Source organism: Longibacter salinarum, from assembly GCF_002554795.1.
Lineage (GTDB): Bacteria > Bacteroidota > Rhodothermia > Rhodothermales > Salinibacteraceae > Longibacter > Longibacter salinarum.
Genome location: NZ_PDEQ01000005.1, coordinates 288,358 through 346,028 on the forward strand (window position 1 = coordinate 288,358; position 57,671 = coordinate 346,028).

General features: G+C 61.0%; 48 protein-coding genes (2 of these 48 only partly in view). 13 read left to right on the forward strand and 35 right to left on the reverse strand.

Features of this window, described 5'->3' with window-relative positions:
- From CRI94_RS11255 to CRI94_RS11265, 3 genes are all read right to left on the reverse strand, one after another.
- A protein-coding gene (locus tag CRI94_RS11255; RefSeq protein ID WP_098075804.1) for a nicotinate phosphoribosyltransferase crosses the window boundary here: on the reverse strand, nt 1-932 show its 5' portion. Its footprint begins 460 nt before the window's first position; 932 of the gene's 1,392 nt are visible here — the first part of the coding sequence; it begins with the start codon at nt 930-932; its stop codon lies beyond the left edge, outside the window.
- A gap of 266 nt (nt 933-1,198) precedes the next feature.
- Nucleotides 1,199-3,616 (reverse strand): ABC transporter permease, encoded by a 2,418-nt coding sequence (locus CRI94_RS11260; RefSeq protein WP_098075805.1) that lies wholly within the window; start codon nt 3,614-3,616, stop codon nt 1,199-1,201.
- Between the two features lie 181 nt (nt 3,617-3,797).
- Nucleotides 3,798-4,499, reverse strand: a complete 702-nt coding sequence (locus tag CRI94_RS11265) for an ABC transporter ATP-binding protein (RefSeq protein ID WP_098075806.1) — start codon at nt 4,497-4,499, stop codon at nt 3,798-3,800.
- A 76-nt stretch (nt 4,500-4,575) separates the two neighbouring features.
- Here CRI94_RS11265 and CRI94_RS11270 point away from each other — a divergent pair, with 76 nt between their 5' ends.
- Nucleotides 4,576-4,932, forward strand: a complete 357-nt coding sequence (locus CRI94_RS11270) for a four helix bundle protein (protein ID WP_098075807.1) — start codon at nt 4,576-4,578, stop codon at nt 4,930-4,932.
- Nucleotides 4,933-4,983: 51 nt separating this feature from the next.
- Here CRI94_RS11270 and CRI94_RS11275 read toward each other — a convergent pair whose 3' ends face one another.
- Nucleotides 4,984-6,426 carry an efflux RND transporter periplasmic adaptor subunit gene (locus tag CRI94_RS11275; protein ID WP_179862269.1) on the reverse strand — a complete coding sequence of 481 codons (1,443 nt, stop codon included), beginning with the start codon at nt 6,424-6,426 and terminating at the stop codon, nt 4,984-4,986.
- Between the two features lie 412 nt (nt 6,427-6,838).
- Here CRI94_RS11275 and CRI94_RS11280 point away from each other — a divergent pair, with 412 nt between their 5' ends.
- On the forward strand, nt 6,839-8,311 hold the full coding sequence (locus tag CRI94_RS11280; protein WP_098075809.1) for a sigma-54-dependent transcriptional regulator: 1,473 nt from the start codon (nt 6,839-6,841) through the stop codon (nt 8,309-8,311).
- Between the two features lie 73 nt (nt 8,312-8,384).
- Here CRI94_RS11280 and CRI94_RS18085 read toward each other — a convergent pair whose 3' ends face one another.
- Nucleotides 8,385-8,789, reverse strand: coding sequence for a four helix bundle protein (locus CRI94_RS18085; protein ID WP_098075810.1), 405 nt, complete (start codon nt 8,787-8,789; stop codon nt 8,385-8,387).
- Between the two features lie 78 nt (nt 8,790-8,867).
- Between CRI94_RS18085 and CRI94_RS11290 the strand changes: the two genes are divergently transcribed.
- The 3 genes from CRI94_RS11290 to CRI94_RS11300 all read left to right on the forward strand — a co-directional run bounded on the left by CRI94_RS11290 (nt 8,868) and on the right by CRI94_RS11300 (nt 12,326).
- The gene (locus CRI94_RS11290; RefSeq protein ID WP_098075811.1) at nt 8,868-10,223 is read left to right on the forward strand and encodes a sensor histidine kinase; all 1,356 of its coding nucleotides are present in this window, start codon (nt 8,868-8,870) and stop codon (nt 10,221-10,223) included.
- Nucleotides 10,224-10,389: 166 nt separating this feature from the next.
- On the forward strand, nt 10,390-11,013 hold the full coding sequence (locus CRI94_RS11295) for a flavin reductase family protein (RefSeq protein WP_098075812.1): 624 nt from the start codon (nt 10,390-10,392) through the stop codon (nt 11,011-11,013).
- Nucleotides 11,014-11,075: 62 nt separating this feature from the next.
- Complete coding sequence (locus CRI94_RS11300) at nt 11,076-12,326, forward strand: M20 family metallopeptidase (RefSeq protein WP_098075813.1); 1,251 nt, start codon at nt 11,076-11,078, stop codon at nt 12,324-12,326.
- Between the two features lie 181 nt (nt 12,327-12,507).
- Here CRI94_RS11300 and CRI94_RS11305 read toward each other — a convergent pair whose 3' ends face one another.
- From CRI94_RS11305 to tsaD, 6 genes are all read right to left on the reverse strand, one after another.
- A complete protein-coding gene (locus CRI94_RS11305; protein ID WP_143815378.1) occupies nt 12,508-13,614 on the reverse strand; it encodes a BamA/TamA family outer membrane protein in 1,107 nt (368 codons plus the stop codon).
- A 74-nt stretch (nt 13,615-13,688) separates the two neighbouring features.
- Entirely contained in the window at nt 13,689-14,489 is an 801-nt protein-coding gene (locus CRI94_RS11310; RefSeq protein WP_245846167.1) for a CDP-alcohol phosphatidyltransferase family protein, read from the reverse strand.
- A 37-nt stretch (nt 14,490-14,526) separates the two neighbouring features.
- A complete protein-coding gene (gene der / locus CRI94_RS11315; protein WP_098075815.1) occupies nt 14,527-15,834 on the reverse strand; it encodes a ribosome biogenesis GTPase Der in 1,308 nt (435 codons plus the stop codon).
- A gap of 159 nt (nt 15,835-15,993) precedes the next feature.
- A complete protein-coding gene (locus tag CRI94_RS11320; protein ID WP_098075816.1) occupies nt 15,994-16,809 on the reverse strand; it encodes an EcsC family protein in 816 nt (271 codons plus the stop codon).
- 192 nt (nt 16,810-17,001) lie between these two features.
- Nucleotides 17,002-17,817: an undecaprenyl-diphosphate phosphatase gene (locus CRI94_RS11325; protein ID WP_098075817.1), complete on the reverse strand. Its 816-nt coding sequence runs from the start codon at nt 17,815-17,817 to the stop codon at nt 17,002-17,004.
- 129 nt (nt 17,818-17,946) lie between these two features.
- Nucleotides 17,947-18,969, reverse strand: coding sequence for a tRNA (adenosine(37)-N6)-threonylcarbamoyltransferase complex transferase subunit TsaD (tsaD, locus tag CRI94_RS11330; RefSeq protein WP_098075818.1), 1,023 nt, complete (start codon nt 18,967-18,969; stop codon nt 17,947-17,949).
- Between the two features lie 213 nt (nt 18,970-19,182).
- On the opposite strand from tsaD, the gene CRI94_RS11335 reads away from it, so the two are divergent.
- From CRI94_RS11335 to CRI94_RS11350, 4 genes are all read left to right on the forward strand, one after another.
- On the forward strand, nt 19,183-19,701 hold the full coding sequence (locus CRI94_RS11335) for a hypothetical protein (RefSeq protein ID WP_098075819.1): 519 nt from the start codon (nt 19,183-19,185) through the stop codon (nt 19,699-19,701).
- A 105-nt stretch (nt 19,702-19,806) separates the two neighbouring features.
- The gene (locus CRI94_RS11340) at nt 19,807-20,289 is read left to right on the forward strand and encodes a LytR C-terminal domain-containing protein (protein ID WP_098075820.1); all 483 of its coding nucleotides are present in this window, start codon (nt 19,807-19,809) and stop codon (nt 20,287-20,289) included.
- Nucleotides 20,290-20,360: 71 nt separating this feature from the next.
- Nucleotides 20,361-20,837 carry a ribosome silencing factor gene (gene rsfS / locus CRI94_RS11345; protein ID WP_098075982.1) on the forward strand — a complete coding sequence of 159 codons (477 nt, stop codon included), beginning with the start codon at nt 20,361-20,363 and terminating at the stop codon, nt 20,835-20,837.
- 45 nt (nt 20,838-20,882) lie between these two features.
- Complete coding sequence (locus CRI94_RS11350; protein ID WP_098075821.1) at nt 20,883-21,254, forward strand: DUF423 domain-containing protein; 372 nt, start codon at nt 20,883-20,885, stop codon at nt 21,252-21,254.
- A gap of 12 nt (nt 21,255-21,266) precedes the next feature.
- On the opposite strand, the gene CRI94_RS11355 is transcribed toward CRI94_RS11350, so the two are convergent.
- The gene (locus tag CRI94_RS11355) at nt 21,267-21,626 is read right to left on the reverse strand and encodes a hypothetical protein (RefSeq protein ID WP_098075822.1); all 360 of its coding nucleotides are present in this window, start codon (nt 21,624-21,626) and stop codon (nt 21,267-21,269) included.
- A 120-nt stretch (nt 21,627-21,746) separates the two neighbouring features.
- Here CRI94_RS11355 and CRI94_RS11360 point away from each other — a divergent pair, with 120 nt between their 5' ends.
- Nucleotides 21,747-21,992, forward strand: coding sequence for a hypothetical protein (locus CRI94_RS11360; RefSeq protein ID WP_098075823.1), 246 nt, complete (start codon nt 21,747-21,749; stop codon nt 21,990-21,992).
- A gap of 98 nt (nt 21,993-22,090) precedes the next feature.
- Here the strand turns inward: CRI94_RS11360 and lipB are convergent, their stop codons facing one another.
- Both lipB and sov read right to left on the reverse strand, forming a co-directional pair.
- Nucleotides 22,091-22,879, reverse strand: coding sequence for a lipoyl(octanoyl) transferase LipB (lipB, locus tag CRI94_RS11365; protein ID WP_098075824.1), 789 nt, complete (start codon nt 22,877-22,879; stop codon nt 22,091-22,093).
- A 116-nt stretch (nt 22,880-22,995) separates the two neighbouring features.
- Nucleotides 22,996-31,107 carry a T9SS outer membrane translocon Sov/SprA gene (gene sov, locus CRI94_RS11370; RefSeq protein WP_179862270.1) on the reverse strand — a complete coding sequence of 2,704 codons (8,112 nt, stop codon included), beginning with the start codon at nt 31,105-31,107 and terminating at the stop codon, nt 22,996-22,998.
- 404 nt (nt 31,108-31,511) lie between these two features.
- Between sov and CRI94_RS11375 the strand changes: the two genes are divergently transcribed.
- Nucleotides 31,512-32,021 (forward strand): YybH family protein, encoded by a 510-nt coding sequence (locus tag CRI94_RS11375; RefSeq protein WP_098075826.1) that lies wholly within the window; start codon nt 31,512-31,514, stop codon nt 32,019-32,021.
- A gap of 15 nt (nt 32,022-32,036) precedes the next feature.
- On the opposite strand, the gene CRI94_RS11380 is transcribed toward CRI94_RS11375, so the two are convergent.
- From CRI94_RS11380 to CRI94_RS11450, 15 genes are all read right to left on the reverse strand, one after another.
- On the reverse strand, nt 32,037-33,233 hold the full coding sequence (locus CRI94_RS11380) for a saccharopine dehydrogenase family protein (RefSeq protein ID WP_098075827.1): 1,197 nt from the start codon (nt 33,231-33,233) through the stop codon (nt 32,037-32,039).
- A gap of 139 nt (nt 33,234-33,372) precedes the next feature.
- Nucleotides 33,373-34,125, reverse strand: a complete 753-nt coding sequence (locus CRI94_RS11385) for a recombination mediator RecR (RefSeq protein ID WP_098075828.1) — start codon at nt 34,123-34,125, stop codon at nt 33,373-33,375.
- Between the two features lie 89 nt (nt 34,126-34,214).
- A complete protein-coding gene (locus CRI94_RS11390; protein ID WP_098075829.1) occupies nt 34,215-34,556 on the reverse strand; it encodes a YbaB/EbfC family nucleoid-associated protein in 342 nt (113 codons plus the stop codon).
- Nucleotides 34,557-34,840: 284 nt separating this feature from the next.
- Complete coding sequence (dnaX, locus tag CRI94_RS11395; RefSeq protein WP_098075830.1) at nt 34,841-36,997, reverse strand: DNA polymerase III subunit gamma/tau; 2,157 nt, start codon at nt 36,995-36,997, stop codon at nt 34,841-34,843.
- A 175-nt stretch (nt 36,998-37,172) separates the two neighbouring features.
- Nucleotides 37,173-37,478 carry a hypothetical protein gene (locus CRI94_RS11400; RefSeq protein WP_098075831.1) on the reverse strand — a complete coding sequence of 102 codons (306 nt, stop codon included), beginning with the start codon at nt 37,476-37,478 and terminating at the stop codon, nt 37,173-37,175.
- Between the two features lie 160 nt (nt 37,479-37,638).
- Entirely contained in the window at nt 37,639-38,364 is a 726-nt protein-coding gene (locus CRI94_RS11405) for a thymidine kinase (RefSeq protein ID WP_098075832.1), read from the reverse strand.
- A 524-nt stretch (nt 38,365-38,888) separates the two neighbouring features.
- Nucleotides 38,889-39,704 (reverse strand): tetratricopeptide repeat protein, encoded by an 816-nt coding sequence (locus CRI94_RS11410; protein WP_098075984.1) that lies wholly within the window; start codon nt 39,702-39,704, stop codon nt 38,889-38,891.
- A 32-nt stretch (nt 39,705-39,736) separates the two neighbouring features.
- Nucleotides 39,737-41,614: a BatD family protein gene (locus CRI94_RS11415; protein WP_098075833.1), complete on the reverse strand. Its 1,878-nt coding sequence runs from the start codon at nt 41,612-41,614 to the stop codon at nt 39,737-39,739.
- A 36-nt stretch (nt 41,615-41,650) separates the two neighbouring features.
- Nucleotides 41,651-42,364 carry a hypothetical protein gene (locus CRI94_RS11420; protein ID WP_098075834.1) on the reverse strand — a complete coding sequence of 238 codons (714 nt, stop codon included), beginning with the start codon at nt 42,362-42,364 and terminating at the stop codon, nt 41,651-41,653.
- 7 nt (nt 42,365-42,371) lie between these two features.
- Nucleotides 42,372-43,013, reverse strand: a complete 642-nt coding sequence (locus CRI94_RS11425; protein ID WP_098075835.1) for a tetratricopeptide repeat protein — start codon at nt 43,011-43,013, stop codon at nt 42,372-42,374.
- Nucleotides 43,014-43,062: 49 nt separating this feature from the next.
- On the reverse strand, nt 43,063-44,082 hold the full coding sequence (locus CRI94_RS11430) for a vWA domain-containing protein (protein WP_098075836.1): 1,020 nt from the start codon (nt 44,080-44,082) through the stop codon (nt 43,063-43,065).
- Between the two features lie 339 nt (nt 44,083-44,421).
- Nucleotides 44,422-45,405, reverse strand: a complete 984-nt coding sequence (locus tag CRI94_RS11435) for a vWA domain-containing protein (RefSeq protein WP_098075837.1) — start codon at nt 45,403-45,405, stop codon at nt 44,422-44,424.
- 125 nt (nt 45,406-45,530) lie between these two features.
- A complete protein-coding gene (locus CRI94_RS11440; protein ID WP_098075838.1) occupies nt 45,531-46,274 on the reverse strand; it encodes an SIR2 family NAD-dependent protein deacylase in 744 nt (247 codons plus the stop codon).
- Between the two features lie 49 nt (nt 46,275-46,323).
- Nucleotides 46,324-47,322 carry a DUF4381 family protein gene (locus CRI94_RS11445; RefSeq protein WP_143815380.1) on the reverse strand — a complete coding sequence of 333 codons (999 nt, stop codon included), beginning with the start codon at nt 47,320-47,322 and terminating at the stop codon, nt 46,324-46,326.
- 59 nt (nt 47,323-47,381) lie between these two features.
- The gene (locus tag CRI94_RS11450) at nt 47,382-48,257 is read right to left on the reverse strand and encodes a DUF58 domain-containing protein (RefSeq protein ID WP_098075840.1); all 876 of its coding nucleotides are present in this window, start codon (nt 48,255-48,257) and stop codon (nt 47,382-47,384) included.
- A gap of 538 nt (nt 48,258-48,795) precedes the next feature.
- Between CRI94_RS11450 and CRI94_RS11455 the strand changes: the two genes are divergently transcribed.
- Together CRI94_RS11455 and CRI94_RS11460 are read left to right on the forward strand one after the other, a co-directional pair.
- Nucleotides 48,796-49,551, forward strand: coding sequence for a beta/alpha barrel domain-containing protein (locus CRI94_RS11455; protein ID WP_098075841.1), 756 nt, complete (start codon nt 48,796-48,798; stop codon nt 49,549-49,551).
- A gap of 151 nt (nt 49,552-49,702) precedes the next feature.
- Nucleotides 49,703-50,515: a hypothetical protein gene (locus CRI94_RS11460; RefSeq protein ID WP_098075842.1), complete on the forward strand. Its 813-nt coding sequence runs from the start codon at nt 49,703-49,705 to the stop codon at nt 50,513-50,515.
- Between the two features lie 435 nt (nt 50,516-50,950).
- Here the strand turns inward: CRI94_RS11460 and ftsZ are convergent, their stop codons facing one another.
- The 6 genes from ftsZ to CRI94_RS11490 all read right to left on the reverse strand — a co-directional run.
- Complete coding sequence (gene ftsZ / locus CRI94_RS11465; RefSeq protein ID WP_098075843.1) at nt 50,951-52,321, reverse strand: cell division protein FtsZ; 1,371 nt, start codon at nt 52,319-52,321, stop codon at nt 50,951-50,953.
- Between the two features lie 298 nt (nt 52,322-52,619).
- Entirely contained in the window at nt 52,620-53,882 is a 1,263-nt protein-coding gene (gene ftsA / locus CRI94_RS11470) for a cell division protein FtsA (protein WP_098075844.1), read from the reverse strand.
- Nucleotides 53,883-54,060: 178 nt separating this feature from the next.
- Nucleotides 54,061-54,843 carry a cell division protein FtsQ/DivIB gene (locus CRI94_RS11475; RefSeq protein ID WP_098075845.1) on the reverse strand — a complete coding sequence of 261 codons (783 nt, stop codon included), beginning with the start codon at nt 54,841-54,843 and terminating at the stop codon, nt 54,061-54,063.
- 37 nt (nt 54,844-54,880) lie between these two features.
- Nucleotides 54,881-56,320 (reverse strand): UDP-N-acetylmuramate--L-alanine ligase, encoded by a 1,440-nt coding sequence (murC, locus tag CRI94_RS11480; RefSeq protein ID WP_098075846.1) that lies wholly within the window; start codon nt 56,318-56,320, stop codon nt 54,881-54,883.
- Between the two features lie 110 nt (nt 56,321-56,430).
- Nucleotides 56,431-57,540, reverse strand: coding sequence for an undecaprenyldiphospho-muramoylpentapeptide beta-N-acetylglucosaminyltransferase (gene murG, locus CRI94_RS11485; protein ID WP_098075847.1), 1,110 nt, complete (start codon nt 57,538-57,540; stop codon nt 56,431-56,433).
- A 69-nt stretch (nt 57,541-57,609) separates the two neighbouring features.
- On the reverse strand, nt 57,610-57,671 hold the 3' portion of the coding sequence (locus tag CRI94_RS11490) for an FtsW/RodA/SpoVE family cell cycle protein (RefSeq protein WP_098075848.1). The gene runs 1,132 nt beyond the window's last position; the window shows 62 of its 1,194 coding nt (coding positions 1,133-1,194); the start codon falls outside the window, past its right edge; it ends in the stop codon at nt 57,610-57,612.

Sequence of the window (57,671 nt, forward strand, 5' to 3'; positions counted from 1 at the left end):
GCACCCTGCTCCAGCAAATCCGTAATCTTGTGCTCGTCGAGACTGCTACTTGCCAGAATCATCACGTCGTCCAGTCCTTCTTCGTCCAGTCGCGCGCGAGCCTGTTTTGCCAGTTCAGCCAGATCGCCGGAATCCAGTCGAACCCCGCGCACCTGGAAGTCATCCCCCCATTCGCGGGCCAGATCGATGACTTTCTCAATCCCCGTCATCGTATCGTACGTGTCCACGAGCAGAACCGTGTCCGGATATTGACGCGTGAAGTTTCGGAAGGCGGCCATCTCCGCGTCGTGCGCCTCCACGTAGCTATGCGCCATCGTGCCGGTGATCGGAATGCCGTATGCGTGGCCCGCAGCAACATTGGACGTGGAGTCAACCCCGGCGATGTACATGGCGCGCGCCCCCTTCATGGACGCGTCGGTACCATGCATGCGGCGCATCCCGAAGTCGGCAACCAGGCGATCGGTGCCGTCCGCCGTCGCGGCCTGAACCACGCGGGCGGCCTTCGACGCGGCGCCCGTCTGAAACGTGAGCTGATTGAGCAGAAACGTCTCTGCCAGCTGCGCCTCTCCGATCGGCGCCACGACCTCCACAAGCGGTTCATCGGGAAAGACGGGTGTCCCTTCGGCCACGGCATACACGTCGCCCGTAAACGAAAAGTCGGAAAGCCACGCGAGAAACTCCTCATCGAACGTGCCCTGCTCCCGAAGATACTCGATGGCCTCCTCCGAGAACGTCATCGACTCCAGAAATTCGAGCACCTGCTCCAGGCCACACGCCAGAAGGAAGTTTCGGTGCTTCAGCCGACGGACGAATAGATCGAAGACCGCATTCGCGTGCATGTCTTCTGCCCAGTACGCCTGCAGCATTGTGAGCTGGTACAGGTCGGTGTACAGTGGTGCTGTATCGGCACGCAACTGGTCGTCGAAAGGCATACATCTCGCGATTTCTTCGGAGGCAGTGTGACGGGTCGTACCAACACGCGGCACGTCGGTTTACTATCCCGTCCACACCTCAAAAGTTTGTTGCCTTGCTATAGTCGTTCAGGCATCGATACGGCTTCGCGTTTGCACCTGAATAATGGACAGGCCGGTATACGATCCCGTCCACACCTCAAAAGTTTGTTGCCTTGCCCCGGAAGATCTGGCGACGATACGGTCTTACGTTTCTGCGAACATGAATGCGTCTGCTCGGCCGCACCTTATTCTCCCCGCAAACTGTGCGCGGGGTGGACCCGGGCCGCCTTCACGGCATGATAACCGACGGTGAGCAATGCCACGATCATGGCCAGTGCTCCGGCGAATACGAAGACCCCGACACCGATATCCACGCGATAAGCGAAGTCGGACAGCCATCCGTTCATGGTGACGTAGGCAACGGGCAGGGCAACCAGGAATGCGATCATCACAAGCAGCATAAACTCGCGGGACAACAGCGCCACGATTTCCGGCACGGTCGCTCCGAGTGCCTTGCGAATCCCGATCTCCCGCGTTCTCCGCTGTGCCGTGTAGGTGGCGAGCCCGAACAGGCCGAGGCACGCGATCAAGATGGCGACCCCGGCGAAGATGCTGAAGAGCCGGCCCGTGCGCTGCGTGTCGCGATGCAGGCTCGCATAGCTCTGATCGAGAAAGCTGTACTGGAATGGGTTCTCGGGATTCAAGTCGGCCCAGAACAACCGCATGTCGCTAAGGATCGGCATCGCATCGCCCGGGGCGAGTCGAACGTACACCCGCGAAGCCCAGCGACTCGGCCGAAGAACGAGCGGATCCACGTTGTAGCGCATCGACTGATAGTGAAAATCCTCCACGACGCCGATCACGGTCCACTCTCGCTCCGTTCCGTCCGGCGATGGCTCGCGGAGACGGTGCCCAACGGGGTCGTCCCAGCCAAACCGCGCGGCCAGGGCTTCGTTTATCATCACGGCGGAGGAATCCGCCTCACGCCCTTCGTCGAAGCTCCGGCCCGCGATAACGTTGAGGTTCAGTGCCTCGTCCAGTCCGAACCCGACGCTGAGGTAGTTGAACGTTTGTGCCTGACTCATCGGCGCATCGTCCGGCAGAAAGAGCGTATTGCTAACGCCATCGCTCTGGAAAATCGCTGATCCCGCGGCGGCGGCAACCACGCTCGGCAGGTGCCGAAGGCGCTCGATGTATCGTGGCTGATCCTCCTCCAGCGACCACGCTCGATTGATAACCGCCACCTGCTCTTTATCGAGACCGAGTCGCTTGGACTGGACGTAGTCGAACTGATTCTGCACGATGAATGTGCCGGCGATAAGTGCAATCGACACGGAGAACTGGAGGACAACCAGTCCCTGGCGAAGGCGCCGACCGTGCCCACCGGAGCTGTGGCGGTCGTCGGTTTTCAACACGAGGGCCGGCTGGAACCGTGACAGCGCAAATGCGGGATAGCTGCCAGCGATCAGCCCCACGCCCACGATGACGACCAGGCCCCCCAGCAGGATCTCGGGCTGAAGCACATCGCTCGCACGTAGCTCCGTGGCGGCGACGCTGTTGAACAGCGGCAAGCTAATGAGCGCCACACCGAGGGCCGCCACGGTCGCTGTCGCCGTCATGATCATGGCCTCCCCAAGAAACTGCGCGGCAAGCTGACCGCGTGCGGCGCCCAGGGCCTTCCGCATGCCGACCTCCGTCGCCCGTTCCGAGGCCCGCGCCGTCGCCAGGTTCATAAAGTTGATGCAGGCGAGAAGCAGAATGAAGAGTGCTATGGCCGAGAAGGTGTATACGTACGTGATCGACCCATTCGGTCGAAACTCGAACGCGGTATCCGAACGGAGGTGGATGTCGAGCAGCGGCATGGCATAGTACCGGTACCGCGCCCCATTGCCCATCATCTCTTCCATGCTGATGCCGACGAACTCCTTGACCTGCGGCGCGACGAAGGTCGAAACCATCTCATCCAACTTCGACTGAAGAGACGTAGCGGTTGCGGCCTCGGTGAGCTTCACGTAGGTGTAGTAGTTATTCGACACCCACATGTCCTGCATCCGTGGACTGATCTCGATCGATCCGACCGCGTCGAACGGCATATGCGTCGTACGAGGCGGATCCTGAATAACCGCCGTCACCTCCTGCACCGACCCGTTGAGATCGGCCGTTCGCCCCACGACGTCGGTCCGCCCGAAGAGACGGGACGCGGTCGATGCCGTAAGAACAATCACCTCATCGCCGTGCAGGGCGCGGTCGAGCGATCCGTGGAGGACGTCGAATCCGGCAAACACGTCGAAGAATGAGGTATCGGCCCAGATCACTCGGGTATTGGGAAAGTCGCTCGCCTCGACCTGAAACCCGACGTCTGAGTCGTACCGAAACCGCGTCGCCTCTTGCACCTCGGGCACATTGTCTACGAGTGCCGGACCAAGGGGCGCCGCCGTGATCGGTCCTTTCATCTCCTGGTCCTGCATCTTGAGGTCGAGCCCGAGACGGTAGATCTGCTCCGCGTCCGGATGAAATTGATCGTAGTGGAGCTCCTGGTTCACCCAGAGTCCAATGAGAAGGCACACGGCGAGCCCGACGGTCAGGCCGAATACGTTGATCAGGGTCGGTCCCGGACGCCGTTGGAGCGCGCGACCGGCAATTTTCAGATAGTTGCGAAGCATGGAATTCAAAGGGCTAACGAGTAGGGAAACGCGCCGGGCATCATCTTAATCGCAAATCATCGCCCACAGCACGGGTCGAGAGACAGCCGGGTTACACGCGAAAGATGCTGACTGCGGACGTGCCGGTCGACCAGCAATAGCACCTTCGAACCCTCCGATGTAAGCACACCCGCATGGAGCACTACTGCGTGTGCGCTGCATATTCTTGCGCGATAAAGTTTTCGCTCACGACCTTGCCGTCGAACAAGTGGATCGTGCGTCCGCTGTACTCGGCGTCGGCAGGGGAGTGCGTCACCATCACGATCGTGGTGCCGGCTTCGTTGAGGTCGGCGAGCAGGTTCATGACCTGCGTGCCGTTGGTCGAGTCGAGGTTACCGGTCGGCTCATCGGCGAGGATCAGCTTCGGGTCCGCGACGACGGCTCGCGCCACCGCCACGCGCTGCTGCTGACCACCGGAGAGCTGCTGCGGGAAGTGTCCCTTGCGATGCGTCATCTGAACACGGTCGAGCGCCGCCTCCACCCGCTCCCGTCGTTCACCAGACGGTGTATTCAGGTAAAGTAGGGGCAGCTCCACGTTCTCATAGACCGTCAGCTCATCGATCAGGTTAAAGCTCTGGAAGACGAAGCCAATGTTGCCCTTGCGGCGCTTGGCACGCTGGCGCTCCGAGAAGCCGGAGACATCCTCGCCGTCGAACAGGTGAGATCCATCCGTCGGCGTATCAAGCAGGCCCAGGATATTCAGCAGCGTCGACTTTCCACAGCCGGACGGCCCCATAATGGAGACGAACTCCCCCTGCTCAATGTGCAAGCCGACGCCGTTCAAGGCGATGGTTTCGACTTCTTCAGCGCGGTAGACCTTGCGGAGACTGTCTGTTTTTATCATTTTTTATTTGTTTTTATTGTACGTTGTTTGTGGTTAATCGGATTTAGGTCTAACGGGGTTACCAGATTTGTAAGGTATGAGCAAGACGAGTTTTGAGAACCTTGTCGTATACCAGCTTGCAGCCCAGCTGTCTGACGAGGTGTGGGATATCGTTAAGGGGTGGCCTCGGTTTGAGCGGAATACCATTGGCACGCAGCTAGTCCGGGCTGTTGATAGTGTCGGAGCGAACCTTGCGGAAGGGGCTGGGCACGGTTCGGAGGCCGATAATCGGCGATTCGTTTATATCGCACGTGGCTCGTTGTATGAGGCGAAGCACTGGCTTCACCGAGCCCACCGGCGCGGTCTACTCCTTGCAGACGATGTCGAAACGCTACAGCCCATGATGAAAAAGCTCTTTCCCAAACTGAATGCATACCTGAACTCTATCGGCTGACGCCGCCGTAAATGGTAATCCAATTAACCATCCACAATTTACCATTCACGATCATTCGAACGACAGCCTCTCCACCTCCCCGAACGTATCGTAGCTCGACGTTACGACGCGGTCACCGGGTTGCAAGCCGCTCTGAACCTCGAAGTGGTTCGGGTTCTGGCGTCCGAGGCGGATCTCGCGGCGCACGGCCTCGCCGTCGCCAGTCAGGACGAACGCCCAGTTGCCGCCGGTCGACTGGTAGAAGCCGCCGCGCGATAACAGAACCGCCTCCTCGGGACTGCCGAGCTCAAGCTTCAAACGAACCGATTGCCCTCGGCGGATCGCGTTGGACGGAGCATCTTCGGTAAAGCGAAGGTCGACCTCGAACGTGCCACTCTCGACTTCCGGATAGACACGCGTGACTTCCATTTCGTATTCCGTGCCAGCAATCGCCTGCGTCGTCGCAACCTGGCCGCTGTGGACGCGCTCGATGTAGTACTCGTCGATCTGGGCACGCAGCCGGTAGCTATCGACCTGGTCGACCTGGCCCAGGCGCGTTCCGGAGCTGATGATCTGGCCAATTTCTGCATCCAGGGCCGTCAACTGACCGCTGATCGGCGCTGTGACGCGCAGGTTGCTCATCGACTCGCGTAGCACATCGTAGTTGCGCTGCAGGCGCTGTTCGGTCTGCCGCATGTTGGCGAGACGCGTCTGCTGAGCGAGCGAATCCTGCACGTACGCGGAGCGCGTCAGGTCAAGCCGGCGCTGCTGGTAGGTAAGCTCATCTTTGGTGTCGAGGTAGGCCTCCTCGGAGATCAGGTTCTTTTCAAACAGTCGCTCCTGACGCTCAAATTCACGTGACAAGCGCCTGATCTCGTACTCCATTTGTGCAAGCTGTTGCTGCAGACTCAGGCTCTGTTGCTCCATCTGCAGCTTGAGCTGCTCCATGTTACTCTGCTGCTCTGCCACCTGAGCTTCGCTATTCAGAACGCTCAAACGGAGATCATTATTTGAGAGGCGCAATATCGGCTCGCCCTTCTCGACGATGGCCCCCTCGCGAACGTACAACTCCTCGACGCGTCCTCCTTCGACTGCGTCGAGGTACACGGTCCGGTCGGGCCGAACGGTAGCGGTCACACTGATAAACTCCTGGAACGGGCCGCGCTCGACGGTCGAGATGGTAAGCTTGTCCCGATCCACGTTGAGCGTCTGCCCGCCCGTTGCGGTTGACCACACCAGGTAGGCAAGTCCCACGACAGCGATCACGGCGATCGACAGGATCGCAATGCGCTTCGGCGTGAAGGTCTTCTTTTCAATTTTGCGATCCAGTCCCTCCCCGGACGACGACGGAGACGGACTCGGCGTCTCATCGTGCGACGTACCATCGCCCGACTCACCGCCATCACCAGACGTGTTTGCGCGACGCTCCTGTGCACGGCGACTGGTACTCAGCAACGGACTGTTGCGGCGGTCCGGCGAGTCAGAGGATTCTGAAGGAGCAGGCGTGTCGGTCATAGAACCTGATGGTTGGTGAAAGACTCCGCGCCGGAGGTCATGTCTCGGCGTCATCTCGGGTAACTCGTCACCGGTAGCAGGTTGCAAAGCCAGTTCCACGGCATGCCACCGGGCTTCTTCGCCTCTGATCGCCCATTTTGCCTAACGAACTGTGCGGTTGCGCACACCGGTCGTGCGTTAGCGCTCGTTTCAGCCGTTGAGACGGGCACCGAATGGGGGTCTCAGCGTTCCTCAGGGTCCTCCAGGTTCGACACGCATGCTGGAACGCTTTTCGTTTTATAGATTGTGCGTCGGGCGAGCCGTCGCACGGTACGTCTGTGAATCGGCTTCCTGTATTCTGTATTGTTGCTGTTCGTTGCCCGGCGCGATCAATCACACGCTGGATTCTTCGTACCCTTCTGCCTGTCTGTCCATGCCTTCGACCTCCCCGCCTTCCGACACATCCACCTCCGGGACTACAACCGGCGAGGGCCGTATTCTCATCGTTGACGACAAGCGTGATGTACTCACGGCTCTGCGCCTGCTGCTCAAGAAGTACGTCACAGAGGTCCACACAGCCACGGACCCAGGGGCCATCACGGCCATGCTCGAAGAGCAGACGTACGACGCAATTCTGCTCGACATGAACTTTACCCAGGATGCCTCGAGTGGACGTGAAGGCTTCTTGTGGCTCCAGCGCATTCTGCAGAAGGACCCAGGCGCCGTCGTCGTTATGATCACGGCATATGGCGGCGTCGAAAAGGCCGTCCGTGCCATGAAAGAGGGGGCGGCCGACTTCATCGTGAAGCCGTGGAATGACGCCGACCTCGTGGCCAGCGTACAGGCGGCCGTCAAGCTGCGCCGGTCCCGGGACGCAGCCCGAAAACAGGAAGCGACCGACCCGGACACGAGCTCCACACGGGGCCCGGCAACCACCGCCTCGTCTGGAGATGGGGCGGCCTCTGCGCCGGGTACGTTCGACGAAATCATCGGGGAAAGTCCGGCAATGCAGCAGGTCTACCGCACGATCGAAAAGGTCGCTAGGACGGATGCGAACGTGCTGGTGCTCGGCGAAAACGGAACAGGCAAAGAACTCGTGGCTCGCGCTGTGCACCGCCGATCCAAGCGTGCCAACGCATCCTTCGTGAGCACCGATCTCGGAGCGTTGAGCGAGAGCCTGTTCGAGTCCGAGCTTTTTGGTCACATCAAGGGCTCGTTCACTGGCGCAGACGACGACCGGATCGGGCGGTTCGAAGCAGCGGATGGCGGAACGTTGTTTCTCGACGAGATCGGCAACATCCCCATGCCTCTGCAGGCAAAATTACTCACCGCCCTGCAGCGCCGCGAGGTCACCCGTGTCGGCGAAACCACGCCGCGAAGCGTCGACATCCGCCTGATTTCCGCGACGAACCAGCCGATTTACGAGGATACGCAGAAGGGTCAGTTTCGGCAGGACCTGCTCTACCGGATCAACACTGTCGAGGTGCAGCTGCCTCCGCTACGCGACCGGGGCGACGACATCGCTCTCCTGGCGCGGTACTACCTCGACGAGTACGCTGATCGCTACGATACAGGGGTCACGGGCCTCAACAACGCGGCGTGCGCCAAGCTCAAAGAATACCACTGGCCGGGCAACGTCCGGGAGCTGAAGCACACGGTCGAACGCGCCGTCATCATGGCGGAAGGCCAAACGCTTGAACCATCTGACATCGTCTTCAGCGCACCCAACAGCCCGCGCCCCTCGAGCGGTAGCCTCGGCGTCGACACCCTCAACCTCGACGACATCGAGCAGGCCGCCGTCCGCAAGGCTCTCTCCAAACATGGAGGCAACATCAGCCGCGCCGCTGAAGAACTCGGCATCTCCCGCAAGGCCCTGTACCGCCGGATTGAGAAATACGGACTTTAGGGATTGGGTGAACGGGGGAAAGGGAGAGAGAGGGGAAAACAAGCGACCAACCCGATGTCATCAGGGAGAGTCGCTAGCCAGGACCGCACCATTTGTCGGGTTCACTCATCATTCGTACCAGTCCTCCACAGATCTGATCATAGACACTATCTTGACTCTCGAAAGCTTCGCGCCCGAGATACGAGCATGAATGGGCGAACCGAAGCCACGTCCGAGTTTCTGCAGCTTCCGCATCAGCATCGGAAAGCTTCGAAATGAAATGAGCTGGATACCGTCGTTTTCGCCACGCCTCAGACAGATTCGCACAAACAGCGCGAGACGATCGTCGAATCTGAGAAGTTAGAGCGTAGCGTTCTTCCACGGGCCAATCTCTGGACATCCAGAAAAGCCGGTCCGCCTGGTGAAACGCTTTCCGATAAACCCGCAGATCCAACACCTCTTTAACCACAACACTGGCCACATTTATGCTTTGATGCATATATAATATATAGTACGCATTTATTTAGCCAATTACCACCCTCTCCCCCTTTCTCCCTCTCCCCACTCCCTCCCAAAAATGCACCGTCACTTCCGAGTCCAAATTATTCTCCGCCTGCTGGCGATCGTGGGGACGTTGGGGGGCGCGTACGTGTTGGTGACCGAATGGGCGTTGTACGAACTCGCGCTGGTGGCCGTGCTCGCGGCATGCTACTTTGCCTGGCGACTGATCCTGTACGTGGAGAAGTCCGCGCGCGACCTCACCCGGTTTCTCGAATCGGTACGCTACGCCGACTTCTCCCAGGGCTACACATCAGACGGGCGGGGGCCGCTCTTTGACCGACTTCGCGATGCGTTTCGGAACGTCACCCGGGAGTTTCGGCGCATCCGTGCGGAGAAGGAAGAGCAGGTCCGCTACCTCGAAAACGTCGTTCAGCATATCGGCATTCCGCTGATTTCCTTTCGCGACGACGGGACGGTAGAACTGATGAACCGGGCGGCCCGACGCCTCCTCCGCACCGGACCCGTGCGGAATATCGATGCGCTCCGCGACCTGAGCCCCGAGCTCGTCGATCATCTTTGCACGCTCGACCCGGGTCGTCAGGCGATGGTCCGGGTCACCGAGGACGACCGGACGATGCAGCTGTCCGTCAGCGTGAGCCGCTTTCGCCTCCGCGACGAGGCCCACGCGATCGCCACCATCCAGGACCTTCGCAACGAGCTGGAGGAGAAGGAGATGGAGGCCTGGCAACAACTCACGCGCGTGTTAACGCACGAAATCATGAACTCCGTCGCCCCCATCTCGTCCCTCGCCTCGACGGCGCACCGACTGCTGGAGGATGTCCCTGCCGGCGATGGAGCGGACCCGTCACAGAATGCGGTCGAGATTCGGGCCGATGCGCGCGAGGCCGTCGAAACCATCGAACGGCGCTCGAAGGGTCTGATCTCGTTCGTCGACTCCTATCGTAGCTTCACGAAGATCCCGAACCCAACGTTCGAGGTTCTGGAGGCGAGAGAGATGTTCGAAAATGTGCGACGCCTCCTCCGCGTGCAAATTGAGGAGCACAACCTGAGCTGCGAGATCCAGGTCGATCCCGATCCTCTCGAATTTACGGCCGACCTTGAGCTCATCGAGCAGGTCCTGATCAACCTCACGCTGAACGCCATGCAAGCCGTCGAAGGCCGCCCCGATGCGCGGATCATGATGCGTGCTCGCATCGATCGGCGCTCGCGACCCGTGCTGCAAATTGCCGACAACGGTCCTGGCATCCCACCCGACGTTCAGGAACGCATCTTCGTGCCCTTCTTTACGACGAAAGAGGACGGATCCGGCATCGGCCTCAGCCTCTCCCGCCAGATCATGCGCCTCCACGGCGGTACCCTGACCGTCCGCTCCGAACCCGACGTAGAAACCGCCTTCACGCTACGCTTCTAATGAATCGTTTCGAGTTCAAGGTTCAGGGTTCAAGGTTCACCGTTAAGCGCAGACTCCCCAACCTTCTTCCACACGTCCACACTTCCACACTTCCAGCCATCCCGAACCTGGAACGTGATCCCCTCGTTTTACCAACAAATGTCTCGATCCTTCAGCCTTCTGAACCATGGAAACGCCGTCGAGCCAAGAATCAATCATCACGCTCGATCCTGAGCAGCCGTTCTGGGATCGATTCCACATGGTCGCCCCTCTCGTCGTTATCGGAACGATGGACGAGGAAGGCAACCCCAATCTCGCGCCCAAACACATGGCAACGCCCATGAGTTGGCGCGATTACTTCGGCTTCGTCTGCACCCCGCGGCACAAAACGCTCCGCAACGCGAAGCACACGGGCGTGTTTACCGTCAGCTACCCGCGCCCCACGCAGGTCGTCATAACCAGCCTGGCCGCCTCGCCCAGGGAGGACGTTCCCGACGGTCCGGCGATCAAGTCGGGCCTCGACCAGCTGCCAACCCGCCCTGCCGAAATCGTAGAGGGCGTGTTTCTGGAAGATGCGTATCTGTTTCTCGAGTGCGAGGTCGATCAAATCGTCGACGGACTCGGAGAAAACAGCCTGATCATCGGGAAAGTGGCTGCCGTCCACGCACACGAGGACATTCTCTGCTTGTCTGACCAGGACATGGAGACCACACGACGCGAGCAGCCACTGCTCGCATACATTCCGCCGGACCGATATGCGACGATCAATGAAACGCACGCTTTCCCCTTTCCATCCGGCTTCAGCAAATAGCGTCCAATCGGCCGGCTGTACTGAGATCCTCTTGCGTCCGTCCCCGCTTGCTTCTCCCGTCTATGTCCGACGCCCCCTCCTCCGTTGACACCGACCATGCCTCCGCCCTACACGAGCATTTGCGTGGACAAACTGAGGCGATGCTCGACCTGCTCGAACGCCTCGTGCGCATTGAATCGCCAACCAGCGACCCGCAGGCGCAGCAAAAGGTGCAGTCTGTTCTTGCCGACCGCCTCGCGGCCCTAGGCTTTCGGATCCAGACGGCCCGCGGCGGAACGACCGCCGACGGCGATCCCGTGGGCAACCACCTCATCGCGTTTCCTGAAAACCGGTCTTCCGAGACGCCCGTCCAGCTCTTGCTCGGTCATGGCGACACCGTGTGGCCCCACGGAACCCTCGAATCTACCGTCCCCTTCGAGATCGACCGAGAGAAGGGCGTCGTGCAGGGCCCCGGCGTGTTCGACATGAAAGCGGGCCTCACGCAGATGATCTTTGCCCTGGAGGCCCTGACTCATCTCGGTGTCGATGTCCCCGTACAGCCGATCGTCATGGTGAGCGCGGACGAGGAAATTGGAAGTCCGACCGGGACCCGACACATCGAGCGTCTGGCGCCGTGCTGTGACCGGGCTCTCGTCGTCGAACCGGCGCTTGGCCTTGACGGCAAGATCAAAACGGAGAGGAAGGGCTCTGGCCGCTTTCACATCCACGTAAAAGGGAAGAGTGCTCACGCCGGACTGGATCCAGAGAGCGGGTCCAGCGCCATTTTGGAGCTTTCCCACGTCGTCCAGCGCCTGCATGATCTGAACGATCCGAAGGCCGGCATTTCCGTGAACGTCGGCACCATCGGAGGCGGAACGCGGCCGAACGTCGTCGCCGCAGAGAGCACGGCGGAGGTCGACGTGCGCATCACAACAAAGGAGCAGGCAGAGGCCGTTGAGCACGCCATCCGGAGCATCGAACCCACGGTGCCCGAGACGAAAATGACGATCGAAGGCGGCATCTCGCGGCTCCCGATGTCACAAACGCCGGCCTCCCGGGCCCTGTGGCAGCACGCACGCACCACCGCGGAGCGGATCGGTCTATCGCTCGACAGCGGACGGTCGGGCGGCGTGTCCGACGGCAACACCGCCGCGCGTTTCACCCCGACGCTCGACGGGCTCGGCCCGGTGGGCGACGGCGCTCACGCACGCCACGAGTTCTGCTACATCGACGCGATGGCGGAGCGCAGCACCATCCTCGCCCTGCTGATCGCCAGCCCCGCCACGGAGACGCTCCTCGAAGCGAACCGGACGGCGAAAATCGAAATGGGATGAGCGTTGAGGCGTTGGGACGTTGCAGCGTTATCGCGTCAAGCGTTATCGCGCGTCGAAACTCCGGAGGGCTGGTCCTCCACCAACGCCCCCGGGTCGCCCTTTCCCCCCTCTCTCCCTCTCTCCCTTTCTCCCTTCCACACCTTCACACTTCCACACCTTCACACCTCAATACGTCGCCGCCTCAAAACGCCTCCAACAGCGACAGGTAGAGCTCGAAGCCGTGCGCACCGTACGCGATGTCCATTCGGCCGTGTACGCCCTCGTCGTTGAGTCGCAGGCGCCCCCCGATGCCGGCGGCCACCTGCACGTTGCGCACCAGGTTCTCATTTAGTCCAGAAGCTACTTCCCCCGCCGAGGCGAAAGCCGTCGCCCCGAAGCGCCAGAAGAGCGGGACACGCACCTCGGCCTGCGTCGTCCAGTAAACCGCGTCGCGATACCGCCCCTCCAGGTAGCCGCGCATGCGCTCGGACCCGCCGAGTAGCGGCAGCGTCTGAAACGCCGGCGTCCCCGTCACGCCTTCCGCGTACACATTTCCAGCAAACACGACCGGCCCGGCGGATCGGTACGCACGCAGATCCGCGAGAAAGCGACCGAACGTGAAGTCGCTCCCGATCACGGCCGAATGCCACAGGGCCGACGTTTCGAGGAAATGGCCGTCGCGCGGATAGTAGATATTGTCGCGATCGTCCCACAGCGCACCCAGCCCGACGCCGATCGTCCGTCCCCCATTGGCACCCGCAATCGGCATCGTCTCCAGCTGTCCTCCGCCCTCGACCTCGGTCATGTTCTCCAGCCGAACGAAGAGTCGCGGCCCCAGCACGAACCGTCCGGGAAGCGGCGTTCGAACCCGCTGCTGCGCCGTCGCCTCCAGCGTCAGGTAGCGCGAAGTGAAGTCTTCTTCGGCACTCGAGGGCGTGTTTCCTCCAATCCCGAAGAACGAGTCAGGGAACCGGCTTGCTTCGATCTCCCCCGCGACCCGGTACCGTCCGTTCTGCAGGTAAAACTCCGGCGCGATGTTGACGACGATCTGCCGCTCCTGTGTGATCGTGACGACAGACTGCACACTCGACGGAATACGCCCGGGTCGATCAGGCTGGTAGTATCCCGCGACCATGCCGATGGCGATTCGCGTCTTGGGCTCGTACGACGCGTACGGAAGCACCAGCCAGTCGCCTGAAGCATGAGTTGTGGTGTCGGCGGCGGATGTCGTATCCGCAGACTGGCCGTATGCAGATCCCGGCAGTCCCGCGAGTGCGTTTAGCAGAAGAAGGAGAACGAGTACGCGCATCTCGTACGGACGAATGGCGGGAATAGTGGCTGACGCTCGTGACAACGGTTCCGTTTCCCCTGCGTTCAAGGTCGTCACGGCGCCGCGATCGTCCGCCGCCCCTTCCAGTCAAGGTAAAAGGACAGGCCGAAGTAAAACGCGGGGTAGACGAGACTTGCCCACAGGAACCAGTCACCGCCCCATGTCGGGCCATTCGGAAACGCCGGGAGCATCGCGACCAGCATACCAAGCCAGATGACGGCACCGACGATGACGGGCCACATCCATGGCTTCGGAGCCCGGTTAGGATAGACAAACCGCACCGGCAGGACCGTCATGAGCGCCAGGACGAGCGTCGCCCCGAGCGAGAAATAGGCACCCGTCTCGCCGTACTCTGCGACGAACAACCCGGTGTAAAACGCCACCACGTTCCAGTACGAAGGAAAGCCCAGGAAGAAGCCCGCTGCCTCCTGTTTGGCGGTTGCGTTCGAGAACCCGAAGAGACTCGCCATCATCACGAGTGCGACCCACACCGCGTCCGGCCCCGGGAACCAGCCCATGCGCCAGACGAGCATCATCGGGATAAACGTGAACGTCAGGAAGTCCACGATGTCGTCAATGACGTGGCCGTAGATGCGCGCCGCGTACAGCTTGACGTTCCAGTGTCGGGCAAGCGGCCCATCCGCAGCGTCAATCAGGACGGCGATGGCGAGCCAGATAAAGGTCCATCGAGGAGACACCTCCGTCCGGGCGATGGATGCCATCGCCAAAAATGCGAAAATAACGCCCGACGCCGTAAAGACGTGAACGGCGTAGGCACGCGTTTTTCGCCCCCAGCGAGCGCGCTCCTTCTTGTCCTTGAAGTTTGGCTTTTCCATCTCCGGCCAGGCTGTCATCAACAAGTCGGCCGCGAGATACGGCGCACGGCGCAAACTACTTCTGTTTGAACACCAGTGTCAACGGCACTCCCTTAAACCCGAATGCCTCGCGGAATTGCCGCTCCAGGTATCGCTTGTACGATTCCTTTATCCCTTTCGGGTGGTTCGTAAAGAAAACGAACACGGGCGGGTTCTCCCGAACCTGGGTCACATACTTGATTTCGACGTAATTCCCCCCTCGATAGGTCGGCGGATGGTGATTGGCGACCGCCTCGCGCAGAACGTCGTTCAGGCGGCTCGTCTGGATTCGCTTCGCCCGCTCGTCGGCGACCTCAAGCGCCGTATCGATCACCTTGTATACTCGCTGCCTCGTGAGCGCCGAGGTAAAGACGATCGGCACGTAGTCGAGCGTCTGGAGGATCTTGTGGAAGTAATCCTCATACCGCTTCGCCGTCTTGGTATCTTTCTCGACCAGATCCCACTTATTGACGGCAATAACCATCCCCTTCTTGTGCTTCTCCGCCAGCTTCAGAACGTTGATGTCCTGGTTCTGAAGCCCATCGGTGGCGTCGATCATGAGAACACAGACGTCGCCCTCGCGAATGGAGCGCTCCGTGCGCAGCGTCGAGTAAAACTCGATGTTCTCCTTCACCTTCGCCCGCTTGCGGAGGCCCGCGGTGTCTACCAACGCGATTTCACGGCCCTCGTAGTTGACCAGCGAGTGGATGGCGTCGCGGGTCGTGCCGGCGACTTCGGTCACGATCGACCGGTCGTAGCCCAGCACCGCGTTCACGATGGAGGACTTGCCAACGTTCGGCTTCCCGATAATGGCTATGCTCGTCCGATCCTCGAGCTCATCTTCCTCTTCTTCCTCCTCCGGCAGCGTGTCCACAAGCGCATCGAGCAGTTCGCCGGTGCCAATCCCGTTCGTTGCGCTCACGGGAAAGACCTCGCCAATGCCCATCTCGTAGAACTCGCTCGCCGCCCAGCGCCGCTCGTCGTTGTCGGCTTTGTTCGCCACGACCAGGACCGGCGTGTCGTCCTTGCGGAGCTTGTCTGCCATCTCCTGGTCGATGTCCGTAATGCCCGTCGTGACATCGCCGACGTACAGGATCACGTCCGCGTCCTCCATCGCGATGTCGACCTGCTCGCGGATGGCCGCTTCGAAGCGCTCGGACGAGTGGGGGACGTATCCACCGGTATCGACGACCGGGATCGTGCGCCCATTCCAGATAATCTCGCCGTAGACCCGGTCGCGCGTGACGCCGGGCTCATCATGGACAATCGCCAGCTGAGACTCGGTCAGGCGGTTGAAAAGCGTCGACTTGCCCACGTTGGGACGGCCGACAATGGCAACGAGCATGTTTCAAAGTCGAATTACGAAAGGCGAAATGCGAAGTGTAGTATAACGACATGAGTGGTGAGAAAAGGTCCGCTCCCCCGCCACAAACGAGGCCTTTCCCTCCCGAAATTCGCATTCCAACTTCGCACTTAGCACTTCGCACTTCCCATTTCGCACTCCCTACAGTCTTTGCTTCCAGTCGAGGTACATCGCGCGGAAGCACATGTATGCGGCCTCGGCCGTTTCAGAGGTGAACCAGTAGTTAACGCCAGCTCCGACGGCCGCACCGGCGAGCGGCACGGACTGCGCCAGCTTGCGCCCGACGAGCGCCTTGGCGATCTCCCGCGGGAGGTGGCGGTTCTGGTCGCGGAAGGTGCCGGACACGCGGCCGCGATACTCCAGGTCGTTGGCGAACGCAGCCGCGGCCACGCTAACCTCACGGAGCGCCTCGTTGCGCGCCTCTCTCCCTCCAGAGGAGGCGACGTTGAAGATCGATAATACAAGCGGACGGAACGTCGGCCCACGCATTGGGAAGCCGTAGCACGCGCCGATCTGCTGAATGAGCCGGAAGTTGATCGTAAACAGCAGCGGGATGTCGGCCGCAATCAGCGCTGCGCCGCCCATTCCCATGCCGCCACCACTCAGGCCGGCGAGAATCGTGTTTTCCCGAAAGCGGCTGCGGGCGAGCGCGTCCAGATCCTCGATGCGTTCGCTCCGCAGCTCGGACACGGTCTCGACCATGAGCTTCCGCTTGTGCGCGGCCTCGATCACGTCCTCCGCGTCGTACGTCCACTCCGAAGCGTCGCTCAGAACGGACAGGAAGTCGGATATCTTCTCGCTTGCCTGATCGACAACCTCAGGGGGAGTGACGCGGTCCACAGCCCAGTCGATCGGACTCATGGCCCAGTTGACGGCCTGGGAGAGGACGTTGGCGTCGGCGTGCTGCCAGTCCTCAATCTGGCGGCGAATGGCTTTTTCGGAATCGGAAAGGCGCATATTTGGAAAACGTCGGTGGGCGAAACGACGATGGCGCGAGAGAGAGTCAGATGCAAATTAAACAGCACCCCCGCAGAAAAGATGCGGACTCTTAAACCTTAGATGCGAGCATTCGCATTTCTGATCCAAACTCTCGGCTGCACCTTACAGGACGCACGCGCCCGGCCCAGTGTTACGCCCGTGGCGCCTCATCTACAGGTACCAGAGCCCGATACCACCGACGAGAAAGCAGTAGTATGCGAAGTACTGCAGGTTGCCCCGGCGCACGAAGTCCAGCATCAGCTTAATCGCCACGACGCCGGAGACGTAGGCGACGACCGTGCCGAGGAGGAGCGGGACCCAGTCGACTGTCGGGCCCAGCTCAACCAGCTCGATGCTCTTCAAAAGGGTTGCTCCGAGGACCACCGGAAGCAGCATCAGAAAGGAGAAATTCGCCGCCTGCTCGGGCTTCACGTTCTGGTAGAGTGCCGTGCAAATCGTCGACCCGGAGCGCGAAATGCCCGGAATCATGGCGGCAGACTGCGCGATGCCCACGACGAACGCTTTCACGGGGTTCAGCTTGCCGTCCGGGTTGGGACGCAGGAGCGTGAGCAGGAGGAGAATCCCCGTGACGATCAGCATGCCGCAGACGAGCTTTGGGTCACCGAAGGCCTGTTCTAGCTCGTCTTTGAACAGCACGTAGACGGCGCCGGTCGGGATCATCGTGATGAGGATGTAGATGCCGAGCCGGAAGGTGGCGCTATCCTCGTACCGCTCGGCGATGCTCGTCGGCTTCGCGACCGCACCGGCGGCTTCTTGCACCAGATCGACGACATCGCGGCCGTACACGGTGAGAATGCTGAGCACGGTGCCGAAGTGGACGAACACCTCGAACGTCACGTCGCTGGCTTCCGAGGCATCGAGACCGAGCAAATACTGTCCGAGCACGAGATGGCCGGATGAGGACACGGGCAAAAACTCGGTCAGGCCCTGCACGAGTCCCAGAATGATCGCTTCCAGCCAGGTCATGCGCGATTTGAATCAGGAAAAGGGAAAACGGTCATAGCACCACGCCACAACGTAGCGACCAGACGCGGAAGTGCCTACTGGCGCCGTTGAAGTCGGCTCGAAAAGCTCTCTCGGCTGGCGCGGGTTGCCTCAGCTCACACCCTCCGGTTTCTCAAGGCGAAGGCGCGGTTGAATGTCGAGCGTAGCGCCCGCCGCGTGCCCCGCCTGCAGGTGCATCGCTCCAGCACGAGCAATCATAGCGGCGTTGTCCATGCAATACGCCATCTCCGGCATATAGACCTCGAACCCATCCTCGTCAGCCGCCTCCTCGATCGCGGCCCGCAGTGCGGAGTTGGCCGACACGCCGCCGACAATAGCCACGTGCTCGGCCCCGGTCTCCCGTGCCGCATCGCGCACGGCCCCGACGAGCACATCGACGACGGCTTGCTGGAAGCTCGCGCAGATGTCCGCACGGTGATCTTTGAGGACGTCCTCTTTTTCCTCCCCGAGATCCCGAAGATAGTACAGTACCGACGTCTTGAGGCCACTGAATGAGAAGTCGTACTCGTCCAGGCGACTCCGGGGAAAGTCGTGAAACGCCGGATCCCCCATTTTCGCGAGCCGATCGATGGCCGGTCCACCCGGATAGCCCAGATCGAGGAGTTGCGCGACCTTGTCGAACGCCTCGCCGGCCGCGTCATCGCGCGTTGCCCCCAGCACGCTGTGCTCGAAATTCGGGCCCACGCGTACGAGCTCGGTGTGTCCACCCGAGACGACGAGGCAGAGATACGGCCGGGGCGGCGCCGGGCTGCTCAGATCCACCGAGTAGAGATGGCCCTCCAGGTGATTCACGCCCACGAGCGGTAGATTTCGTCCCCGCGCAAACGCCTTGGCAAAGGTCAGCCCGACCATCAGTGACCCCGGAAGTCCCGGGCCGTAGGTAACGGCAACCGCATCGAGGTCATCTGCGGTGCAGTCGGCATCGCGCAGGGCCTGCTGCACAACCGGCACGATCAGGCGCTGATGATTGCGCGACGCCAGCTCCGGCACCACGCCGCCGAACTCCGCGTGGATGTCGTGCTGCGAAGAAATCACGTTCGACCGCACGTCGGCATCGACCAGCACGGCCGCGGCCGTGTCGTCGCACGACGTTTCGATCCCGAGAATGGTCATGGTAGAATTCGACTTGCGAAGGGCGAATGGCGAAATTCGGCGCCGGAATATCCGACCGTGGCTCCGAACGTGAGCGTCATGGGTACGACCCGACGAGAGAGGCGTTCGGTTCCGGACGCTGTGGTGAACAAATCGAGCAGACTCGGGTACAGAATCTACCACGGATCTCCTCCGACCTGCCGTCTCCAGTTTCGTTATCTGAAAAGGTCGCTTATGCGCGCCACAGTTTCGCTACTATGCCTCGTCGCCGTGCTCTGCCTGGCACAACCTGCAGAAGCGCAGCTTCGCGAAACGGCTCTGAACGGGCCGTCTCCCACGCAACTTTATGACACGGGGAGTAGCTTCTTCGGGAAGCTCTTCGATGCGGAGCATTTCCAGATGTCGCATACCTACGAGATGTCCATGTCATCGTTCGGCAACGAGAGTGCCTCGATGGGCATGTACACGAACTCGATGATGTGGCAGTTTAACTCGGCTTGGGCCGCTCGCGTCGACGTGAGCCTCATGCAGCCGTTCTCCGGACAGATGTACGGGGACCAGTCCCCGCAGGTCTTCCTCCAGAATGCGGAGGTTGCCTATCGACCGACGGAGAGCACGGAGATCCGATTCCAGTTTCAGCAGAGCCCGTACGGACGGTACGCCAGCCCTTATGGCGCCTACCGCCCGTATGGTCACCGCTCTGCAGCCTTTGCGCCGCATTCGTCGAGCCGCCTCTTCTGGCGATCGAATTAGCCGCGTCGACGGATCTCCCACTGCGGGAATCGGCGCGGCATGCCCTCGGTGGCGTGCCGCGCTTTTTCTTCGCTCCCCGGCGACTCAGACTCACCCCTGCTGTTCATGAACCTTTGGACCGACCGCGTCCGAAACGGCCTTCTTAATTCCGTCCTGCTCGTACTCGGGCTCGGCGTGATGCTGCTGATGTATGCGCTCGTGACACGCACGACGACCCCGCGCAGCAACCCGAACCGTGTGGCACGTGCGACGGAGCTGGTTGGACCGGTGATTCAGGTCGAGGTTCGAAATGGCGCAGGGGTCGATCACCTCGCGGCCCGCACGACACGCTTCCTCCGCGACCGTGGCTTCGACGTCGTCGAAGTCGGCAACTACGGATCCTTCGCCCAAGAGCACTCCGTCGTGATCGACCGCGTGGGCGACCTCGAGTCAGCGCGCAAGGTCGCTCGAGCCCTTTCTATCCCAGAGGACCGCGTCGAGCAAGACATCCGAACGGATTACTACCTCGACGCCTCGGTTATTCTCGGGAAAGACTACCGCACGCTTCGCCCGTTTCAAGGGCAAGTAGACGTTCAACCGGCGCAATGATGGCGCCCGCCGGCTCATCCCGGCGCTTTTCGTTTCCTCCTCACGAGATCACGGACCAATGTCCTGACTGTATGGCTTCTCCCAACCAGATGACGTCTTCCTCTTCTGCCCCTTCTCCATCGCGCCGCCGAGTACCCGAGAATCCCGGGTACGTCCTCGCCGCTCACGCAGTCGATGCGATGGCCGATAAAAAGGCCGCCGACATCACGGTTCTTGACCTGCGTGGCGTCAGCGGAATGGCCGACTTCTTCGTTATCGGCACGGGCGGCTCCGACCTCCAAATTCGCGCCATCGCAAATGGCGTCATGGATCGGATCCGAGAGAAATGCGACGAACGCCCCTATAAGAAAGAAGGGCTGGAATCGCTGCAGTGGGTGCTGATCGACTACGTCGACGTTGTCGTTCACGTCTTCAGCAAAGAGAAACGCGAGCACTACAACATCGAACGCCTCTGGGGCGAAGCGGACGCCGAAACGGTGCCGCAGGACGGTGATGCAGGCGATATCAAGCTCCTGCAGTCGCTGCTCCACCAAGACGGGGACACGTGATCCGCGCGACTTCTCGTTTTCTTCCCAGACACCTCTTTCCGTTCGATGAGTCGACTGTTTCTCGTGATCGGAGCCCTGGCGGCCGGTATCGCCGTCGCCGCCGGGGCGTTCGGTGCTCACGGTCTCGAAAGCCGTGTGACACCGGATCGTCTTGAGACGTTCAAGACAGGCGTCGCGTACCAGATGTATCACGCCCTGGCCCTGCTCGCCGTCGCCTGGGCATCCGCGCAGTTTTCGGCCCCCGCCGTGTCGTACGCCGGCTACTGCTTCATCGCCGGAATGGTCATCTTCAGCGGAAGCCTCTACATCCTCGTCCTCACGGATACGTCCTGGCTCGGCGCCATCACGCCGATCGGTGGCGTGGCCTTTATCGCGGGATGGCTGCTTCTCGCCTGGGGCATCTGGTCGAGCCCTTGATCCAGACCCGGCTCAGAGCTCTTCGTCCTCGAACAGAACGGTGAAGCTGGGTAGCAGGTCGTGCTCTTTCGCCAGCGCGAGCATGGCACCAGACGCTACCTCCGGGATGTCGTAGGACCCGTATTCGGTGCTCTCCACGGCGAGACGGTACGCAACATCGGCATCATCTTCGATGTCTATTTCCGATTCCCATTCGGTCGCTTCTTCGATCAGAAGCGTGCCGTCATCCGGCATGAACGATGCGATGTACATCTCTTTGTTCGCCTCGACATCGATCAGGCTGAGGCTTCCGACCAACCCGTATTCGCCGTCGTAAAAGAGCGTTTCAGAAATCAGGCGGTGGGCAAAGTTTTCGAGATCGAACGCTGGCATAGAGTCACCCTTCGTGAAATGACAGTTCGCTCCAAGGGTATCGCTCCCACGCGTCGTTGTCAACCCGTAGCATGCCCACAACGCCTCTGACTCCGTCTTTTCCCGTATCCGAACCTGCCGATGGAAATCTACTGTCCCAAATGCGAATGGGAGCCGCCGGCGTCGGCACGCTGGTCGTGCTCATGCGGCCATTCGTGGAACACATTCGACACGCAGGGCCAGTGCCCCGAGTGCGGCAAAGTGTGGCGTGAGACGCAGTGCCTTCAGTGCAAGAAATGGTCGCCGCACCACGACTGGTACCATGACTATCCGCCGATCGACCTGGAGGAGATCACGGAAGAGACAGCCGTCGAAGAAGGCGCATAAAACCACACACGAGCCCCTGCCGCAACAATTGACTGTAGCAGGTGCTTTGCGGCCGATGGGAAGCGCTGGTAGCGTGCGCGGCCACCTGGACAGCAAATCTAGGCTGCGACGTGCGGGATGTCTGCGCTCGACCCCAGCACGTCATCAAGCGCACGGCGAGCGTCGTCGCCGTGAAGCAACTCGACCGTCGCGTCAAAGATGGTGGAGAAGTGGCCGACCACCTGCTTCAATACCTCACCGTCCGAAACCGATCGGTTCAGCTCGTGAGCCAGAGAGGTGACGCCTCGATCCCGAATACCGCACGGCACGATGTGGCCGAAGTAGTCAAGATCCACGTTGACGTTGAACGCAAAGCCGTGCATCGTCACCCAGCGGCTGCAATGTACGCCCATCGCGCAGATCTTTCGCTCGGGGCCGTGCTCGTCTGGGCCAATCCACGTACCCGTGCGCCCCTCCACGCGGCCGCCGTCGATGCCGTGATCCGCGCACGTTTGGATGATGACCTCCTCAAGTGAACGGAGATAGCGACCCAGATCGGTAAAGAAACGGTCGAGGTCGAGAATCGGATAGCCAACCAGCTGTCCCGGCCCGTGGTAGGTGACGTCGCCACCCCGCTCAATCTCGTGGAACGTCGCGCCGATCTCGTCGAGGCGCTCGTCGCTCAGCAGCATGTTCGCTGCGTCCCCGCTTTTCCCCAGCGTATAGACATGCGGGTGTTCGACCAGTAACCAGACGTGGGGCACGGTCTCCGGCGGGTCTGATCGCTTTGCCTCTACGAGACGCGTCTGCAGCGCTTTTTGTAGCGCGCGGGTCTCAGGATAGTCAACCCGCCCTAGATGACATGCCAGCACGTGCTGGCGCTCAGACGAGTCAGTCGAAGACAGCATGTCGATGGTCGAACAATCGGTACACGGGTGGATCGCAACGTATTTCCCGGACGCGACTTTGTTCTTGCGATTCGAAACGAGGCTGTATGCATCCGGACGGTATCACACCAAATCCGCTAATTCTCCGAGATGTTAATCCGGACGTTGAAGCTGCCGGCGATGTTGGTGTACGACGGGCGCCGGCTGTCACCATCGAGGCGTTCATACGTGAGCTGAAACTGTCCGTTGACGCGTTGGCTGAATTGATATTGCAGCTGGGGCTCGATCGTGAGCAGCGTAGTCTGTTCAGAAATCGATACGTTGTCCCCGGTGCGGGCATCGGCCGAGCCGTACGCGAATCCCTGTGCCGCCGCCTCCGACAGCGCGCGACGGAGCGAGAAGGTGCGCTGATCCGTAACGGCACGCTTGACGGTCAGACTAAACGTGATCTGGTTGTTCAACCGCCCAACCGGAAGCAACGGAAGTTTGAGCCCTCGCTTCCGCCACGTGGCCGTTAGCGACAGCTCACTGGCGGCGCTCTCTTCAACCGACAGGTTGGTCGTACTCAGCGACACACGATTCTGGCGATTCCAGTCGATCGTCGTCTGGAAGCCACCAAGCCACGTCACGTCGACGCCGAGTAGCGGTCGGTACGTTTCTTCGATTTCCACACGCGACGACTCGAAGTCCGGCTGCTGGAACGACAGCGTAGACCCCGCAATCCCAAAGTTGGTGGTGTCGCCGGCGGTCGATAACGCATTGTACGCCGTCGTGTACGTCCCGGAGTAGCCGTGGCGCAGCGTGGCACTCTGTGTAATGCTGCGGAGCAACGGCCAGTCAGCGATGCCCGTGTAGCGGACATTCCAGCCGGGAAGCGGGAATGGCACGAACCCGTTGCCTGCAGCTGTGCCGCCACCGACGAGGTACGCGTCACGGAAGCTGTTGGTCGCACTCGTGTTCGTGAGCGCCACGCCAGACGGATCCGCTCCACTGGTCGGGTTCGACACGTTCGCTTCCAGCAGCTCTTTCTGCGAGTCGAAGAAGCTATCGTAAGAGCCAAACGTCCAGACCGACGCGCTCCCACTCCCCGATTCGTTCCGGAAGAAGGTGTAGGAAACGCCGTCCTCCCGGGTCCGGAAGTTTTCCGGGCGTTGTGTACCCGGCACCGAGTCGGGATCGAATCGCGTGTAGGTCGTCTTCGGCGAGTTGCTCCACTTCAGCGACCAGTCGAGATCGACCTGCAGGGCCTGGCTGGGCGAAAGCGTTGTCGAGGCGCCCACATCGTTCTGGTTCGTCAGAGCGTCCACGACCTGCCGATCCGTACCGAGGACTCGCTGGCTGATACCAATGTCCCGACTGAAGCCAAACCGGTAGCCGAACGACGGTCCACGGCCCAGGAAGGCATCGTACAGGCTGTAATCGACCTGCGGAAGGGCTGGCTCGCGCGGAGAACCCGGTGGGAGGATTTCCTGCTCGTTCCCCACGCCCGTGGTCTGAACGGAGCGGGTATTCTGGTACGTAAACCGAACGTCGCGAATGTCCATGAACGTCAGCGCAACCCGGCGCAGCACACCGACAGGATCCGGCAGCGGGAGATCGCTCCACGACCGTTGCTCTGGCCTGTCCTCGCCGGAGTCCTCGCCGCTTTCATCGCCGCCTTCATCACCCTGCGGCTCCTGGCTTTCCTCACGCGCCTCCTCTTCCGGCGTCTCCTGAGCATCGGGCGCTGTCTCGGCCGTATCCTCCGCTCCGTCGTCGGTTTCTCCCTCACGACGCTCTTCCTTCTCGCGCTCGCGCTCTCGGCGCTCCGCTTCTTTCTCGCGTCGGGCTTTCTCCTGCGCCTCTTTCATCGACCGGAAGAACCCGAACCGCTCCCAGACTCGATTCGGCTGGAGGCTAATCCCGGTATTGAGGGTCGCGCTGTTGGAGGCCGTGGCACCGACCGGACTTCCCTCCGGCGCATTGCGCCAGTTGAACGTCGAGCTGTAAGTGATGTCGCGAAGGTCGATCCAGTTGAACGTCTCGCCTTCGAGAAGGCTCGGCCGCAGCGTCGCCGTAAAGTTCTGCGCGTACTGACCGGTGCGTCCACTCGACCGGCCCGACAGCAGGTCCGAAAGAATATCGCCCTCGGACTTCATGTCGAGTCGGTTTTCCACGAAGACGGAATCGCCAATGCTTCCCTGGTCGTACTGTGGGGATTCGGCAAGAAAGCGATCCAGATCATCGGTGGTTGCGATAAGCCGGCCATCCCGGTCATACAGGTTGATGCGCTCGGTGGCGCCGGCGCGGTTCAGCGTCTCCCGCGTATTCGTTCCAAACGTCAGGTTGAGGAACTGGAAGGGATTGTACTGCAGGTTGAACGTCCGCGAGTGATTGAACGTCTGGGTATCGCGGAAAGGATTCTGCGCTCGGCCCTTGACCGCGTCGTCGGGAATGTTCGTCCGCTGGTCGCGATTGCGGATCGATTGAAAGGTACGGCTCGCGCTGGCGGAGAATCGCGTGGACTGCGGAACGTAGTTGAACTGCAGATCGCCGAGCCGTCCCAGAACCGGTACGTCGTCGAGGAACCAGAAAGGCGATACCGTTCGGGGCTGCCCGAAGGTCAACTGGTACGTCGCATCGCTATTCCACGACCACTGATCGTTGACAAGCTGCTCAGGCGAGCGCGCCGTCTGCGTGCTGTACGAACCACTGAGGCTCAGCGCATCCATCGTGTTGCGCAGAAGCCACGACTCCGATCCCTGCTTCTGAACACTCGCCGTCATGGATCGGTCCTTCCGAAGCGTCTCCGCTCGATTTCGAACCTCTTCGATCTGTCGTTCTCGTTCATCAGCCGAAAGCGACGGATCGGACTCGATCTGGTCCACGATTTCCTCTACCCTCACATCATTCCGGATGGGGTCGAATCGCGGCGTCTGGCGTTCCTCTCCCGCCTCGACGGTCACCGGAATCTGCCAGCCCTGCCGCTCGGGCAGCAGCTTGTCGACGTTGAAGCTCGACCGAACATTCCAGATCTGCCGGTCGGACTGCTGCCGTTCGTTGAGCGTGCTCGACAGGCTGCCGAACCCATCGGTCCGGTTCTCAAAGCTACCGCTAACCTCCGCGACATCGGCGAGCTGCACCGTCGCATTTGACGTCACCGCCCAACCGGGTCGTTCGTCGTATCCCGTCACGCGAAGCTCGTTTGTCCAGAGCTCCACATTTTCGATCTCGTCGGTCGTGTTGCCCATGTGCCGAACGCCAATCACGATCGTCGTGATGCCGGACAGGGCGGGCGTGCCCCGAATCTTGAGTGTCGGAATCAGGTTCTCCGGACGGTCTCCGTATTCGTCGGACAGAGCGTCGGCACGGCGGGAAAAGACCTCCGTCGGGGGCGTAGCCGCCTGGTCCCGTGCCACCTTGAGCCGGTTCAGTGCGCTCAGCACCAGGTTGACGGAGTTCTCCTCGCGCCAGAGTTGCTGCGCTGACGTCTCCGGCCCCGGAATGTCGTCGGCGATGAGTTCCTGTTCGTACTCGTAATAGCTGTCGGACTGGTTTGTCCCGAAGCGCACGAACAGGCGAAGGTTTTCGTCGAGCACGTCATTGTCCGGCCCGTCCTCTGACTGCAGCGCCGGCGCCATGCTTGAGATCGTGCCGTGCAGGTGCGTGTACATCCGCACGCGCCGGTATTTCAGCAGGTTGAGTGCCTGCACCGACTTCACGACACCGCGTTGCTCCTGCTTGCCGAGCGTCTGCCCTCCCAGGTCGTCGACACTGAGCACCAGCGCCTGCTCCCGGCTTCGAGCCTGCGTTCCGCGTGCGGAGCGCGTCCGGCTAAGAATGGCGCCCAGCGGACTCTCGTAATTCGCATCCTCCTCGTCATTTACACTGGCCACGCGAACCTCCGCATTCCCCTCTTCTACCACCGGCGAGCCGTCATCCGGATCGGTCTGATCCTCGGTCGGGATCTCTTCGGCTTCCCGCCACTGGCTCCCGACCAGCTCGAGCGTGGCAAAGCGAATCGTGATCGGCTGCGAGTGGCCGCTCGTCCACATCCGGATCGACTCGATCAAGTTGAAGCCGTCGATGTCCCCCACCTCGCGAACGTCGTTCCGGTCAGCGGGTGGATCGTCGGCAAGGCGCACGGGGATGCGAACCTTGTACCAGCCCGTCCCCTGACCGGTCTCGTCATCCCGAATCTCACTCACGACAAAGTCGTTCGTCGCCGTTTCGTCGGCCTGCTGGTCCAGCACCTGTTCGGACAGCGGAATCTCGTACTCGTAGTACTCATTGACGACATCGATCGTCTGGTTAAAGTTCAGATCCTCATCCTCGGGCGTCTGCGACACACCACGGCGTACGGAGACGTTGCGTGCGAGTCGGTTCTGTGCTTCGAAGCCGTTGAGCTCCCCATTCGAGAAGTAGCGACTGAACCGCTGCTGCACGGTCGCCCCTTCGGGATAAAGAGAACGTGGATAGAGCTCTGGATCCTGGAAGAAAACATCGTTCTCGAAGTACTGGTAGTCGTCGCCCGACGGGTCAAGGCGCGCGCGGGCAATTTCTGCGTCAAGGTACGACTGCTGCTCGCTGGTCAGCCCCGTCCGGTCGACGTTATCTAAGGACTGATAGAAGTCGCTGAATTGATTCCGCTCGAGCAGCTCGTCGGCATACGCTGATTCGTCATACGAGGCCAGCCCATCGAGGCCAAGGTCTTCCGTTCGGTTGCCAGAGATGTCAATGGCTTCGTTCGTCTGCCCACTCGGCGTTCGCCCCCAATCATCCAGGTCTTCCTCATTGAAGGAGCTGGAGAGACCATCCTCACTGTTGAGGCGGTCATTCGGTATGACATCCTCCGATATGTTGCCGAGGTTCAGGTACAGCTTCGCGTTGGCGCCCGCATCACCGCCCTCCGGATAGGGCTTGAAAATGAACTCGATGAACTCGACGTTCTGCAAGCTGAAGTCGTTGTACCCCTCCGGCAGTCGTTGCGTGAAGCCCCCCCAGTTCTCCTCCGGCGTACCGACAAAACTGCCGAGTTCCGTCGTGTAGTTATACGGTCCACGCTCGAACGGATTAAAGTAGAGGTCGAGCGTCCGGAGCGTCGGATCGACATCGTTCGTCAGGTCGCGGTTGGGGAAGACATTCCGAACATCTACGAGACGGAATGCCGACTCTTCGCCGCGGACCGACGACTTGCCCGCCACATCCTCCAGGGTATTCTGATTCAGCTGGTACCAACCAAAGAGCGCGCGGCGGTTGGTAACGAGCGAATCTGTCTTCGACCCGGTGGCCGTGCCGAGCGGCGTCACCCCTTCCGCCGGCGGCGCACTCAGCGACCAGCCCTGTGGGTTCTGGGCGAGAGAAAAGGTGTTCTCGAATCCCTCAAAATCGTCGATGTACGAAATACCGTCCTGCTCATCCGGGCGAAAGCCGAGCCCGGCGCCCGACAGCCGGTCCTGTGTACGTCGATAAGCTTCCGTTTCGGTGTGACCCGGCCGCAACTGCGCGAACTCACCCGAAAGCTGGATGGAGCTTTCGCCCCGCGTCTGGATCAACGGCATCGCGTCCACGGCGCGCGTCAACCAGCCCGGCTCAAGATCGAGCGATCCATCCACGCCCCAGATCGTGTTCTGGATGGGCTCCTCGCCGATGCGGTACTTGTCTACGGGCGACTTCTCACTCAGGCGCATTAGCGTCGCTCCGATAGCGACCTGGTCCCGCAGTGCATAGTCGGCGCGCGCGCCTAACAGGGTCTTCTGCTGCAGGTTCGTAAAGGAGTTTTTCTCATACGAAATCTCGATGTCGCGTCCCTCCGCGAGATAACTCTGGTCGGTGATCGTCACCGTACCTCCCTGATAATCCACCACGTAGTCGACACCCTCCTGCAACTTCGTGCCGCCGGACGTCACCTCGACGGAGCCCTCAACGATGCCGGTGAACGCCTGCAAATCGAAGAATTCCTGAGACGACCCACGATATTCTCCCTCGATCGCGTAGGCATCCTTGTCGCTATTATTTCGCGCTGCGTTCTCCCGCTTGTTGTCGTACAGTTCGCTAAAGATAAACGGCTCTGCTTCACTCAACGAACCGTTTTCCTGCGCTACCTCCTCCAGGCGAGTACCAAAGGGTTCGATGTACGGGAAAAACAGGAGTCCTTCGCCCGGGTCGATCGTGATGCCCGGGATGAAGTCGAACTGGTTGTCGGGCGTCGATGCACCGTCCACGTTGATGCGGTCGAGTCCGAGAACCCGAAGCAGTGGAGAGTTGTCGATCTCTCGAAGCGTTGGCGTGCCGCTCTGTCCCGGCGGGCTGTAGGTGATGTCCAGATTGAAGTTGTCGGGCGTGAAACCGCGACCGCCGAGACGGTAAACGTTCCGCATCTGCAGATACCATGCGGGCACAAGCGCGGACGCCGTTGGCGCGGGCATGCTGGACGGGCGGAGCAGCTTAAGGACGAGCTGCCGATCGTTCTGACCACCCGCGGCGCCACCACCGTCAGAGGAAAAGTCTCCTACCTGTTGGACCTGCCCGTTCGACGCACGATACTTGAAGGCAATGGCCAGTGCTTCCTGCTCCTGAAGCCGCTGGTTGAGCGAGAGATAACCGAGGTTTGGATCGAACGTGTAGTCCCGGTTCTCCTCCAGTCGCACGAACGTACCCGTCTGAAAATCCTCATCGTTCAGAGGTTGCGACACCTGCGTTTTGAGGTAGTCGCTCACGGATGTCCCCGGTTCGTTGGCGCGGAGAATGTCCAATTCACTCTGCGGATACTGATCAACCGCACCGGAGGGAAGCACGAGGTCGTTGTAATCGTCGGTCTCCGTGATCAACCGCGGGCTTTCGCCCAGGTCGACGACGGCCACAGCTTTGCGCGTATCCGGCTCGTCGGTGCTAGGGTCGATATCGAGCCGCCAGACTTCGATTTCGGTAATCTCCTGAAAGCCATTCAACAACTGGATGTTGTTGGGACTGCTGAGCACCTCGTTCCAGCTGTTGCGGAAGAAGTAGCTGAGAAAGAAGTGGGTGTTGTCGTCGTACTCGGTGGGGCGAATAGCAAATTCGCTGGTCTCCGACCCGCCGGAAATCGTTTCTCGGCTGGACTGGCCTTCCTGCTGACTGGCAATTGTGGTGAGGCTGAAGTTACCGAGTTGGAAGCGGCTCTTGATCCCAAACTGGCTCGTTCCCCCTCGAATCAGGTTCGAAGGCGTTTCCAGAAATACGTTTCCGGCCTCTATGCTCTGGACGATCTCATCCTCGTAGCCGGTATATTTCAGCTTGACCTGGTTCTGGTAATCGAACTGGTTGTTCGTGTCCCAATCGATGTCGATCTGCATCTTGTCGCCGATCGTGCCCGTCACACCCAGACGCAGGTCCTGCTTGAAGCTGGGGTCGATCTGGCTGGCGTCGCCGGTGATCGAGACCTGGCGATCGCTCTTCCGGTAGTCGAAGCCGGCGTTGATGTCCGCCTGACCGTTCACGCGGAGGTCGACCTGCGGCTTGCCGAAGATGGTCGAAAATGGACTCTCACGCCCACCCGGCACGACGATGTTTACGCCCAACCCGCCGCGCTGCCGGCGCTGTCCCTGGCGCTGCTTCGCGATCTGACGCCACGATTCCGTCGCGTTACTGGCGAACCGTTGCTGCCGGTACGTCTCCGAGTCCACCCGCAATATAGCGGACGTGTCCGTTGTGGGGCGAACGATGTATTCGTTGCGCATCGAGTCAAGCTCGGTTTCCCCCGCACGGTACGTCTTGGGTCCCAGCAGCGGGCTCGACTCACCGAATCGGATGCCGCGGCGATCGCGACGCGGGCGGAGGTACTTGTCGACGAGCCCCGTGTCCGCATGGGCGACGGTGGCAGAGTCAAGCGTTCGAGCCGTATCGGCCAGCTCCACGGATAGATCCTGCACCGATTGATCGGGCGTCAACAGGTCCGGGCGCCGCGTGGTGCGTGTGCGTGCTGTGTCTGGCCTCTGTGGTGGAACGGCCGTCGTGTCGATGTCGACGGTGTCCGCCGGGACGGCGACGCTATCCGTGTCGGACACGGCCGGCCGGATGTACGGCGCCGGACGGGACGTTAGCGCCTCGCTGATCCCGCCGAACCATGCAGGGGCGGGCGATCCTTCGGCCTCCGGGGCCTCCGGCCACAACATTGACGCCAGCGTAAAGAGAACGGCAACCGTGATCCACCCGGATATGCGCCACGACGGAAACGACCCGGCGGAGGTGGAAGCGACAGATGAAAAGTGGGGGGAAGAAAACAACGACACGTAGTGTGCTACCTCTTAGAGATGACGCCCAAATCACCGGTGGAAACCGGTCGAAGCGTGATCCGCGGATGGAAAAGTGTAAAACTTAAAAGCGGTAGCAACTTCGCCGATACGCTGAGGGAGATAAGCTAGAGACAGTGGGAAATGCAACGAGACGGGGCCTGGCTCCGCCTTGCAATACGATGGAAAGGTAATGCGCAATAGGTACGGCTTCAAGCAACATGCCGAACCCGTACCGCCGTGGATCCAACTTCGCCGTAAGTTCGATCTAAGGTGCGACAATGCCCCAAGGTGGCGATATCGCGATTGCTTCAAGAGGAGTTGCTCCTGAGAGGCGTTCCCGATAGGTTACATCTATGGACGCTCGCTTGTGAACGACTCTCCTCCATCGATTATTGCCTAGAATGAAACGCACCTTTTCGCTACCTCGGCTCCCGCACCGCCGTTCCCGAGGCGTACCGATCCTTCTTCTGCTGCTGTCGGTCGTGGTGCTGGCCGGGTGTTCGTCACCGTCGGGCGATACCGTCGACACCGATGCCGAAGTCGACGCGCTCCGCTCGATTCTCAAAGAGCAACAGGCCGCATGGAATCGCGGCGACCTGGAGTCATTCATGCAGGGGTACGCACAGACCGACACGCTGCGGTTCGCCTCCGGCGGCTCCGTACGAAACGGCTGGCAAACGACGCTGGAGAATTACCAGCAGGGCTATCCGGATCGAGCGGCAATGGGAAAGCTTACGTTTTCGGATCTGGACGTTGACGTCATGAGTCCGACGTGGGCGATGATATTTGGGCGCTGGGAACTGGAGCGTGAGCAGGACATGCCGGGCGGTCTCTTTACGCTCATCTTCCACCGCACGGATCCGTCCGGTCCCTGGCGGATCGTCCACGACCACACGTCGTCGGGGTCGTAAATCCAGCGGTTTCGTCTATGCTTTCTGAAGCGATGGCTGTCCCGCGACATCGACATGACCCTCATGCCACTCCTCTCGAATATCGAGGCCACGCTCGGACACTTTCTCCATATACACGTCGTGAGGGACAACATTTTCGGGGACATCGGCTCCGCCACCGGAAACATACCCACGTTCAGAAACAAGGCGTGCGACGACCACCGTCGGAATAGCGGTCGCGCGCATCATCGCTGTCTGACTCGTCTCCTCGTCGTATCGCTCAATCATTTCATACACCAGAGACTGTTCGCGCCCGTCTTTCATCCCGTGAATGACGACGCGCATGAGCACGGCGTCCGCGTAATCCCCTCCGAGCCGATCTCGCATCCGGCGGACGAGGACATCCCGGTAGGTTAGGTGCGTCCGGACCCCGATCTTTCTATCTTCGCCGAGCCCGAGTCCGATCACGAAGCGCATTTGGTGCGCATGACCAGGCCAGCGAATCGTCTTGTGATCAAGCGTTTCGACTTTCCCTTCCAGCGACTCCGTAAGCGTCGACAGGCCTCCCTGCGTGCAGAACGCTTCCATGTCTCGGAACGGCTCTTCGCCGAACCCAATGGTCTCTGTCCCGGTCAGGGCGTCGACCTTCACCACGCGTCCGTCTCGGATGTGCTGGGCGGGATTGGTGTAATCATCGAGGATGCGCTCCGCCGACCAGGAGATACGGAAGTTGAACGGTTCCTGCGGCTCAAGGGGTACGTCGCCGACGCGCAGGTACGCTGCCTTGGGCTTGTCGAACTGCTCGATGCCATGCATACAGAGGACGTTGAGAAGACCAGGGGCCAGACCGCAATTCGGCACGATCCAGACCGACTTTTCGCGGGCCTCATCACTGAGTGCCAGTTCCTTCTGCACGATGGAGTCATTACCACCGAGATCACAAAAATTCACGCCGGCATTCAGGCATAGGCGGGCGAGGCCCGGGTTTAATTCCGGCGGGACACAGCTGATCACGCAGTCGCTACCCCGCAGGATCTGCGAGAGCACGTTGGTATCGCGGGCATCCACCTGAAATGACCGGAGGGTCCGACTGCTTACGGTGTCATGGAGAGCCTGCAGTGCACGCGAGCGCGTGTCGCATACCTGCACCTGGTCGACCTCGTCGGCGCGGGCGCACAGTTCGCGGGCAATCGCTGCCCCAATCGTACCTGCGCCGATGACGGAAATTTTCATAGGTGTATGCGACTTGGAATCATTCGTCGATCAACAAATTGCGCGGGCGATCCGCCGCCCGGCTGTGGGTGATGCCGTGCCAACGACATGCCGCGTTTCAGAGCTGGACATTATCTCTGTGTGTCGGCGGCCCGTGACATCAGACGGATCCACGCCCTTCGAGAGCACGTGAGAGCGTTGCCTCGTCAGCATATTCGAGGTCGCCTCCAATGGGAAGGCCCCGGGCAATCCGCGTCACCGGAACGCCCATCGGCTCGAGAAGCTGCGAGATGTAGTAGGCCGTCGTGTCGCCCTCCACATTCGGATTCACGGCGAGAATCACCTCGCGCACCTCTTCGTCGTCCTCGTCCGTCGTGTCGGAGGCGCCATTCGTGGACGGCTCGTCCGAAGCTCCGGCGGGGGCTCCATCTCCAGCGTGCTCCTCGCCGGTCGGGGCCGAGGCGCCCGATTCGTCGGTGGATGCGTTCGCTGCTTCCGTGCTGGCGAAACTCGGGTCGACGCGCCGGGCCAGCTCGCGGATGCGAAGATCGTCCGGGCCGACTCCGTCGAGCGGAGAAATGACACCGCCGAGCACGTGGTACAGCCCGCGGTACTCGCCCGTTCGTTCGATAGCAAGCAGATCGCTGGACTCCTCGACCACACAGATCGTCGATCGGTCGCGCTTCTCAGACGCACAGATCGGGCACGGGTCCCGATCCGCGACGACGTAGCAGATGGAGCAGCGCTGCACCTGATCCTTGACGGCGATCAGCGCGCTGGCAATCTCCTCGACCTCCTCCCGTGGCATCTTGAGGACGAAGTTAACCAACCGCTGGGCCGTTTTTCGGCCAATCGTCGGTAGCTTGGTGAACTGCTCCACCAGCGCCTCGACCGACTCTGAGGTAAACTGCATATTCGCAGTGCGTAGTTTGAGATTCGATATGCGAAAGGCCGCGTAGCTATGCTATTTTCGCACGTGCCACTACGCATTCCGCGAGGAATTTAGAGTCCGAGCTGGCTCAGATCCATACCCGGCGGAAGCATGCCACCCATCGACTTCTGCATTTCCTTCTGCTTCATCTCGTCCGCTTCGTCTAGCGCCTTGTTCACGCCCGCGATCACGAGGTCTTCGAGCAGCTCGATGTCGTCCGGATCGACAGCTTCCGGATCAATCTCGATCGCCGTAATTTTCTGCGCGCCGTTGGCGGTCACCTTCACCATTCCACCGCCCGCTTCGGCCGTCACTTCCTTGCCGGCAAGCTCTTCCTGAGCAGCGTTCATCTTCTGCTGCATCTCCATGATCTTGCCCATCATGTTCTGCATGTTCATGCCTCCGTTAGCCATATCTAAAGCACTGTCTTCGTGAAAAAGCGTGGCGCGTGCGGACCGGACAGCCGCCCGGATGCGCGCGCCGATTTAATTCAGTGAGATTGGTAAAGCACCCATACAACGAACCAGTCTCGCGACCGATCCGTCATCTTCGGGAGAATGCTGTGTTTAGAGACGGGTCAGAGAAGCCGATTGACCGTCGTCTCGATCCGTCCAGAACGGCCAGAGCCAACGGCGTTCAAAAACGCTCCATTCGCTCAGACATACGGCACGGACGTGGCATTCTGGGGCGAAACGGTCTAGTACGCCGGCTCGGCACCGAACTCGTTAACCAACGTGTCGACGCTCGGATACCGCTCGCGAAGCTGCGTCAGCATCTCGTGTGGATCGAGCGGCATACTTTTGTCGGCCGTATCGGTCGTCTCGTCGCCTTCTTCCGGCTCCTGCACGACAAATCGAAGGGACTCGATGTCCACGTCCCACGACTCCAGCAGCGTATCGAGAAGGTAGCGGTGCTTATCTCGCAGCCGTTCGCGGGTCAGGTTGTCGGGGACGCCAATCTCTGCCACGCCGTTGTCGAACCCGACCGGTTGCGTGGGGCCGAGCTGCGTGCCGACACCGATGCGGTCCGCTTTCACCTTTTTGATAAAGGCGGGCCAGAGGTCACTCAATTCTTCCGTAACGCCGACTTCTTCAGCCGTCGGTTCGCTCGGACGCGCCTCGGGAAGCGTTGTATCATCGGTCGGAGCTGCGTCGCCGGACGTCGCCTGGGCCCGATTCTCTGATTCGCCCGAGGCGTCCCCGGACGACTGTTTCTTCTTCAGTGCAGGCGTACCGAAGAGATCCTGCGGATGAATTCCCGCCCCCCCGTCGCCATCGCTGGACCCGTCGCCCGAGTCTCCCGACGAAGGCATCCCGCCCGTCTGATCATCTTGATCGCTGTCGTCTTCCGTGCCGGACTCGTCGCTCTCGTCCTCGACCGGTGACGCGGCGGTCGCTTCGTCCGACTCCGTCTCGGCTTCCTCCTCCACTTCCGTCTCGGCCTCCGTGACGGGTGCGGCGACGGTCTGTGTTGCAGCGTCGTTTGAGGTCGAGGCTCCGGATGCGGGCGATTTTGTCGCGGATGTATCCGTCGGCGACGCCTCATCTTCAGCCTGCACAGGGTCCGCCTCCTCGTCGGCAGTTGACTCCGAGGCATCGGGCTCTGAGCCGTCGGAATCGGAACGGGACGCCGCCGACGCGGGACTCCCATTTCCGAGAGGCAAGTCATCCGGAATCTCACCTTCGTCCACCATGCGCTCCAGGCGGTCGATCTTGTTGAGCACCGCGTGTAGGTCGGTTGAGCGCGTGATCGACGCCATTTTGAGCAGCGCCATCTCCAGCCTCAGCCGCGGCTGCGACGTGTTCTTGACGTCCTCCTCGGCTTCGCCCGTGATCATGAGCAACCGAAGAAGATCGGACTCGGCAAACGCGTTGCTGTCTTTGACGTAGCGGCTTCGCGTCGACTCGGCGACGTCCTCCAGCGCATCGGCGCCCAGCGAATGAGCGACGAGCAGGTTGCGGACGTGCTCGGCGACCCCCGACAGAAATTCGTTCAGGTCGTAGCCGTTGCGCACCACGTGGTGCACGAGCTTTAGCACGCCGGCGGTCGACCGATCGGCAACATGGTCGGTAAGCTGGAAGAAGAGGTCCTGGTCGACGACGCCGAGAGCCTGCGTGAGCTCGCCGTACTCGATCGTCGTACCGCACAGTGAAATCGCCTGGTCGAAGGCCGACAGTGCGTCGCGAAGGGCTCCGTCTCCCTTTCGAGCCAGAAGCATCAGCGACTCCTCGTCTGCCTGGATGTCCTCCTCCTCGCAGATCGTTCGTAGGTGCTCCACCATGTTCGGCACCGGGATCCGGCGAAAGTCGAACCGCTGGCAGCGCGAGAGAATAGTCGGAAGAACCTTGTGAGGCTCCGTCGTCGCGAAAATGAACAGCGCGTGCGGCGGGGGCTCCTCGAGCGTCTTCAGCAGCGCGTTAAACGCCGCCGTCGAGAGCATGTGGACCTCGTCGAGGATGTAAACCTTCTTCGTCGAACCCTGCGGGGGAATCCGGACCGTCTCCCGGAGTTCACGGATGTCATCGACCTTGTTGTTGGAGGCCGCATCCATCTCAAAGACGTTCATGCTGCGCCCGTCCTCGAAGGACAGGCACGAATCGCATTCGCAGCACGGCTCCGAACCGTCCTCCCGCTCCTCCCGCGGCGTTTCGCAATTGATGGCCTTCGCTAGAATACGAGCCGACGTCGTCTTTCCCACACCCCGCGGCCCACTGAAAAGATAGGCGTGCGCCAGACGATCAAGGCGGAGCGCGTTCTTGAGAGTGTCGGTCACGTGTTCCTGCGCAACGACCTCCTTGAACAGCTTGGGTCGGTACTTACGGGCAGTGACGAGGTATCGCTGCGAGTCGGCCATGAACGACGGGGCTGCCGGATGAAGAACGGAACGTCGGCGGATACGAAACGCCGCCGACGAGGGGCGACGCTAAAGGGCATGTACAATCATATATAATATACCGGATGCCCCCTCGGGGATTCAACAGAAAAGCGTCTTCGCGTCTAGAAATTCGATGGATCCTGCGTCCCGCTAGCTACGCGCCACCGTCCTTCGGCTTTTCGGGCGATCGCTCCGGGTTGGGTGTCGGATTCGGCGTGGCCGGCTCTCTCCGCTTCGGATCGGGCGTTGCGGGTTCACGCCGCTTCGGACCCGGCGTGGACGGTTCACGGCTCGGCTCCGTGTTGGGTTCGCGGCTCGGATTCGGTACTTTCGGGGGCTGCTTCGGGCGCGTGGGCTCGCGTTTCGGCTTGCGCTTGGGCTTACGACGGCGCCCGGGACCAGGCGTTCGCTTCGGCCCCGGTGTGCGCGTTGGGGCCGGATTCTTCGGCAGATTTGTCATATCGATGCATTCCTTCTCCCGAGTCAGAGAATAGTGGACTCACCCGTACCGCCTCAATCGGTACGTGTTGAGGGTGGATTACATCTCCATCACATTTATTGCGACCCGATGGGTGACTCGCCCTCCTCCCAGATCGGAATGTCCACGGCGCCTCCCGACGCTACTCGTTCGAGGGCGATGAAGCGGGTTCTTCCATCGTTTCCTTCGCTTGGTTCGGATCGTCAGATGACGATGCAGCGGTCGAATCCCTCTTCACCACGTCCAGTGCATCGAGATTGAGCGCCTCGAGATGATCGCGATCAACCTCGACCGGATGAGGCTTGAAGCAGTTGCGACAGCGCGGCTCATAGGCGTCGGTCGCTCCGAGCAACACGCGGTCATCCCCGGCCACGATCCGCTGCGAATGGTTTGCCGGTCCGCCACACACGACGCAGATCGCGTGCAACTTGGTCACGTGCTCCGCTACGGCCATGAGCTGCGGGATCGGCTCAAAGGGTTGGCCCTTGTAATCCTGATCGAGGCCCGTCACGATTACGCGCCGTCCATCGGCCGCCAGCTGCTGGCAGACCTCGACCAGTTCTGGATCGAAAAACTGCGCCTCATCGATCCCGACGACGTCGACATCCTCGGCCAGCAGCAGGATCTGGGACGCAGTGTGCACGGGCGTCGTTGAGATGGCCGTTGCGTCGTGAGAAACGACCTCGTCCTCGGCGTAGCGGTTGTCGATGGCGGGCTTGAACGCCTCGGTGCTCTGCCGAGCGATGCGAGCGCGACGGAGCCGACGAATTAGCTCCTCGGTTTTTCCACTGAACATGGACCCGCAGATGACTTCGATCCAACCGGCGGCACGCGCGCGATCGACAATATGAGGCTCCGTGACGGACATAGGGGACGGCAGGGGGGAAGGCGGTACGACAAACTGGATTGGTAATCTAACGGTCACCCCGGGCAGTGTCGAGGCACCCACAGGAATTTTGCGTGCGGGAGACGACCAAAGGTTCAGGGTTCAGAGTTCAGGGTTCAGGGTTCAGAGTTCAGGGTTCAGAGTGCAAGGTTCAGGGTTTGGAAGGTGGTGCTGAAATGTATGGATGAGTGATGAGTCCGCCACGTTGGCTCGCAATCGCGGTGTTGCACGGAGGAGAGCTGCCGTGACCGACATTACCCGTATTCGGCCACCGGGAATGCTGACGAATCGACGAGCTAAAAAGCCTTCCGTCTCCTGGAGCCGTTATCAACTTGCACGACGTCGCTGCACTCGGCCCGCATTTTTGATTCTCGTAACACACCGTCGCACGGCCGTGCGACGGTGTTCGACGATTCTCCCGTCCTATTTCGCAGATCCGTGATCCTGAGGCACACCGGAAGGATTCTACTCTGAACCCTGAACGTTGAACCCTGAACTTTTCCGCTTCATATTTCCCCCAGAGCGGGCGACGGGATCCACCCGGTGCGACCGGTCGGATCCTCGACGCGGGTCCATCCTTCGCGCTCGGATCGGAGGAGCACGACCGTGCCTTCCACCAGAACCGTGTCCGGCTCCACTCCTTCAGCGACGGCGGTGCTGTCGGACTTCGCTCCTTTCGCCTCGGCGGCCGTCGGTGTGGCATGCATCGGCACCCGGTCCACCAGAACGACCGCCCGCTGGTCGAGCGACTGCAGATAGTCGGCACCGATGGCAAGACCTGCGGTCACGAGGCCGATCCCGGCGACGGCCGCAGCGCTTCGACGGTACCAGCGCCTCTGCAGTACGTCGTCTGTCTCCTCCTTTCGCCACAGCCATGCCACGGCGACCAACCCAAGCGCCCATAGTGCGAGACCGATCACCAGCATCAGCGGCGCCGGCCACCCGCGGACGACGCGCGAGATACCGCCACGGGCAATGTCCTGAGCCGATGCCTCCGACCGACTCCGTGCCATGTCCAGGTTGTGCGCGATCCGCGAATCCGCCGGACGCAGGCGACGCGCTTTTTCGTAGAATCGAATGGCTTTGCCGACGTCGCCGAGTCGAAAGTAGGCGTTGCCGAGGTTGTAAAAGAGGGACGCGCTCTCGTACCCAGCATTTGCGATCGTCTCATAGGACGATGCAGCCTGCGCATATCGCCCCTGTCGATACGCTTCCGTACCGTCGTGCCAGATCTCGTGGAGCGAATCCGGTACGGACACGGCATGCGCTCCCATCGGGAACGCTGTGAGCGCAGCAAGAAGCAGGAGAAGCAGACGAGCCATAAAAAGAGGGCAAGGGCCGAAGCAACCGATCACTACGGCGTTGTATCAGAAAGTCGTTCGTCGAAATGTCGAATGAGCGTGCGTGCCCGTCGGTGGGCGATCTGCATCGCATCGTGCTGCGGTCCCGATGGCGCGAAACGAGCCTGGTCGCATGCGTCAAGCAGCTCACGCAGCCCGTTGCGATGCTCCCGATCGGCTCCCGCGCGTTCGAGAAATCGGTCGAGCCGATCGCGCGAAAAACCCGCAACCGATACTCCGGTGCGATCACTGACGAAACCGAGGACGGCGCGCTCCAGAAGAGCATAAATATCGGCATCCTCGTCCTGGCGCATCCGTTTCCTGGCTTCTTCGAGCCGGGCATTGGCGGTCTCCAGAGCCGGTGGTGCGGATGGCGCCGTGGGACGTCGCACGACGATCAGGCCGGCTGCGATGAGCAGTGGAATCACGATTGCGGCATATGGCCACGCCCGTCGATGTAACGGCAGAGGGGCTTTTTCCTCAAGTTTGGGCGATGCCATCAGGCCTGCAATATCGCCGACGGGAAGACCAGCTCCGGTCGTGCCGAGTGCCGCAGGCGCAGCATCTCCGGTGACATCAAGGCGAATCGGATCCGTCTTCAGCACCTCGAATTGCTCCGCCTCCGGGTCGAAGTACGCAAACGACACCGGCGGCAGCGTGTAGCGTCCGTTTTCGCCCGGCACGAGAATGTACGTGAAGGTCTTTTTGCCGCGAATGCGCGTGCCGCCACGGTCTAGCCGAGTGTTGACCTTGGGGTCGTACATCTCGAACGCGGCCGGCACCTCCACCTCAGGCGGCTGGAGCGTTGCGATATTTCCACTCCCACGCACGGTCACATCAAGCCGGACGGATCCCCCGACGTGGGCCGAGTCCGAACGCACGTTTGCATCGAGGGAAAACTGTCCGACCGCTCCACTGAAAGCGGGCGGCGCTCCTGCCGGCAACGCGTTTACGTTCAACGAAATGGATGACGACGAGAGCTTGATCGGCTCGTACTGGCTTTGCGACCGGAACCGCGTTCGCGCATTCACGCGGTCGGCGGAGTATGCTTCCGTTTCGATCTGCAGGGGATCCACCTGAAGGGTGCCCGTTCGCGTGGGGAAGACCGCCACGCGTTTCAGCATGATCGTGCGATAGGTTTCGCCATTCACACGGTCGTTGTTCGGAATCGGGCGCGATGCCACGTCGAGCTCCTCGCGCCAGAAGCCGTTTGCGTCCCACGCGCTGGCCAGCCGGCTGTGCCGCAGCTGGACTCCCGGACGAAAGAAGAGGCGATATTCGACCGTGGCTTGCTCGTTCTGGTACACGCGGTCGGTGCTCGATGTCACGCGAATAAAAAGGTCATCCGGCTTCAGGGACGAAATCGCTGAGGGATCCACACTCGGGTCGGATCGTGAGGGGCGCTGGGCCCCCATCGAGGCGGCAGGAGCCTGGCTCTGGGGTACGATGCGGACGCGAATCTCACTCGTGGTGAATGCCTCCCCGTTGATCACGACATCGGTTTCTCGAAGCCGCGCAATCCCAACACGCATGGGCTGGTATCGCCACTCGAAGCTAATCGACCGCCCCATTTTGCCGCTCTTGAACGACAAATCTCGCGTCGCGACGGGCGTGGGATCTTTGAGCACCAGGTTCGTCGTCGGGGGCGGCTCCGGCGTCTCAACGGCCGAGGGAGAGACCCCACTCACCGTAATTTTGTAGGTGATGACGTCCTCAGCGCCGACCTCCGTTCGATCCGTGGATGCCTGGACTTGCACGTCGGACTGCGCCGTCGCGGTGCCGATCGAAGCCACGGCAAACACCATGACCCACACCAACGCCACCGCGTGCCCGGAGACGACGGGACGGCGGCGGTGCGTCTGGTTACGTGCGTTGACAATCGGTGCGACCATGCTATGTGGTGCTTCGCGATACGGTTATTCTGGAGGCTACCAATCCTTTTCTACCCGACGAGGGCGCGCCTCCCGTTTCTGGACTTCGCGTAGAAGCTGTTTCTCCTGTCCTTCCAACGCCTGCAAGATACGCTCCGCCTGCGCGCGGCTCAAGCGACCAGCCTGATCACCGTCGACATCTCCCCCGTTACCATCGCGGTTAGCCGCTGCGTCCTGATTCTCCGATCCGCCTTCACCTCGCTGGCGGGCCTGCTCGTTCTCCGAGGACGATTCACCCTCCGACTCGTTTTGTCCCTGAGGCCCATTCTGACCGTCGGGCGGAGCTCCAGAACGATCGCCAGACGATTCGGACGGAGCGTCGGATCTCCCACCCTCCGACTGCCCCTGGCTGGACCCCTCCTGCTCGTTCTCGCCCGATTGCGACGATTCTTCGTCCTTTGGGCCCTTGTTGTTCGGCCGGGGTTGCGCACCCATTTGCTCCCGAATTTTGTTGCGGAGAGCACGAAGCTTGGGGTGATTCGGCGCCACGCTCAATCCCTCCTCGATCGCCTGCAGGGCCGGTTGCTTCTGCTCCGCTACGTAGTACTGCGCCGCCTCATGAAAATATGGGTCCCCCGCCCTGCGTTCGGCCTCGGTCTGCGCACCGACACGTTGTGCATCCGCCGAACTTACGACAAGCATCGCGCTCATGACCAGCAGGACAGCGATCGCGACGAAACAGTATCCCAATGTGTGAGAGAAACGGATCATCAATCAGCTAGGGCATCTCGTCAATGGTTGACACGTCGCGGAGGCGCTGAATGAAGTCTCTATAAGCGCGGACGGTCGAGTCACGCTGCAAGCCGTTCTCCATCACCATAATCGCTCGCTGGTACTTCTGCTCGGCCACCAGTGCTTCGGCCTGTCGCTTGATACGCTGGGCGAATGACGACGGGTCAACGTCCGGCGGCGGTGCCCCTCCCTGCGGACGGCGCTCCTGAAGTCTGCGTTGAATGATCTCGTAGTTGTGCCGAGCCTCTTCAAAGGACGGATCGACAAGAAGCGTCCGGCGGAAAAAGTCCATCGCCGTTTCCAGTGAACCGTTCCGTGCTGCGGCGTTCCCGGCATTGTACAGCGACCGTGCCCGTTCCGCGTCCGTTTCCGCTGCCTCGTACGATCGCGTAAAGGCGGTCTGTGCATCGGCAAACTCCTTCTGCTGGTACAGCGTCGCGCCCAGATTGTGCTGCAGGGCCGCGTATACTGCACCGCTCGAGTCGGCAAGCGATGTTAGCGCCGACCGATACGCCGATTCTGCGGCCTCGTAGTTTCCCTGTTCATACAGGAGATTCCCACGTCGGCCGTCCTCCTCCGCATCCGCGCCGAGGACGCCAATCAGCAAAATGATCCAGAGAGCGCGCATGATGGAGAGGCTCCGTGCTCGAGACGGATGCTATGGTCGAAAATGTGGTTTACGTCACCGTGCGGCGACGTTCCACCACGGCGAGCTCGGCGATCAAAAGAATCAACGCCAGCCCGAGAGGCCATTGAAAGTACTCTTCGTGCTCCTCAAACTGCTCGACACCGAACGAGGACTTTTCCAAACGATTAAGAGCGCTCGTCAGATCCGCCAATGCACTCGATGTTCGAGCGATACGAAAATACGCTCCAGTTTCCGCAAGGGCCGTCAGTGCCGACTCGTCGAGGCGCGACCGCACGATCTCGCCATCGGGTCCGCGCTTGACACCCATCCGCTGGCCGTTCTGTATCTCGGGCACCGGCGCACCGTCACGTTCTCCGACGCCGGCCGTGAAGACCGTCCACCCGTTGTCCTCGGCCATCGCTTGTAGATCGTCCACGTCGCCCTCATGGTTCTCCCCGTCCGACACGACGAGAAGAGCCCGGGAGCGCGGCGCCTGCCCCGTCGTATCGGTTCGTGTACGAGCGAACGCCTGCTGAGCGGAATAGAAGGCAGCCCGGAAGTTGGTACCGGGCGTCGGGATCAGCGGCGGCTCCGCGACGTCAAGAAATAGGCGAACGGCGTCGTAGTCGGTCGTCAATGGGCACTGCACGAAGCCGTCTCCGGCGAAGAGAACGAGCCCGACGCGGTCGCCGCTCAGTTCGTCAACGAGCGACTTGATTTCGTTCTTCGCCCGCTCCAACCGATTCGGAGCCACGTCCTCTGCCAGCATCGACTGTGACACGTCGAGCGCCACGACGAGATCGACGCCTTTCCGCTCGACCTCCTGTACACGCGTCCCCATCCTCGGCCCGGCCAGCGAAAATCCGAGAAGCGTCACGACCACAACCAGGAGGACCGCACGCACGAACCGACGGCCGGACATTACGGATTCTGCGAGTCGCTGCACCATGGCGATCGACCCGAACCGCTTTGCCGTCTTCTGACGACGCCACGCAGCCCACCCGATCAGAGCCGCCACGACGAGGCCACCCGTCAGGAACCACAAATATGTCGGATGAAGCCAGAGCATCGGCGTTCAGGGTTCAGAGTTCAGGGTTCAGAGTTCAGGGTTCAGAGTTCAGAGTTCAAGGTTCAGAGTTCAGGGTTCAGAGTTCAGGGTTCAGGGCTGGCTACCGGACCGTTTGATGTCGATACGGAATGTCTCTGTGCAACATCGATAAACGACCTCATCGGTCTCATGCGTCTCAACAATGAGGCATTATCGTCGAAAAAATGACGGACTCTTATACTCTCATACTCCCATACCCACACACTCTCATACCCACACACTCCCACGCATTTTGGAGTAGCCGCGCCGGGGAATGCTGAAACGACACACGCTCTAATGAACGTGTCTGGGAGGTAAGGTTCAGGGGAAGCGGCGGAGGGCGGTGGACTGGAGGAGCGTGCCAAGGAGAAGTAGACCGAATGCAGGAATCAGGAACGTTGGATATCGCTCCTCGACGTCGGTGTAGATGCGTTCGTCGATCTCGCTTTTCTCCAGCTCGCCAATCTCGTCGTAAATATCGCGAAGCGCTCGCTTGCTCGTGGCCCGGAAGTAGCGTCCACCGGTATTCTGCGCGACAGTGCGTAGCATGTCTTCGTCGATCTCCACGGGCAGCATCTGACGTTGCTGTCCCACAAACGGCTGGTCGATGATGAAGGGCGCCGTTCCCTTCGACCCCACTCCAATCGCATAGACACGTACGTCCATCGCCTGCGCAACTTCAGACGCCGTAATCGGGTCGATTTCGCCGCGATTGTTCTGTCCGTCGGTCAGGAGGATGACGACCTTGCTCTCCGCCTCCGTCCTTTTCAGTCGATTAACGGCCATCGCGAGGGCGGTACCGATCGCCGTACCATCCTGAATCACCCCGACGCGCACCTCGTCCAGCATTTCCTGCAGAAAATCGTAATCGAGTGTCAGGGGCGCCTGCGTGTACGCTTTAGCAGCGAACACGACCAGACCGACACGATCCGAAACGCGGCCGTCGATGAACTCGCTGGCGACGTCACGGGCCGCTTCGAAGCGGTTCGGGCGAAAGTCCTCCGCTCGCATTGACGTCGAGGTGTCCAGCACGAGCATGATGTCGATGCCCTCAGCGTTGCGCGTGCGAACGACGTCCCGCTCTTGTGGCCGGGCCAGCGCCACAATCCCGATGGCCAGCGCCGCCAGCTTGAGAAGATCGGGCACTACACGCAACCGAACCCGCCAGGACGGCGAAGCCGTGCGGGCCGGACCGACGTCACTAAACCGGAGGCCCGCCTCGTTCCGCGACCGCCACCACCGCCACGCGCCAAGGAGCGGCACGAGCAGAAGAAACCACAATATGTCGGGATGCGCGAAGATCATCGATTGCGACGGTCAGTCACTCGAAACGTCTGTTTTTCATTTCTAAGATACAACGGCGATCTCCGATCTATTCGTCTTCAGCAAATCATCCGCCTCAAACTGGGTGCACGAAAACGGCAAGATTCTCAGCCTTCTGCAAGAGCTGAAAGAAGGGCCGGTAGCACCTCCCCGGCCGGCCCCGCGAGATACTCATCCACGTCACCGGAAATCGGCGTCCGATCCGGATTGACTTCCACAACGTACGCGCCGGACTCCTTCGCGAGCATCGGTAGCCGTGCGGCGGGATACACAACGGTGCTCGTACCCACACTCAGAAAGACATCGCAGTCTGTCGTCGCCTGACTGGCCCGGTCCATCGCGTCGGGCGGCAGCATTTCGCCAAACCAGACCACATCCGGGCGAACGAGCCCACCGCACTCAGGGCACGTAGCTGGTTCTCCCTGTTCGATCGCCTCATCCACACGCTCAGGCGCAACGTCGGTCTCGCAGTCCATGCAATAGTTGTGTGTGATGTTACCGTGGAGCTCGATCACATCGGCGCTTCCTGCCCGGTTGTGCAGATCATCCACGTTTTGCGTGATCGTGGTCACGGTGGCGACGTGCTGCTCCAGATCGACCAGCGCCCGGTGGCCGGCGTTCGGCTCCGCTCCTTCCACAATCTGACGACGGTGCCGATACCATCCCTGGACGAGTTCGGGGTTATCGAGAAAGGCATCGACATTCGCGAGCTCCTGAGGTTCAAACTTTTCCCAGATGCCGCCGGGATCACGGAACGTGGGAATGCCGCTCTCCGCCGAAATGCCTGCCCCCGTGAGAACGGCAACATGGGCAGCATTCCGAAGACGCTTGATCAGCGTATCACTGTGCATAGACGAATGTACGGTTCGGTAGAAAAAGACGGTCCTGCATGTCTGCTGCTTACCCCGCGTTAACGGAACGCCCTGCCGGTGGAGGGGATGCGGATGCCTTCTCAACGTGGTGCGACTCGACGATATCGACGACGTTGTGCGCTTCCTGTAGCGCGGTCTCGCTGTCGTCGACCGAGGCGCGCGCATTGGAGAACTTGACCAGGTCAGCAAGCTCCAGAACCGCACGTACGCGGCTCGTCACCACCGGAGGCACGTCCGTGCGCTGCTCCAGGATTTCTACCACCTCTCGCGTGGTTCGCTCCATCGTTTGCATTCCAAGTCGCGCAGCCAGATAGCGCCGGAGACTTTCGGACAGGCGAACGTAGAACCGTTTCGCGTTGCCGGGCTCCGTCACGTCGAGCCTGTCGAGTTCCCGCAGATCCTCCGTGATCCGCTCGTACGGAGACGTTTCTGGCTCAACCTCTTCCACCACCGGCTCTTCCTCCGTGTCGTCATTTCGCGACCACCAGAGATACGCCAGCACACCGACCAGGCTTATCACAGCGACCGCGAGCAGCACCCAGGGCCACCGCGGTTCGGGAAAACTCGCAAGGGGCGTCAGCCCGCGAAGCTGGTTTTCATCGGACGGGACCGTCGCGTACACGGGAATCGACACGGGCGGCGTCGCCCCCACGAGGGTATCGCCACCAGACGTGATGACGCGAACGGGCAACGTCGGCACGCGCGCGGAGTCGAGAGCGAAGGTTGTGACGGTGTAGCGTGCGCTGTCGACGCGCTGGCCCGGCGCATCCGCACCCAGGTATCGTTCCCCCGTTTGTCGCGGCTCCACCACCTGCACGTCGCCAAAGATCAGCGGCCCGGCATCCTGCTCGGGAAATTGCACGTCGACCGCGAACCCGTGCTCAGCCATGACGACGAGCGTGAAGCGCTGCCCGACAGCGACACTGTCGGCCGTCACGTACGCGTCGAGGCGAGCCGGGATCTGCTGTGCTTGCGCATCGACCCCGACGGTCAATGAAAACAACAGAAGCACTAAAAAAAGGCGCACGGAGGAAAACACAGAGGGTGGGGGGAGACAGAAAACGGGCGGACGTCCACGTTAGACCACTACGCACGCTGATTTCGGCGACGGAAAAACTCTACCAGCGGTTCAACGAAGTCTGGACCGGTGCCAATGCGAACATGGCCAACACCGGCGCGGCGAAACAGAGAAGCGGTGCGCTCGCGATGATCGTCTGCTGCGGCCTTGAACGCATGGCGCGCCCTTTCGCTGCTCGCATCCACGGTCACCGTCTCCCCCGTCTCAGCGTCCGTCAGATCAACCAGACCTACATCCGGCAGTTCCGTTTCTCTTGGATCGACGAGTTCGACAGCCACCGTGTCGTGGCGCCGTGCGACGGGCTGCAGCCGGGAGTCGTACCCGGTGTCGAGGAAGTCGCTGATTACAATGAGAATCGACCGGCGTCGAACGACGTGCGTCACGTAGCGCAGGGCCTCCCCGACGTCGGTATCTCGCGAATCCGGTTCGGCGGTGTACAGGTCGCGGATCAGGCGGAGCACGTGGCGACGCCCCTTTTTCGGGGGAATAAACCGCTCGACCTTATCGGTGAAAAGAAGAAGCCCCACTTTGTCATTGTTCTGAACCGCGCTGAATGCCATCACCGCGCAGACCTCCGCCGCAACGTCACGCTTAAGTTTACCCTGCGAGCCGAAATCGCCCGACCCGGAAATGTCCACCATCAGCATGACGGTTTGCTCCCGCTCCTCCTCATAGACCTTCACGTAGGCGTCGTCCATACGGGCCGACACGTTCCAGTCAATGTTGCGGATGTCATCGCCTACCTGGTAGGGGCGCACTTCCGCAAACTCAATCCCGCGTCCCTTAAAGGCAGAGTGGTACTCGCCGCCGAAGACGTTATTCACCACTCCTTTCGTCCGGATTTCCAACCGGCGAATTTTTTTAAATAGCTCTTGGGGTATCACGTCTCGGAGCGGATCTATGGATTCGAAAGGTTACGCGACGGCATGATCAGGCTGGGTCGCTTCGAACGCTGACACTGATGGTGGCGTCGTGCACGTCGAATCGTCCTGCGCCAACGCTCGCCGTTATGTCACGAGATGCGAAAGCGGAATGGTCCGGGCGCGACGAGGTACAACGGAATGGAGACGCGTGCGAACGTCATGGTCCGTCGCGATCCAGCGCATAAATACGTGAACGTACCCGTCCGTCACGCCATGGATGACGCCAGCCGTCCCGCAGTATACAGAGACTAGTGCACACCGTACGCCTCGACAGGATAGAACGTACAGATTTTGCGGACTCATTCGCCTTCACAAACACAGGGCCATCATCCAGCCCGTTGTGCGACGTGCTCCACCGGCGTACGCACGCACACGGCCCGCGGTGACGATCGCTTCGTCTTGTTACCTCGCTACTGACAACCGGCGGGGAGTATGCGAATCGTTCGAGCGCGCGGTGTATTTATTGCCCCTGGGTCTTCTCTCTCTCCACCCTAGTTGCATGACCGATCGGCTCTCATTCTCACCCCTCCGACTTTTCGCTCTTGCAGATTCCGAATCGGTCGCCCATGCGTTCGCGGATGCCGGTGTGGACGCCGTGATCAGACGTCGTCCTCGCATGCGTGACGGCGCAGAGGGGGCACCCCTTTCCGAATGGGCTGCGCAGTTGGATGTCCCTCTCTTCATTCAGATCCACCGGTTTCATGCCGGGACCGGACTGGAAGTGGAACGCGCAATCGAGATTGGCGCCTCCGGCATTGCCCTTCCCGGCGCCTATTCGGCGGGTGAAGTCGAGACGCTGATCCGGCTCGTTCGCAACCGAGCGAAGACACTCATCCATGTTGATCTGCCGCGCCTGCTCGAAGAAGCGGAGGCGCTCCGACGCCTCGACTGGGACCATCTGCACATCGGGCTCCACCGTTCGGTCCGTACGATGGTCGGAGGCCTGCACGAAAACGCACGGAAGAACAGCCTCATCGCCGACGTTGTCGCATCGATGGGGGAGCGGAGCGTGAGTTCTTCTGTGCTCTCGTTTCGACCAGACGGCACCATCGCACGGGTAGACCTACATCCGCTGCGGGAGGTGTCTCGAACAAGGAGCCCTTTCCTGATCGTTGACGCTCCGCACACTCTGCCGCGCGAGGTCGTTAGCACCTGGATTCGCTCCATCCGACGCGCCTGGAGCGACGCGAAGCGCCCCTCTCCTCTTCCGTCTCCCGCTGAATGGGATCGTTCGTGGGCTTCGCCTCCACGATGACATCGTCCGGGATAGACGGCACGAAATCATCCATTTCTCCTATGCGCAGTAGCGGCACAGGCGCGCCGTTCTTTGGTGCCTGACGCATGCGATCGGCAGGATGAATCGCGATCTTGAAGTCCGTCCCCGATTCATTCGCCCGCCCCCTGTTATGTTTTACCCAAACCCTGACCGGCCGCTTCAGCTTTTTGCTCCCGTCCATTCCGCAGAGGTCGCTCTTCAAGTAGAAGCCGCCGGGGCTCAAGCGGTCATAGCATGTCCCGGCGCTGCGACCGAAGCAATCGTCGATGCCATCGAGATTCCGGTCATAGCGTGTCTCGCTCCGATTCACTCGCATTCTGTCACTGAAATCGAGCGAGCTCTGGCTACAGGTGCACGGATGCTGCTTCTATCCGGCAACCGATCGGCACTCGACGTCAGGTTGCTGCTAGACCTCATTCGAGGCCGGGCAAAGACATTTCTATGGATCGACCAGCCGGCTTTACTCACCGAATTGAACGCCCTCTGCGAATTACGATGGACCGTCGCCCACGTCGACCTTCGCGCTCTCACACCAGATGGCTCGGCATCCGCGTTCGTTGATGGGTCGGCTTCATCGGTCTGCGCTCAACTCCGACCCCGCCCGTTCGGGATTGGATGTGCGTCGCCGGTTGGCGAATCCTCCTCCGGAACGATCCGCCTGTCCCGTACCGACCGGATTCGCATCGCCGCCCAGATGGGAGCATCCGTGCATGTTACCTCCCGTCGCGACTTGGCGGATGAGAGAGCCGTCCAGGCAAACATTCAGGCCGCCCTTGCCGCCTGGACCGCCGCCCGATACCGCTCAATGGCAACCGTCGCGCGAGATTTCGCCGTCTTGGCTCGACGTATCGGTGTAAACGACCCCGACGCTGCCGGAAGACGTTCGCGACGGACGGACGCGATCTCGACACGCGAAACGTCGTTCGGCAAGAGCCCTGCCTGACAACATCTGCCCCCCTCCTTGGGCCCGCGCGGTCGACACGTGGACGCACAAAAAGCCACGCCCCTCTCAGCCATATGGCGAAGAAGGACGTGGCTTCGTGTTTGGGCCCACGCCCACCCGTTTCCGGGAGAACGGGGCCTCGCAGAACCACAGGCACAGCGGTGCTCAAGCGCTGCGCGGAGGTCGACCGGAACTCATACTGCCGAGAATCGGCCGCCCGTGGTGGGGCTGGAGGGCCCTCTTATCTGTGCAAATGGGAATGCGATGGTGCATGCGGATCCACATCATGGTACGCACGCTCGCACTCTTTTTCCATAATACGCACATGGGGTGACAACCCTATGTCATTCGGCGATCTCGATGAGCCTCCGGCCGCCGGACAGTTCGGTCGACGGCCTTCAGGCTCACGTGATCAGGGGAACGACAGCAACAGGGTTAGTCCATCATTTTACGCAGGAATGCAGGCGTATCATCATCCGAAGAGCGGGACCGATGCTGATCCCGGTTCGGACGATCCTGGTTCAGGTCGTCTGCACGGAGGCGCTTGATGTTCGACTGAGACGGACCGTTGTTGCTGGCCTGAGCCTGTCCTGACTCATCGGAACGCGCGTTTCTTGCCGCACCATCGGATGACGTCTCGTCTTCGTCACCTGCGTCCTGATCTTGCTTTTGCTTTCGGCCCCGAAGGGGTGTACTGCGCCGCTCGTAGGCTGGTGTGTCGAGGTGGCGAAGGTTGTCCTCGCCCTTGTAGCGGTAATTCGGGCCGTTGCCGTCGAGTGGAACGGTCCGGCGCATGCCCGGCTCTTCGCCGTCTGTCTCTTCGTCCGCCTTGTCGAAGCCGGTCGCGATCACAGTGACACGAAGCAGATCGTCCATGTCATCGTCGATGACCGTACCGAAGATCACTTCGACGTTTTCTCCGGCCTCACGCTGGATGACGCTGGTGGCCGTCGTGGCCTCGCGAATACCGAGCGACGATCCACTCGTGATGTTAACGAGCACGTTGCGCGCTCCGGCAATCGACAGGCCGTCGAGGAGCGGGCTCGAGATCGCCTGAATCGCGGCTTTTTCTGCGCGGTTATCGCCTTTGGCCTCGGCCGAGCCCATGAGCGCTTCGCCGCCGTTCTTCATGGTCGTCTTCACGTCGGCGAAGTCAAGGTTGATCAGGCCGTGCACGGTAATCAGGTCACTGATGCCGCGGGTCGCGTTGTAAAGGACCTCGTCGGCTTTTTCGAACGCCTCGATGAGGCTTGTATTTTCGTCGGCGATATCGAGCAGCCGCTCGTTTGGAATGACGATCAGCGTATCGACATTCTTGCGAAGCAGTTCAATTCCTTCTTCAGCCGTCTTCTGGCGACGTGCGCCCTCACAGTCGAAGGGACGCGTGACAATCGCGACGGTCAGAATGCCCATCTTGCGGGCAATCGACGCGACGACCGGCGCACCGCCCGTTCCCGTCCCTCCACCCATTCCGGCGGTGATAAAGACCATGTCGTAGCCGTCGAGAGCCTGCTCCAGTTCGTTGGAGTTCTCCTCAATGGCTTCGGCACCGACGCTCGGGCGAGCGCCCGCGCCGAGTCCTTTCGTGAGCGTCCGTCCGGCCTGGATCTTCTGCGGAGCTTGGTTCTCCGCAAGGGCTTGCGCGTCGGTATTGATGGCAACGAACTCTACGCTACCGTGAATACCCTGATCAACCATGTTGTTGATCGCATTGCCTCCCCCTCCGCCAACGCCGACGACGCAGATTTTGGCTTCCTCATTGGCGGCATCGTCAAACGAAAACCGCGAGCTAAATTCGTTTTCCATAGGTTCCCTCCAGTCTGTGTGGTTCGAAAGTCTGAGCGACCCGATCTCCACCCGAGGTGAGCAGCCCCGAAGCAATGCTGGATCGGATCGACGGGTTGTCGTGGGGTTCGTGAGGTAGTGTGCGAGGAAACGGCCGATGCCGGTCGCGAGGCGACCCTGCTGCATCATCTGCCGAGTCGGCCGGGCCGACGCCGCTGAGCACGCGGTGACGGGGTCCAGACCTCTAAAAGGTTATGAGGCAAAGAGTTACCTTGCAAAGAAACAGGATAGTTTGACGAATCGCAACGTACCATTAAACTTACAGCTCGTCAAACCACGACTTCATTCGTGTGGCTATACGATTGACCAGCGTCTCACCCGACACGCGTTCGCCGTTTCGGTGCTGGTCGATGTCTTCGCTGAGCGTGGATCCGCCGATAACTTCCGGTCGCATGCCATAAAGCACAAGCCCCACGCCGGTGGAATATTTCGGATCGGAAACTTCCTCGACGAGTCCCCCGGAAAGTCCCATCGGGCGGCCGATACGGGCTTCCATCCCCAGCACTTCGGCGGCGAGGTCGGCTGTACCCGGAATCAGAGCGCCGCCGCCGGTGAGCACACACCCAACTCCGAGATGGCGCGCGTACCCGGACCGCTTGATCTCGATCGCGGCGATCTCCAGAATCTCTTCGAGCCGGGGCTGAATCACCTGGGCCAATGTATCTCGCCCGATCGTCTTCTCGGGGCGACCGCCGATGCCAGGAATCTCGATCTGCTCCGTCTCGTCCGCAAAGTCGACGAGCGCGGTGCCAAACTGCCGCTTGAGCTGCTCGGCCTGGTCGCGCATCACACCAAGACCCTTGCGGATGTCGTCGGTGACCTTGTTGCCAGCCACCGCGATGACAGCCGTGTGGCGGATGGTGTTGTCCTCAAACACGGCGATGTCTGTCGTTCCACCGCCGATATCGATGAGCGCCACGCCGACTTCTTTCTCGTCGTCATGCAGGCACGAAAAGGATGAGGCGAGCGGCTCCAGCACGATGTCGGCGACTTCGAAACCCGACTTCTCAATGCAGCGATAGATATTTTTCGCCGCGGACACAAGGCCCGTGATAATGTGGACGTTCGCTTCGAGCCGGACGCCGCTCATTCCCACCGGATCGGCCACGCCGTCCTGCCCATCCACGATGAACTCCTGCGGGATCACGTGCAAGATCTCACGGTCGGCGGGCATGGCCACGTGCATCGTATCCTCGAGCAGCCGCTGCACATCGTTCTGCGTGATCTCCCCCGACCGGATCGTGACGACGCCCCGGCTCTGAAAGCTCTGCACGTGATCGCCGGCGATGCCGACAATGACGCTTCGCACTTCCACACCCGCTGCACGCTCCGCTTCTTCGATGGCGGAACGGACAGCATTGACCGTGCGGTCGATGTTGACGACCACACCGCGGTTGAGCCCATCGGACGGAGCCACGCCGACGCCCAGGATGTTCACGCGGTCGAGTTCGTCCTCGGCAGCGACCACAGCACAGACTTTGGTCGTGCCGATATCGACTCCTACGACAATGTTTTCGTTCATGGCGGTTGCTATTCTCGATTCGGGGTACTGCGCGCACGCGGCGCCGCTGCGAGGTTCACAGCCAGTAGAGACGCGAGCGTCGGTCAGCGATGCCTCACCGTCCGGCAAAACCGGGGGTACGGCGTGATCGGTATGTTCTGGGAATGTGGACGTCCATCGCAGGGCCGATGTCGAAACATCAGCTTGCAACGGAGCGGCGGTCGGCAGTGGCTTCTCGAGTTACAATCTGGTTGTCGTAACGAAGATCGACGTATCCGACGGGCGGATCTGGGCCCGCCTGCAGCACCTGGGCATGGAACGCTACGAGCCGCTTAAGCCGGACACCGAACTGCTCGCGACCGAGATCAGCGACAACAGATGGATGATTCTCCGTGGGTCGAGTATACACACGAATTCGATCGTTCGCGAATACGTCGATCTCGGTGATGATTGAGGCTGCTGCGTGCCCATCGAGCGTCTGCAGAAAATTGGCCAACCCATCACCGGCAACACTATTCAATGGATGGTAGTCCGCCGCCATTCCGCGAACGAGCGGAACGTCGAACGACGTGCTATCGACCAGCGGCATCGCATATCCCGCGGGGTCGAGGTAAAAGGCAGGGCGGTTGTCCTGAATGACGAGCGCTGCAGGCGTTCGCTCGGTCACGCCGAGCACCAGCGTACGAGCGGATCGGCGCTGCCGCACGTCAACATGCTGCACCCATGGGTGGCGCTGCACGCGATCGGCGATGAGGCCGATGTCGAGGTCATCCATCACGATGCCGGTATCAACTCGCGCCAGCATACGCAGCGTGTCCGGGTGCACATGGCGCGCTCCTTTCACCTGGACCACCGACACCGGCACATTCGCCTGCCATTGCCAGCCGATCAGGCCGAGCACAAACACACCGCCTCCAACCAGCACGATGGTGCCGAGGCGGAGCGCCAGTTTGGCAATTTTGCGAGCGGTATCGAGGTCCATAGAAGGGCGTCAGCAACCGGTATCGTACCGGTAAAGGTTACGCAGGTTGATCTGTATTCGAAAGCGTGAGTTCGTGTTCAGCAAGTTGATCTGCAAAGTCGCGGCTGTAGCGCCAGATGTCGCCGGCCCCCATCATGAGCACGACGTCGCCATCGGCAGTAATTTCAGTGAGTCGGTCCGGCAGGTTATCCTTGTCCGACACGTAGTGCACGCTGCGATGGCCGTACTCGCGGGCGCGGTCGGCGATCTGCTTTCCGCTCACTCCGTCGATTGGCGCTTCGCGGGCCTTGTACACGTCGGTCACCACAAGCACATCCGCGTTAAAGAACGACCGGGCGAAGCCCTCCTGAAAGTCGCGTGTCCGGCTGTACAGGTGCGGCTGAAAGACGGCCACGATCCGGCGATCGGGAAATCCCTGGCTCGCGGCGTCGAGGGTGGCCTCAATCTCAGTAGGGTGGTGCGCGTAGTCGTCGAGCACGATCCGACCGGCGGCCTCGCCGATCTTCTGAAAGCGTCGGCGGACGCCGTCGTACGCGGCAAGTCCATCCCGTATGTGGTCAAACGGTACATCAAGCTCCACCCCGACAGCCACGGCCGCGAGGGCGTTCTGCACGTTGTGCATGCCGGGAACGTTCAGGGTAATTTCTCCCATCCGCTCACCCCGAACCTCAACCTGGAAGTGCGTCTGCAGCTCTTCCCGGCGGATATCGACAGCACGAACCTCGGCCTGCCGAGTCGTGCCGTATGTCAGCACTCGACGTTCGATTCGGCCGACGATGGCCTGTACGTTGGGGTCGTCAAGACAAAGGATAGCGGCGCCAAAGAACGGAACGCTGTTCGCGTACTGGGTGAAGGCGTTCTGAATGTCCTCCAGCCCGTCGTAGATATCGAGATGATCCTCCTCGATGTTCGTGATGACAGCGAGGGATGGCGTAAGCCTTAGGAACGTCCGATCATACTCGTCGGCTTCTATCACGATGATGTCTCCCTCACCCGTCACGGCGTTCGAGCCAAAGGCCGTCACCTTCCCGCCGACAATAACGGTCGGATCGAATCCGCCGTCCTTCGTGACGAGGCCGATCATGGAGGTCGTGGTCGTCTTCCCATGCGTTCCCGCGACGCCCACGCCGAACTTCATCCGCATCAACTCACCGAGCATCTCGGCGCGCGGAATGAGCGAGATCCGGCGACTCTCGGCCTCCAGCGTCTCGGGATTATCCGATGGATCGATGGCAGAGGAATACACGACGACGTCGGCGTCCCCCACCTGCTCGGCGGCGTGGCCCTTGTACACTTCGGCCCCAAGCTCTTCGAGGTGCTTCGTCACCTCACTCGTCGCCAGATCCGAACCGGACACGCGGTAGCCACGATTCAGCAGCACCTCGGCAATCGAGCTCATGCCGATGCCACCGATGCCCACCATGTGGACACGGCGGATGCGGCCGAGTGCCGGTTGTCGTCTGCGTTCGGTTTCCATCTTCGGATCAAGCAACTGTCGTTAGAGAGTACTTCCTGTTATATGACGTCCTGCTGTGTGACTGTATGGGCGCATCGCAATGCGCCCATACGGCAGGGGGGGTCGTGTCGCTACCGGTGGCGGTGGGTGTCGGCGAGGGCGAGAACGTCGTCGGCAATTCGGTCGGCGGCCTCGGGGCGCGCCTCGTGACGGGCGGCCTCGGCCATGCTGCAGCGGGCCTCCGGGTCATCCAGCAGCTCGCGCACTGTATCGATCAGCCGGTCGGTCAAGTTCGGTTCAGGCAGGACCCGCGCGGCCCCCACCCGTTCCATGGCGCGTGCATTCTTCGTCTGGTGATCTGCGACCACGTTCGGTGAGGGGACGAGGATCGACGGTGTGCCGGTCACCATCAGTTCGCTGCACGTGATCGCCCCGGCGCGGCACAGCACAAGGTCTGCGGCCGCGTACGCAACCTCCATCCGGTCGATGTACTTCATCAGGTGAAGGCGCGGATGCTCTGCCACGCGGTCGCTCAGTGCGTCATAATACTGCGATCCGGTCTGCCACAGCACGTGGACGGCGGGATCATCAAGCAGGGCATCGATGTGCTGCTCCATTGCCGAGTTCAACGCTTCGCTCCCCAGCGATCCGCCGAAAGCAAGAAGCACGTGTGCATCGTCTGGGATGTCCAGAACGTCACGCGCCTTCGCCAGGTCCGTATTCACGAGCTGTGCCCGTGTGGGATTCCCGCTGACCACGGCGCGATCGGCGGGTACCCAGTCGCGCGCCTCATCAAACGCCAGGTGGATCCGCGAGGCCAGCATCGACAAGAGACGATTCGTGACCCCCGCGTAGGCATTCTGCTCCTGGATCACGATCGGTCGCCGTCGAAGCCACGCGGCCAGCAGCACGGGACCGGAGACGTACCCACCGGTGCCAACCGCCACGTCGGGCTCGATGGCCCCTACCAGCCGCCAGCTCTGGATCAGCCCTTTCGCCAATTCGATCGGGAAGCGGAGATTCCGAACAGAAAGATCCCGCTGAAAGCCGCTGACCGTGATGTGGTGGAGCGCATACCCCGCCTGTGGCACCGCCGTGGCCTCGAGGCGGTCCTTCGTTCCCGCAAACACGACACGTGCCTCCGGCCGCCGGGCCTTGATAGCATCGGCAATAGCAATGGCCGGGTATACGTGTCCTCCGGTACCGCCACCGGCGATCAGTATGTGAGGAGGGCGAGGCATTCAGTATAAGAAACGGGTCGAGGTCGAATGAGGATGGAGCAGGGATTCCGGTCACCGGAGGGCGCCCGGTCAGACAAAGGACTGGGTTTTTCGGCGCTCCGTCGCGGGCGTCCGTTCCTTCACCTGGCGAG

Coding starts and splice junctions, on each gene's coding strand:
- ftsZ (WP_098075843.1), bottom strand. CDS start 52,321: ATGGAAAACGAATTTAGCTCGCGGTTTTCGTTTGACGATGCCGCCAAT.
- CRI94_RS11350 (WP_098075821.1), top strand. CDS start 20,883: ATGAGTCGACTGTTTCTCGTGATCGGAGCCCTGGCGGCCGGTATCGCC.
- CRI94_RS11390 (WP_098075829.1), bottom strand. CDS start 34,556: ATGGCTAACGGAGGCATGAACATGCAGAACATGATGGGCAAGATCATG.
- lipB (WP_098075824.1), bottom strand. CDS start 22,879: ATGCTGTCTTCGACTGACTCGTCTGAGCGCCAGCACGTGCTGGCATGT.
- CRI94_RS11275 (WP_179862269.1), bottom strand. CDS start 6,426: ATGACCGACACGCCTGCTCCTTCAGAATCCTCTGACTCGCCGGACCGC.
- CRI94_RS11355 (WP_098075822.1), bottom strand. CDS start 21,626: ATGCCAGCGTTCGATCTCGAAAACTTTGCCCACCGCCTGATTTCTGAA.
- CRI94_RS11290 (WP_098075811.1), top strand. CDS start 8,868: ATGCACCGTCACTTCCGAGTCCAAATTATTCTCCGCCTGCTGGCGATC.
- CRI94_RS11435 (WP_098075837.1), bottom strand. CDS start 45,405: ATGATCTTCGCGCATCCCGACATATTGTGGTTTCTTCTGCTCGTGCCG.
- murG (WP_098075847.1), bottom strand. CDS start 57,540: ATGCCTCGCCCTCCTCACATACTGATCGCCGGTGGCGGTACCGGAGGA.
- CRI94_RS11455 (WP_098075841.1), top strand. CDS start 48,796: ATGACCGATCGGCTCTCATTCTCACCCCTCCGACTTTTCGCTCTTGCA.
- CRI94_RS11460 (WP_098075842.1), top strand. CDS start 49,703: ATGTTTTACCCAAACCCTGACCGGCCGCTTCAGCTTTTTGCTCCCGTC.
- CRI94_RS11415 (WP_098075833.1), bottom strand. CDS start 41,614: ATGGTCGCACCGATTGTCAACGCACGTAACCAGACGCACCGCCGCCGT.
- CRI94_RS11270 (WP_098075807.1), top strand. CDS start 4,576: ATGAGCAAGACGAGTTTTGAGAACCTTGTCGTATACCAGCTTGCAGCC.
- murC (WP_098075846.1), bottom strand. CDS start 56,320: ATGGAAACCGAACGCAGACGACAACCGGCACTCGGCCGCATCCGCCGT.
- ftsA (WP_098075844.1), bottom strand. CDS start 53,882: ATGAACGAAAACATTGTCGTAGGAGTCGATATCGGCACGACCAAAGTC.
- CRI94_RS11375 (WP_098075826.1), top strand. CDS start 31,512: ATGAAACGCACCTTTTCGCTACCTCGGCTCCCGCACCGCCGTTCCCGA.
- CRI94_RS11305 (WP_143815378.1), bottom strand. CDS start 13,614: ATGCGCGTACTCGTTCTCCTTCTTCTGCTAAACGCACTCGCGGGACTG.
- CRI94_RS11260 (WP_098075805.1), bottom strand. CDS start 3,616: ATGCTTCGCAACTATCTGAAAATTGCCGGTCGCGCGCTCCAACGGCGT.
- dnaX (WP_098075830.1), bottom strand. CDS start 36,997: ATGGCCGACTCGCAGCGATACCTCGTCACTGCCCGTAAGTACCGACCC.
- CRI94_RS11380 (WP_098075827.1), bottom strand. CDS start 33,233: ATGAAAATTTCCGTCATCGGCGCAGGTACGATTGGGGCAGCGATTGCC.
- CRI94_RS11420 (WP_098075834.1), bottom strand. CDS start 42,364: ATGATCCGTTTCTCTCACACATTGGGATACTGTTTCGTCGCGATCGCT.
- CRI94_RS11325 (WP_098075817.1), bottom strand. CDS start 17,817: ATGACCTGGCTGGAAGCGATCATTCTGGGACTCGTGCAGGGCCTGACC.
- CRI94_RS11475 (WP_098075845.1), bottom strand. CDS start 54,843: ATGGACCTCGATACCGCTCGCAAAATTGCCAAACTGGCGCTCCGCCTC.
- CRI94_RS11280 (WP_098075809.1), top strand. CDS start 6,839: ATGCCTTCGACCTCCCCGCCTTCCGACACATCCACCTCCGGGACTACA.
- CRI94_RS11360 (WP_098075823.1), top strand. CDS start 21,747: ATGGAAATCTACTGTCCCAAATGCGAATGGGAGCCGCCGGCGTCGGCA.
- CRI94_RS11295 (WP_098075812.1), top strand. CDS start 10,390: ATGGAAACGCCGTCGAGCCAAGAATCAATCATCACGCTCGATCCTGAG.
- CRI94_RS11265 (WP_098075806.1), bottom strand. CDS start 4,499: ATGATAAAAACAGACAGTCTCCGCAAGGTCTACCGCGCTGAAGAAGTC.
- CRI94_RS11425 (WP_098075835.1), bottom strand. CDS start 43,013: ATGCGCGCTCTCTGGATCATTTTGCTGATTGGCGTCCTCGGCGCGGAT.
- CRI94_RS18085 (WP_098075810.1), bottom strand. CDS start 8,789: ATGCATCAAAGCATAAATGTGGCCAGTGTTGTGGTTAAAGAGGTGTTG.
- CRI94_RS11430 (WP_098075836.1), bottom strand. CDS start 44,082: ATGCTCTGGCTTCATCCGACATATTTGTGGTTCCTGACGGGTGGCCTC.
- CRI94_RS11320 (WP_098075816.1), bottom strand. CDS start 16,809: ATGCGCCTTTCCGATTCCGAAAAAGCCATTCGCCGCCAGATTGAGGAC.
- CRI94_RS11385 (WP_098075828.1), bottom strand. CDS start 34,125: ATGCAGTTTACCTCAGAGTCGGTCGAGGCGCTGGTGGAGCAGTTCACC.
- tsaD (WP_098075818.1), bottom strand. CDS start 18,969: ATGACCATTCTCGGGATCGAAACGTCGTGCGACGACACGGCCGCGGCC.
- CRI94_RS11335 (WP_098075819.1), top strand. CDS start 19,183: ATGCGCGCCACAGTTTCGCTACTATGCCTCGTCGCCGTGCTCTGCCTG.
- CRI94_RS11300 (WP_098075813.1), top strand. CDS start 11,076: ATGTCCGACGCCCCCTCCTCCGTTGACACCGACCATGCCTCCGCCCTA.
- CRI94_RS11440 (WP_098075838.1), bottom strand. CDS start 46,274: ATGCACAGTGATACGCTGATCAAGCGTCTTCGGAATGCTGCCCATGTT.
- der (WP_098075815.1), bottom strand. CDS start 15,834: ATGCTCGTTGCCATTGTCGGCCGTCCCAACGTGGGCAAGTCGACGCTT.
- CRI94_RS11405 (WP_098075832.1), bottom strand. CDS start 38,364: ATGTCCGTCACGGAGCCTCATATTGTCGATCGCGCGCGTGCCGCCGGT.
- rsfS (WP_098075982.1), top strand. CDS start 20,361: ATGGCTTCTCCCAACCAGATGACGTCTTCCTCTTCTGCCCCTTCTCCA.
- CRI94_RS11400 (WP_098075831.1), bottom strand. CDS start 37,478: ATGACAAATCTGCCGAAGAATCCGGCCCCAACGCGCACACCGGGGCCG.
- CRI94_RS11410 (WP_098075984.1), bottom strand. CDS start 39,704: ATGGCTCGTCTGCTTCTCCTGCTTCTTGCTGCGCTCACAGCGTTCCCG.
- CRI94_RS11310 (WP_245846167.1), bottom strand. CDS start 14,489: ATGACAGCCTGGCCGGAGATGGAAAAGCCAAACTTCAAGGACAAGAAG.
- CRI94_RS11340 (WP_098075820.1), top strand. CDS start 19,807: ATGAACCTTTGGACCGACCGCGTCCGAAACGGCCTTCTTAATTCCGTC.